We start from the raw sequence: 57,671 nt of genomic DNA, 5'->3' as shown, positions 1-57,671 counted from the left end.
AAATTATGACGAGCATGCTTCCTGTGCATCGTGGTAGTTTCTTCGGGCCTGTTTATCAGTTCTTTGCCATGCTGTCATCTTTGATCATGCCATTGTTCTTTGTAACGGGGTGGATGCTGTATCTCAAACGCCGTAAGCAAAAGCGCTTAACACAAGAGGCACGTCAAAGCTTAACAGCGGTCAGCCTTGATCCGAATGCAAGCCCTTGGCTAGTAATCTACGCTTCGCAAACAGGCGTGTCTGAGCAATTGGCTTGGCGTACTGCAACAAGTCTACAAGAAGCTCGCCAACCCGCGACCGTTAAAGCACTACAACACGTCACCGTAGATGATCTCAAATCCAATAGCCAAATCTTATTGGTTGCCAGCACCTATGGTACAGGTGAAGCACCTGATTTAGCGGCAAGTTTTGAGAAAAAAATCATGACGCAAACACTGGATTTAAGCCATGTTCGTTATGCTGTTTTGGCTTTGGGCTCACAAGAATATACTGAGACTTTCTGTAGCTTTGGTCATCGTCTCGATGCATGGTTGAAGCAAAATGCTGCTCAAGCTTTGTTCCCTCTTATTGAAGTGGACAATGCCAATGCACAAGCAATTCAGCAGTGGAATCAGGCCTTAGCCAAAAGCACAAAGCTTGAATTACAAGCCATGAGCATTGAAAAAACCTTTGATCAATGGCAGCTAAAACAACGCACGTTACTTAACCCCAATAGCTTGGGCGCGCCTGCATTTAATATTGAGTTGCAAGCCACGCATGATGTGCAATGGCAAGCAGGTGATATTGCCGAGATACAACCAGCCAATAGCCAAGAACGCATTCACGCCTTCATGCAACAACATCATATTGCGCCGCATGCCATCGTGGATACTACACAGCAATGTATTGAACAGATGCTATGGGATCGTGATTTAACAATTGAAGTTGAGCCCTTTGCCAACTTAGATCATTTGCTTGAACAGCTCCCGCGCCTACCATCACGTGAATACTCGATTGCCAGTATTCCAGAACAGCATGTACTGCGTTTGGTGATACGCCAACAATCTGATGCCCAAGGTCAATTAGGTCTAGGTTCGGGTTGGTTAACAGCACATGCGCAGGTAGGTGAGCAAATCGCTATGCGTATTCGTACCAACGAATCTTTCCATTTAATTTCCGACAATCGTCCCGTAATTTTAATTGGTAATGGTACAGGGATTGCTGGGCTTATGAGTCTACTCAGTGCACGTATTCGCTCAGACTTTACCCAAAACTGGCTGATCTTTGGCGAACGTCAACGTGAACATGACTTCTTCTATCAAAGTACAGTAGAAGCATGGCAAAACACTGGCATGCTGAAACGCCTTGACCTTGCTTTTTCACGCGACCAAGCAGAAAAAGTTTATGTTCATCATAAACTTCGTGAGCAAGCCAATGAACTTCGCACTTGGGTTGAACAAGGTGCTGTAATCTACGTATGCGGTAGCATTCAAGGAATGGCAACCGATGTAGATCAAGCGCTACAAGATATCTTGGGCGAAGCAAGCATTGATCAATTAAAACAAGAAGGCCGTTATCGTCGAGATGTCTATTAATGCACTCGGAAGGCATAACTTGTTGAATAAGAAACCGAGCATCATTGCTCGGTTTTTTATGCACGCCAAACCCAGTACACTTGCCACAGATATCTTGAGCACCTAACTCCTAATCCATTATGAAAAGAATAGTTGTATTAATCGTTGGTCTACTGCTTTGCATCGACAGCATTTGGCTACTTTGTTTAGGCGAAGACCATTTTGGGGTGCTGTTTCCACTCTTGCTTGGAGCTACGTTAATCCTAATTACTATTTTAAGCCCTCAGATTAAGATCTTATATCAGCAAAAAATCTGGTTTAAACGTAGTTGGATGTGTTTATGGGGAATATTTTGGCTGTGGCTTATTAGTTTGCTGGGATTTTTTGCTTATATGCAACACTACAGTAATCAAACGCAGTACATTCCAAATGTAAAAGCAATTATTGTGCTGGGCGGCGGTATTCAAAATAACCAACCAGCTCCTGCTGTCATTGAACGCTTAAACACCGCAGCTCGATTAGCAACTGATCATCCGAATATCCCACTGATAATGACTGGTGGAATTGGACTCAATAAAACACTATCTGAAGCTTCGGTTATGCAACGTTATCTGATACAACAGCAGCACATTCCAGCTTCACGTATTTATTTAGAAGAAAAAAGTACCAGCACCGAACTCAATTTTGCCTATAGTAAAACAGTGTTAGCAAAGCTAGGAATTGACCTAAATCAACCCATTGCAGTGGTCAGCAATGACTTCCATCTGCCCCGTGCTATCGCAATAGCCCACCACCAAGCATATCGTCAGGTATATGCAGTATCCGCTCCAACACCGCTATACTTACGCTATAACGCTTGGCTAAGAGAATATTTTGCCTATATCAGTGGATATGCATTAGGTGAATATTAATCAGCACCATTGGCTTGCTATAAAATTAATTTAAACGGATATTGCGCGGTAAAGGAAAGTCCATTTCTTTAAAGACTTCTGGTCGCTGCGTATATACCTGATATAAATAATTTTTTAAATCTAGTAACATTTTTTCAGGGGCAACCAAAATATTCTGCCCTTCTGGTGTTAAATCCAGCGACAAAGCAGTATTTTCTTGACGTAAAAAAGGAATGACTTTTTCAATAAAATCTTTAAGTGAAATTTCTTGAATTTCGTATTTTGCCCAATTGTCTTTAATCAGCAGTTTAGCCAAACTTTTATTACGCCACACAGCAAATGCTTTTTGGCCTGTTGGTGTTGCACACAAAGCCCAGCCATCTTGATACAGTGCGATTAAATTGCCCTGACCAACAAGGTGTTCAATAAATTGTTTATAAATATCTTGAGGATTAAAAGTTGTATTTTGTGTTTTAGACGCGGCCTTGCGCTGATAAGGATTTCTCATTATTGTCCATACAAATTAAAATTATTATACATTACGGATTTTATGGAAAAATTATGCAATAGGCAATATCAAAGCAGTGCGCTTAATAATATTTAAATTGAGATATATAGAAAATATGGTGGGCGCTGACGGGATCGAACCGCCGACATTCTGCTTGTAAGGCAGACGCTCTACCAACTGAGCTAAGCGCCCTGAGGAATAAAAACAACGCTGTTGTTTTTATGACGCAAGACAAACGAAATTTGTAGTCTTGGTATTTGAAACATCTTAAATCTCAGGAATTTAAGATATTTTAAGATAAATGGCGCAGCGGACAGGACTTGAACCCGCGACCCCCGGCGTGACAGGCCGGTATTCTAACCAACTGAACTACCGCTGCATCACGTTACTTCCGAGGAAGCACATTATACCTTAAAGATATATGGTGGGCGCTGACGGGATCGAACCGCCGACATTCTGCTTGTAAGGCAGACGCTCTACCAACTGAGCTAAGCGCCCTTTAAGGGTTTTGATTCTAGGAATGGCGCAGCGGACGGGACTTGAACCCGCGACCCCCGGCGTGACAGGCCGGTATTCTAACCAACTGAACTACCGCTGCATCACAAGAATCTGGTGGGCGCTGACGGGATCGAACCGCCGACATTCTGCTTGTAAGGCAGACGCTCTACCAACTGAGCTAAGCGCCCTCAATATGCTAAACTGTGTAAATGGCGCAGCGGACGGGACTTGAACCCGCGACCCCCGGCGTGACAGGCCGGTATTCTAACCAACTGAACTACCGCTGCACTTACACAATATCGCTATTGCGGATCAAACGATGTTTTTAGATTTAAAGTGGCGCAGCGGACGGGACTTGAACCCGCGACCCCCGGCGTGACAGGCCGGTATTCTAACCAACTGAACTACCGCTGCACTATAAATCTAACAATGAAAGAGTTTGGTGGGCGCTGACGGGATCGAACCGCCGACATTCTGCTTGTAAGGCAGACGCTCTACCAACTGAGCTAAGCGCCCTTTCAAAGCACTTCATCGCTTGATGAGGTGCATTATAGAGAATCCTCACCCAGTGTCAAACGCTTTTATGCCAGTTTTCCACTTTTTATGTTTGACTGATTAAAAAATAAGTAATCTGCTATAAAAATCAACATTTTCTGCTTATTTTTTAATTCAATGCATTCATTTCATGTAATGAATGCACATAAAAATGCTTTTTATTTTATATCGACTAGCCTTCACGGTATATTTATTTAGCGTGATATTCAATTTTCACTGTAAAATCGCATCATTTTTAAGCAACGTTGTTTTTAAAAAGCATTTTTGGACTTGCTATTTAAATTTAGGCCATCAATTGAATTGCTATTAATGAAAACTATAACGCTTGTCTTAAGCATTTCGCTTATTTCATAAATAGATGAGTCGTGCATATACCATCAGATTTGTGCTGATTTTAAATATACGGTCGCATCAACTGGGATCAATTCAAATAATTCCATCACATCTGTATTGCGCATACGAATACAGCCATGTGAAATAGGAACTCCCATCGGTTCTGTGTCCGGCGTACCATGAATGTAAATATAGCGCTGATAGGTATCACATCCCTCGCCTTGATTAAAACCAGCCTCTAAACCCGCCAACCATAAAATGCGGGATAAAATCCAATCACGTTCAGGATATTGCGTAGCTAAAGCAGGACTATAGATTTCACCCGTGGCTTGGCGTGCTTTAAAAACTGTATTTTGTGGCATGTCTGCACCAAATTTCTCCGCAATACGGTGCCAACCTCTTGGTGTCTTACCACTATTTTCAGTTTCACCTATGCCATTTTTACCACTCGAAATAAGATAGCTTTTATTGAATTTGGGTAGGCTTAAACGTTGCTGATCTAAATCAATCACAACGTCAACTTGATCTGGACTAAATTCCATCATGGCGCTTTCTCTGTTTCAATTTTTGTGGTTTTAGCACGTGATTCAGGTTCTGGACGTAGCCATAGCCAAATGGCAACCGCCAGCATGGTTACATCGGTAAATATTTTGACGGCCAAAGGTGCATTGGTAAACAGCATGACCACTGCACTTATAAACATCATGATCGATGCGAACCACTTTGCTTTACGTGGCACTGTGCCATTTTCTCGCCATGCACGAAGCGTTGCGCCATATTTAGGATGATTTAACAGCCATGCATCCATCTGTGGCCAACCTTTAGAGGCCGCCCATGCCGCTAATATCAAAAATACTGTTGTTGGCATTCCAGGTAAAAGTGCCCCGATGAAGCCCAATAGAACAAAGATCAACACTAAGCTTCGCCAAAACAACGTTTTCATACCCAGACCCAATTCGTACAATACGCTTAGTATAAAGCGTTTTTTAAGCTACACCGTTGCAATTCTGCATTATTGTCATAGCATACTGATGCTATTCTTATATTGAGGCCTAGGCCACCATGACTCAAATCTCATTGCCGTCTTGCTATTTTGAGCCATGGTTAAGCTATCAGCTGCCCTGTGTCAGACAACTGGCTTTTAGCATTGCTAGTCCAAATATTTTAACTCAACTTCCACCAGAGCTCGCACTTACACACCAATTTGAATTGCATGATGATCTTATCTGGCAACAGCACTATACGCGCTATATACCGCGCTTAGAGGCTTTAGATAAAGACCCAACTGAATTATTAGATTTTATACACCAACTCAAAAGTACCCGTCTTGGCCTGCGCTTTGAAATGTTGATTTGGTTTTGGCTACTTGATCGTGATTACCATCATTACGAACTAATTGGACACAGCATTCAAAAAATTGATGGCCCTAAAACGCTAGGCGAACTTGATTTTGTCCTTCGCAACTTAGAAACCCAAGAAATTGAACATTGGGAAATTGCGCTCAAATACTATCTTACTGAAGGTGATTGTTCACTGCCCTCTTGGTATGGTCTCAACCGCAGTGACACACTCAGTAGAAAGCTCCATCATTTCACACAAAAGCAGTTTCAATTTAACGACGCTTTAGAACACCGCATACAACGTAAATACTGCATGCTCAAAGGACAGCTTTATCTACCCGTAGATAAATCACATGAATTACCCGATTGGGTCAATCCAGCGCGTAGAATTGGTCGCTGGGGGCATTATATTCCCCATACAACAGAGCAGTATTATCGCTTGCAACGTCATGAATGGATCTGTGCACACGCAGCGCTTAGCAGTATCCCTGCATACTGGTGGACGGATGGTCTTTATAAGCAATCACATCAAGAAAATTACTATATGTATCGTCAACCAAATTTATTACAAACCCATTCGGGTTGAATTTTAAACAGCTCGAGATTTGTTTTTATTACATTTAATTACCGAACACCTATAAAAATTGCATACTTTTCACGCAGTGTATTTTTTAATCTAATTTTACGGAGAAAATTTATTATTCGTAAAACTGGAGAAACACATGAAGAAAATTATTGCTGCTTCACTTCTTGTAGCCTTTGCTTTAGCTGGCTGTAATACTGTAAAGGGTGTGGGTCAAGACGTATCTAAGGCTGGGCAAGCTGTAACAGGCACAGCAGAGCGCACTTCTGATGAAATTCGTCGCAATTAATGCGAATAAAATCGGCTTAATCGGCTGATTATTGAAAACCCTATTTAAATAGGGTTTTTTTATGTTTAAATTTTCCTTATCGTCAGGATTCGCCTATTATATTGCGACATTTTTGACTTAAAGATTCAGCATGACTTCATCAGCGACACTCGATCTAAGCCTACAGCTTTTACGTCAACCCTCAGTAACGCCAGTAGACCACAGCTGCCAAAACATTATGGCTGAACGTTTGGAAAATATTGGCTTTAAGATTGAAAATATGCGTTTTGACGACGTAGATAATCTTTGGGCACGTAAAGGCACTGAATCTCCTGTGTTTTGTTTTGCAGGACATACCGATGTTGTACCTACGGGTAATTTAGATGCTTGGGGTTCAGATCCATTCCAACCCGAAATTCGCGACGGTAAACTGTATGGCCGTGGTAGTGCTGACATGAAAACTGCCTTGGCAGCAATGGTCGTTGCTTCTGAGCGCTTTGTTGCAAAGCACCCTAACCATAAAGGCTCTATTGCTTTTTTAATTACTTCGGATGAAGAAGGCCCATCTATTAATGGTACGGTCAAAGTCATTGAAACACTTGAAGCACGCCAAGAAAAAATGACATGGTGTTTGGTGGGTGAACCATCGAGCACAAATACTCTTGGTGACATTGTTAAAAATGGCCGTCGTGGTTCACTCAATGCCAAATTAACAGTTAAAGGCAAACAGGGCCATGTGGCTTACCCACACCTTGCAGTGAACCCAATTCATACGGCATCTAAAGCGATTGCAGAACTGTGTGAAACTGTTTGGGACAATGGCAATGAATACTTCCCTGCTACGACATTCCAAATTTCAAATATTAACTCTGGCACAGGCGCAACCAATGTTGTACCTGGGACTATGACGTCATTATTTAACTTCCGCTACTCAACAGAAGTCACTGCAGAAGAGTTAAAGGCACGTACTTTAGAAATTTTAGACCGTCACAATGTAGAATATGACATTGAATGGACACTGTCTGGCTTACCTTTCCTCACTCCTGTGGGCGAGTTGGTCAATGCTGCCAAAACTGCCATTTTAAATGTGACAGGTGTTGAGACTGAGCTTTCAACCAGTGGTGGAACATCTGATGGTCGCTTCATTGCTCCTACTGGCGCTCAGGTGCTCGAATTAGGCGTATTAAATGCCACAATCCATCAGATCAATGAACATGTAAATGTGGCCGATCTCGAGCCTCTAGCTGAAATTTATGAACAAATTTTAGAAGGCTTATTGGCTGTTTAATTTTTACATAAAACAAAAAAGGAATTCCGTAGAATTCCTTTTTTTATGCCTCATGACATTAGGATTGAAGCTGCGTTTGTATGTAGTTCATATTTGGGATATGAAAAACTTTCTCCCCCATACGCACATATTGGAAAATTGCAGGATCGGTTAAAGTCTTATCTTCATCTACAATTTCAGAAATACGTAAACGAATCGTTTTTGGCATTTCATCGCACATCAATGCAAAACGTTGCTGTACGTCTTCACCTTCAATCACCAATGCTACACCAGATTTGCGCTCTGGTTGGTTGACCGCATATACAGGGAGTTTCAATTCATGCCATTGCACGAATTGCACTTTGGTTTCGCTGTCTAGTGCAGATAAAATGATGTTTTGTGGTAAAAGCATCGGCTCTTTACCATGACATTCAATAATATAAGCATCAATAAACCCTGTAGAAACAGTAATTAAATGCTGTAATTCTTGCTGATTAATTTTATCAGTTACTGTATTCACCGAAGTTTGTTCAGTCATAGATCAACTCCTGTTTTTCGGCAATCAACGCTTCAATGTTAGCAAGCAATTCCGCTTCTTGGAATGGTTTACCCATATAGTGGCTGACGCCCAAACTGAACGCACGCTCACGGTGTTTTTCACCCGTACGCGATGTGATCATAATAATTGGCAATTCTTTGTGGATGTCGTGATGTCGAACCAAGTTGGTTACTTCGAAACCATCCATACGTGGCATTTCGATATCCAGTAACATCAAGTCTGGTCTTACATTTTCAAGCTGTTCAATCGCATCCACACCATCTTTAGCGGTAATGATGTCATAGCCTTGACGCTCAAGCAGACGCGACGTTACTTTACGTACCGTTACGGAGTCATCGACAATCATCACAAGACGACGTGCATTACCATGACGGCTCAGATCACGCGAATCAGACACATGTTTAAGACGCTGCGTTGTTTGAATCTGACGAGCAATATTTTGACCATCTAAAATCAAACAAACTTGACCATCACCTAAGATCGTAGCACCTGCAATTGCTCCAATATTAGAGAACTGCTGACCAATTGGTTTCACCACAATTTGAGCACGCGAACCAATTAATTGATCAACCAATAATGCAATCGTTTGACCACTGTTTCCTTTAATTAAAAGTACAGGCAATGAATGAGAAACACTGCTTAAACGTGGTACTGGCTGGTTTGACACAAATTCAGATAGATAACGTAACTTGTAATTTTCATTATCAATTTTGAATGTATCTGCCTTGCTATTGAAATAGCTTTCTAAAGCTGATGGCCCAATACGTACAATACGGTCAATTTGTGCCAACGAAATCGCAAATTGTTGATCACCCACTTTCACCATCAAGGCATCACTTACAGCCACTGTGGTTGGTACACGAATCGTAAAGGTCGTGCCTTTGCCCAATTCAGACTCAACACTCACATGACCACCCAAAGCTTTGATTTCACTTTGTACTACGTCCAGACCTACACCACGACCAGAAATTTGGGTTACTTCCTTCGCGGTACTAAAACCAGGATGGAAAATTAACTGCAAAATTTCTTGCTTGTCGAGTACTTGATCGGCCTTAATTAAACCTTGGCTGAGCGCTTTTTCTTTAATTTTGCTCTCATCAATCCCTTTACCATCATCGCTAAATGACACAAGAACGTCTGTACCTTGGCGACTAATGTTCAGAACAATATGACCCACCTCAGGCTTATTCAACGCAATACGATCTGTCGTTTCCTCTAGACCATGGTCAATCGCGTTTCGAAGCATGTGCTCGAAAGGCGTAACCAGACGCTCTAAGATCGTACGGTCTAATTCACCTTCGGTGTTTTGCACCACCAACTCCGCTGGGCGGTTTAAGGTGGTTGAGGTTTGACGCACAATACGTTGTAAACGAGGTAACATCCGTGAGAACGGAACCAAGCGAGTACGCATTAAACTTTCTTGAATTTCTGCCTGAATACGTGACTGTTGTAATAACAAACCTTCTGTATCACGGATTTTCTCGGACAGCGTACTCTTAAAGTCCACCAAATCCGATGCAGACTCGGCCAATGATTTTGACAATTGGTTTAAGGATGAATATTGGTCCATTTCCAATGGGTCAAAATCAGCATAACGTGAGTTTTCTGTACCATGCTTAGCAAGAATTTGTGATTCAAGCTCACCGTCCATTCGACGTAGCTGGTCAGCTAAACGCTTAATCGCCAATTCCATCTCATTGAGCGTATTACCCAATTGCCCCAGATCCATCTCAATACGCGAACGGTTAATTGAGTTTTCGCCTGACAAGTCAATCATCTTCTCAACCAAATCAGCTGAGATACGAATCATTTCATTGCTATTATCAGTGGCTAATGTATCTGTCCATTCACCTTGCATAGAAGGTGGCTCTACACCATCACCCTGAATAAATTCAAAGTTACGTGTTGCTGAACCTTGACCATCCACACTGCGACGGCTTGGCAACTGTGCCGTTACATCGACGTATTCAATCGACTCTAAACTACGTTTAATACTATCGAAGTTGCTGTAATCTTTTTCGAAGATTCCTTGCTTCAACCAGCTGAGTGTTGTTTGTAGTAAGTCGTCGTAAGCGTTTGAGTTAAAATGATGAACCGCGAATTGCTCAAACGTTGTTTCCAACTGATAAGCAACAGCCGCGACTGGCTCATTTTCAACCATGCGCGCGCCACCTTTAATACTGTGGGCTGCACGTTGTAATTGAAGCAAAATACTACGGTCACTACGCTGATCAAACCATTGAATTAATAACTCAGCAGCTTGTTCCAGAATCTCTTCAGCTTCTTCCAGAAAGGTTTCTTCCACCACTGAAAGAAGTTCATCGTCCACCGATGTAGAAGCACTTGCTACTGAAGAACTTGGCTCGATGACTTGAGCAACTGGTTCAATCACAGCAGGTGTTTCAAATTCAATCGCTTCAATTGAAACAGTTGGTACTTCAAATTCAATGACTGGACTGTCTTCGACTGGTGCAGGGTGCACCTCAATGTCCACAACTTCAGGAGTACTTGCCACAGTCGCACTTGATTCGACCTGACCTTCAACAATGCTTTGGATATGGGTAAGGATATCAACAGCTTCAGTCGCAGCGTAGTCTACGCCCACATCACGAATCGTTTGAATACGATCTGAAAGATCATCTTGCACCAAACGAATGACTTGTACCAATGGCACAGTAGCTTGCATCTGACCACGAATTACACGTTCGTAAATAGACTCAAGTTCATGTGCAATTAAGCCAATATTGGTCGCTGAAATCATGTTTGCACCGCCTTTCAGCGTATGCAAATAGCGCATTAAATTATTTAAAGATCCTGTATTTGTTAGATCTTTATTCCAAGTATTTAAGTCGCTATCAATACCCGACAATAACTCATCAGCTTCTTCAAGGAAGATTTCAAGCAAATCTGGATCAAAGTCAGTATTTGAGTCTGTAGATTGATGCTTGGCTTGATCTTTAGCTAATTTTTGACTTAAGGTCGCAAAATCGATACCTGCAGTGCTGGTTTCAGCAGGCGCAGGAACATGGAGACTGCTTGACTCTACAGCTGTTGAGGCACTACTTGGTGCAATTTCAACTTTCGCACTTAATGTAGACAATACATTGCTACTTTCAGCTGTATCTTCAATATCTTGTTGTACAAATGCAGTTAAATCACTCAGCAACTTTTGTGCTTCATCTGATAATACTACACGCTGACCTGCAGCCAAGGTATCAAATAAATGAATAAATTCTTGATGTGCTTGAGCAAATAACTCATAAGCATAATCCAGATTTAACAGTTGCGGTTTTTGACGTAGATTGTCATAGCCTGATTTTAGCTCAGTGGTAAACTGATGAATTCCCACAGAGGCACGATTATCAGTATGTGCAAGTAGTTCATCTGCTTGCGTGCTCAGTGTTTCTAAGTATTCTGGGAATTCAGCTTTAGCTCGCGTATCAAACTCAAACTCAGCATCCAATAACAAATCAATATTTAATTCAATGAGTTTCGATACTAAACCTTGTGGTTGAATATCTGACTCCATACTTTCAGATGCAAAACCATAATCATTCCATGCATCATTGAAGGTATTGTAAATTGCATTTAACTGGCTTGTTTCACCCTTACGTAAGGTATGTAAAAAGTCGCGTACAAACTCAGAGTACTGAATCAGCAATGCAGTTTCTTTTGAAGTCGAACCGATTTCTTCTTGAAGCTGTGTTTTGAATAAATTTTCAACTTTAGAGCTTGCTTCAAAAATTTGATCGATTTGTGCCATTGATGAACTACCACGCAAAGTGTGTAGCGCACGGATTAAGGCATTATAATCTTGATGTTTGGTATCTTCTTGTTTCAAGAAGTTTTCAATTGTCTGCAGATGCTCTTCTGCTTCTTCAATGAAGATCGCAACTGTTTCTGCAATTAAATTATCTTCAGCAGGAAGTTCAATCGCTGCCAAATCAGGTGTTACAAATTCTGTTGTTTCAACTGCCTCAACTGTATCAAGCTCTAGACCTGTGACATCCGAAGAGGACTTTAAGCGAGTTGCCAAACCTAAGAGCTCTTGTAATGCTGGCTCTGGGCTTAGACCTTGTTGTAATTGTTGTCCTAAAAGGACAATCGGACGCAAATCAACCGTCAGCTCGGTGACATTTTTAAAGCTTGGATACAGCTTATATTGATAAACATTTAAAACCGTTTGAGCATAATGTTGAATCGTTGGGCTAAGCGTAAGCGAACCACCAATAACGCGGTTCAAAGTATCTTCAACTGTCCATGCCGCCTCACCCGCCGTCTTTGCGCCCACCATACGACCAGAACCCTTTAAGGTATGGAAATGGCGACGAATTGTCGTGAGCAAGTCTTTATCTTGCGGTTTGTCCAGCCAATCAGATAATAAATTATCAAGCTCGCCAAAAATCTCCTCGATCTCTTCAACAAAAATTTCTAAAATTTCTGCATCTTGATCGAGATAGCTATCCTCAGGAAGCGTTGTCGTTTCGACTAAATTTTTTAATATTTCTTTCATAGCTAAGGCTTCTTACGTTTTGCCACCAAGAAGGGTGCTCAAACTTAATTGTGACCATCACGCGAGACTTAACTTTAGAAAAAGTTAAGTTCATCTTGCCGATGCTTAGTCTGTTTCTTATTGGCATACCCTGCTCAATTGCACGGTATGCCTTTCCCCAAAGCGCGCTAACTTTAGTCTGGAAGTTTAAAGTCAGATACAGAGTCACGTAATGTTTCGGCCATATTTGCCAATTCAGAAACCGAACGCGCAGTATCGAATGTTGCACTCGTTGTTTGCGACGTAATTTCCTGTACAACGTTCATCGTTGTAGCAATATGACCCGCTGAAGCAGCCTGAAGTTTTGCAGCATCCGAAATGTTTGCAATCAGTTTTGCCAAGCTGTTCGATACCGTTTGAATTTCGTCTAGGGCTACACCCGCATCCTTAGACAAGTTCGCACCACGTACAACCTCGGCAGTTGTTTGCTCCATTGAGATTACGGCTTCGTTTGTATCCGTTTGAATGGTTTTTACAAGGCCTTCAATCTGTTTTGTTGCAGATGCTGAACGTTCAGCTAGACGCTGTACTTCGTCGGCAACCACGGCGAAACCACGACCAGCTTCACCCGCCATCGACGCCTGAATTGCTGCGTTCAATGCCAAGATGTTCGTTTGGTCGGCAATATCGTTAATCAAGGCAACAATGTTACCAATCTCTTGAGAAGATTCACCCAAACGTTTAATACGTTTAGATGTTTCTTGAATCTGTTCACGAATCGTGTCCATACCCTCGATCGAGCGGTTTACAACGTCTGCACCATTGGCAGCAATTTGTACCGAACGTTCCGCAACGACTGCTGATTCTTCAGCGTTGGCAGATACTTGGTCAATTGACAGTGCCATTTCGTTAATTGCGGCAGAGGCACCTGCAATCTCTTGTGCCTGATGCTCAGAAGCTTCTGCTAACTGGTTGGTAATACCCTGCGTATTTGCCGTATATTGTGCAACCTCTTCTGATGTTTCTGTAATACGCGATACTAAGTCACGTAACTGATCAATCGCGAAGTTAATCGAGTCGGCAATTGCACCCGTAAAGTCTTCAGATACTGTTGCGTATGAACGTAAGTCACCGTCTGCTAAGTCGGCAATCTCGTCAAGTAAACGTAAAATCGCGTTTTGGTTACGGTCATATTCTTCTTGTAAGCGACCTACACGTTGTTTATCTGACTGACCACGTAAAGAAAGTAATTTGAATACACAAATCAAGAAGGCAATTAACGTTAAAATTAAGAGCAATGCAGGTAAAACTGTTGCCCAACCTGAACCTGATTTCAAACCATTTAAGCTATCTAATAGTTTGTCTGATTCAGCAAAAATTGATGAAGATGCTTGACGTACTTTCACAATTTGTTGTGAGTTCTGCAAGATCGTCGCTGCAGCTGATTTTAGTACATCATCATATTCAGACTTAATGCCTTTTAGTGATTCACGTAATTCAGCATTTTCAATACGTTGCACACCTAATTCTGCACTACCATTAAGCTGTGCATTTAAGTATGAACCGAATGTTTCTGTATCGGCACTAAAGTCATCTGCAGACTCACGTGAGCTGTCTGAACCTGTAAGTACAGAACTGATCGAACGTAAAATACGTTCCGCAATGAATACTTGGTTTTTTGCAATTACAACCTGGTTAGATGGCATGTCTTGACGCGCCATTTGGTCAACCATCAAGTTGTATTCAGCCTGAATACCCGGAATCGTTTCACCGATTGCAATGTTCGTATCATAAAGTTGATTAATGATTTTTTGTTGCGAAGAAATCAAATCAATATTTGAAGATACTGTTTTCCATTGTGATTCTACAGATTTGAGTGAATCAGTATTCGCATGAATATCAGTAACTGTCTCCAAGTTTTTAGCAAAACTTTCTTGAGATTCAGTTAATTTTTTCATTGCTTCAGGCGTACCAGAAGCGGTTGCTTCTGTTGCTTGACGCGAAATGGTTTGTGAAAGAAGACGTAATTCACCTAGGCTACGCGTAAGTTCGTTATTACGAGGAACGCTATAGAAAAGGTAAAATAAAATCAGAGTTGCCAGTACCAGTGAACCAACAGCACCGTAAATCAATGGCTTTGACTTTTCACTATCACCAAATACACGCGATAACTGATCTGTTTGTGATTGAATCTTAGCTAATAAAGCATTGCCACTTGGACGGCCTGCGCTTTCACCTGTATTTTTCTTTTTAAGTTTAAAGCCCATTCAGCTTCTCCCCGATTTACGTCTTCATTCGTTAAATGCGTGACAGTTAATTTATAAATTTTATAGATGCGTTCATATATTTTGGATTTTGCAATAAACGACTGAATAAAAAGACATGCCACTGCTGGTTATGCTGGTGAAAATATCCCTGACAATATTCTTGTAAATTACTGCCTAATTCAGCGTCTTTAGAAAAATAACTCTTCTTATTAAAATGCTGTATACCCAAAACTTGATCAACGACCAAACCAACATAATGATCATTATGACTAATGCATAAAACTTTTTGAGTCGGAGTATAGCTACTTCTATGACCCGTAATATATTGAGCCAAATCTGAAACTGAAAGTAGACGTCCCCGAATATTCGCCAAACCTTGCACCCATGATTGAGTGTTTGGAACTGGCGTACACTTAGGCGGATAGATCACTTCGGATACTTCACCTAAAGGAGCAACAAAATATTGCCCCATCATCTCAAAAGCAATGCCTGACCATCGGTTGACTTCATTCTCAGTTGAAACGTAGTTTTTATTTCCACGTTTCGCAATTCGAAGCAATTCGATAAATCCATTTGCTGCCATAGAGCTTTATCCTGCATTGAGGTGCTGTTTTATCACATCAATTAATTGTTTTTCGTCTACAGGCTTTGTTAAATAATCACATGCGCCTTGACGCTTACCCCAAACACGGTCTGTTGCTTGGTCCTTTGTGCTTACAATCACAATTGGAATGTGCTTCGTTGTTGAACCACGTGCAATTTGACGAGTTGCCTGAAAACCGTTTACACCTGGCATGACCACATCCATGAGGACGAGGTCCGGAAGTTCTGCTTGTGCGACTGTTACACCGTCTGCACCATTTGACGCCTCAAGAACTTCAAAGCCATGTTTGCCTAAAATTTCTTTGAATCGAAATGTTTCTGTCGGTGAATCATCTACAATCAAAATACGTGTCATGCCTTTCCCCAATAAAAAATAAAACTAATTAAGCAGTTACGTGGTTACGAATCGCATTCAATAATTCATCTTTACTGAATGGTTTTGTTAGGTATTCGTCTGAACCCACGACACGGCCTTTCGCCTGATCAAATAAACCGTCTTTACTTGACAGCATTACGACTGGAATATTTTGATAATTTTGCGAATTTTTAATTAATGCGCATGTTTGGTAGCCATCTAAGCGAGGCATCATAATATCAACAAACACAATGTCTGGATTTGCTTCAGCAATTTTTGACAAGGCTTCAAAGCCATCTACTGCAGTCACAACTTCACAACCTTCACGTTGAAGAAGAGTTTCTGCTGTACGGCGAATAGTTTTTGAGTCGTCAATTACCATGACTTTTAGATTTTGAAATTTATCGTCCATTTAAAGACCCTTCCCAAAATATGGATATATAGAATGCTGGAATTTTATTCGCAGTTACTTTTAGTTAACAGTTGTTAACATTTTTAACATATATTTACTTTCATTTTCAATGAACATTTTCTGCTCAAGCACACAGTATTTTTCAATACCATTAACAGCTTCACACTTTCCGATGACCAACAATTTATTTTTAACTTGGAATAGTTTTTAATTCTCTATTTTAAGTCTAATATAGCACTATTATTACTTAAAAATAAGTAATTTAGTCAACTTTATATTGGGGAGCCCAATGCGAAGTCAGTTTAGCGTAAATCACTCTTATATTGCTTATAAAAAAATGACCCAGAAACTCATTTTAGTCTTAGTATTGGTATCACTAACTCCGTTTACTTTTGCGACTAATCTCCCTCAAAAAGCAACTTGGTTTCGTTATTATGATAGTAAAGGTGTTGCAAATGTAAGCACCAATGTTACACCTAACCATATTCGTTACGGCTATGAAGCACTTGATCAGAATATGCAAGTGATTAAGCGTAATAGACCTTATAATGCAGAAGCAGATATTAAGCAAGCGCCACAGCGCGCCGTGGCTGCCCAAAAATTAGCCGCAGACACACAACTAAAAAGTGCTTATAATAACAGCAGTGTAGCAAGTCAAAAAAAGAAAGAAATACTTACTGGAATTTCGAAACAACTTGTTTTCCAACAACAACAATTAAAGCAATTACAGGAAGACCGTATTATGTTTGTTCGTCAAGAACGTGAATACTCACGTAAAGGGCAACCTGTACCTGCACAATTACAAAGTATTTTGAATAATAACCAAAAAAATATCGTAGCGAAAAAACAAGATATTCAATCTTTACAAACGCGCTATCGAAATACAGCAGCCGAATACGACAAAATTATCACCCGCTTAAAAGCAATGGAATAATTTTGCAGTTTCAATTGCTTCTGTTGACAGCTGAATATAAAGGACGATTATGCAATCAGCACAGCATTCAACGTATACCCCACTTACATTACAAGCGCGCTTAGCTTCAATTGGCTTAATTTGCTTAAGCCTTGCTCTCGTCGGATGTCAAAAAAGTGAACCCGTTGCCACTGAAAAACCAATCACTAAAGTTGAACTTATTCAGCAGGATTTAGTGCGCATTCAACATGGCAGTTCTGTCAGCAAGACCACTTTTACAGGCACTATTCGTGCTGTAAATCAAAGTACGATTCAAGCTCAAGTTACGGCAACAGCTACTGCAGTGAATGCCCAAGTGGGTCAAACTGTGCAAAAAGGTCAAGTGCTGGTCCGCCTTAACAATCAAGACAATGCAGCACGTCTTGCCCAAGCACAGGCCAATTTAGCTTCAGCTCAAGCACAGGCCAATCAAGCCCGCCTTATGGTGCAACGTAAAGAACGCTTATTACAACAGGGCTTTGTATCAAAAGTAGAATACGAACAAAGCAAAGTGGATTACCAAGCGCAATTAGAAAATACCAATGCGCAACAAGCCAATGTCAACATTGCGCGTAAAGCAGATCAGGACGGCACAATTACCAGTCCAATCAGTGGTGTAATTACCAAGCGTCAAGTTGAGCCTGGTCAAACAGTCGCTGCGGGCGCAACTTTATTTGAAATTATCGATCCAGCACACTTAGAAATTCAGGCACTACTACCAAGCGATTCGCAGTCAGCATTAAAACTTGGCCAAGCCATTGAATATCGTATTCAAGGCAACAATAACCTATTGAATGCAACCTTAAGTCGAATTTCACCGATTGCCGATCCTGCCAGCCGTCAAATTGAATTTTTTGCCCAACCCAAAGAAGCCATTACTTCTTTGAGTATTGGTGCATTTGTTGAAGGCCAAATTTTAGGTTCAGATCAAGTTTCGGGGCAATTAATTCCACTGAATACTGTACAAGACCTCGATAATAACCCTTATGTTTGGGTCGTGCGTCAAAATAAAATTGCTAAGGCCAGCATAAAAGTTTTAGAACAGCGCTACAGCACCAATATTGCTGTGGTAACAGGCTTAGAAGATAGCGATCTCGTAAGTCGCGTCAAGTTTAGCGACAATCAAATCCGACAAGATGTCAGTATCAGCAAAAACTAAAATAACAAAGCAGGATAGCGGTTATGTGGTTCACCCGAATTAGTGTCAAATACCCTGTATTCACCATTATGATGATGTTCTGTCTGATGGTCTTAGGGCTCGCATCATGGCAACGCATGGGCGTCGAAGAGTTTCCAGATGTCGACTTTCCTTTCGTGGTGGTCTATACCAACTATCCTGGCGCATCTCCAGAGTCGGTCGAATCTGAAATTACCAAGAAAATGGAAGATCAGATCAACACCATCTCTGGTTTAAAACAGGTTATTTCTAAATCTAGTGAAGGGTTATCAACAATTATCGTTGAATTTAATTTAGATGTGCCCTCCTCTGTTGCAGCGCAAGATATTCGCGACAAAATTGCACCCGTCAGTGCTCAATTTCGTGATGAAATTGATGACCCCATTGTAGAACGCTATGACCCGACGGCTAGTGCGGTCATGTCGATTGTATTTGAATCTAAAAATATGTCTCTGCGTGACCTAAGCTCCTATTTAGATCAACGTATCGTACCGCAGCTCAGAACAGTCAGTGGTGTGGGGACTGTTAACCTGTTGGGTGACTCACAACGCCAAATCCGTATTCAAATTGAGCCTCAAAAACTGCAAAGTTTTGGTATTGGTATTGATAAGGTTTTGAATACCTTAAAAAATGAAAACATTGAAGTGCCTGGTGGTACGCTTGATCAAGCCACCTCTGAACTTGTCGTCGAAATTAAATCGCGTGTAATCCACCCGCAATCTTTTGGTGACTTGGTGATTGCCAATAAAAATGGCGCGCCCATTTTTTTAAAGCAAGTCGCCAAAATTGAAGATAGCCAAGCAGAAATGGAATCCAGCGCTTTCCTAAATGGTAAAGCTGCCGTGGCTATTGATATTTTAAGAAGCTCTGACTCGAATGTTATTCAGGTCGTGGATAATACTCGTAAAACATTAGAACGTATTAAAACCCAATTGCCAGAAGGCACAACAGCTGAGATTGTTGTTGATTCTTCCAAAGGGATTCGTGGCAGTATTAAAGATGTCGCGCGCACAATTGTAGAAGGCGCCATTTTAGCCATCTTTATTGTCTTACTGTTTTTAGGCTCATTCCGTTCTACAGCCATTACAGGTCTGACTTTACCTATTGCATTACTTGGCACCTTAACCTTTATTTGGGCCTTCGGCTTCACCATCAACATGATGACTCTACTGGCCTTATCGCTCAGTATTGGCCTATTGATTGATGATGCGATTGTGGTTCGGGAAAATATTGTGCGTCATGCTGATATGGGCAAAGACCATGTGACTGCTGCATTAGATGGTACCAAAGAAATTGGTTTGGCCGTATTAGCGACTACACTGACGATCGTTGCCGTGTTTTTACCAGTGGCTTTCATGGGCGGGATTATTGGTCGCTTCTTTTATCAATTTGGTGTGACTGTAAGTACAGCTGTACTGATTTCAATGTTTGTTAGCTTCACATTAGACCCGATGCTTTCTGCACATTGGGCCGAAAAGCATAATCCAAATAAAAAGCCCAATGCCCTACAGCGCTTTTTCAACTGGATTTCAAGCAAATTAGATAACTTGAGTCATCATTATGAAAAGCTCCTCAAACTTGCCTTGAGATTCCGTTTTGTAACCATTTTAGTTGCTGTTGCGTCACTATTTGGTGCCTTGGCATTATCTAAAATGATTGGGACAGAATTTGTACCTGTACCTGATAAAGGCGAAATTCGCATTAAATTTGAAACGCCTGTAGATGCCAGCTTGCAATATTCACAAGCCAAATTAAAACAGGTCGATGCCATTATTCGTGAACATCCAGAAGTTCGTTCAACCTATGGATCAATCAATAGCGTTACAGATCGTGGTAAAAACCATATTAGTATTCGTGTAGGTGTTACACCACGCACTGAACGCAAACAAACGCTCACCCAGCTCAACAATGAATTCCGCCAACGATTGCAAAGTGTTGCAGGCATTACCATTACTTCTGTGGCTTCCGCGGATGAAACCGTGTCTGGCGGGCAAAAACCTGTGATGATTTCCATCAAAGGGCCCGACCTTGATGAACTTCAAAAAATTTCCGATCGCTTTATGCATGAAGTGGCAAAAATTGATGGCATTGTCGATTTAGAAAGCTCATTAAAAGAGCCAAAACCAACTTTGGGTGTACATATTAATCGTGTAGTGGCCAGTGACTTAGGCTTATCAGTGAATCAAATCGCTAATGTGGTCCGTCCATTGATTGCAGGTGACAACATCACCACTTGGAAAGATCCGAAAGGCGAAACCTACGATGTCAATGTGCGCTTAGCCGAAAATACTCGTCGCTTGCCAACTGACTTACAAAATATGTATATCACTTCACAAAAAACCGATGCCTCTGGTTTACCCGTACTTGTACCACTTTCTTCAGTGGCTAGTTTTGAAGAAACCTTAGGGGCCTCACAAATTAACCGCCGTGATTTAGCACGTGAGGTCTTGGTACAAGCCAATACAGCGGGCAGACCTGCGGGTGACATTGGTGCAGACATTAAAAAAGTAGAAGATCAATTTGACTTGCCACCGGGCTATCGCTTTGCAACCCAAGGTGCCAATAAAGATATGGCTGAATCAGCAGGTTATGCCATTACAGCTATTACTTTATCGATTGTCTTTATCTACATTGTGCTGGGCTCACAATTTAATAGTTTTATTCATCCAGCGGCGATTATGGCTTCACTACCGCTATCGTTAATTGGTGTATTTTTAGCATTATTTTTATTTAAATCGACCATGAACTTATTCTCCATCATTGGCATTATTATGTTGATGGGGCTGGTCACCAAAAATGCGATTCTACTAATCGACTTCATTAAGAAAGCTATGGATGAAGGCACTTCACGTTATGATGCAATTATTGCTGCAGGTAAAACTCGACTGCGCCCAATTTTAATGACGACCAGTGCAATGGTCATGGGTATGGTCCCTTTAGCCCTCGGCTTAGGTGAAGGTGGCGAACAAAGTGCACCTATGGCACATGCCGTGATTGGTGGTGTAATTACCTCTACCCTCCTAACATTGGTCGTGGTTCCCGTTATCTTCACCTATTTAGATGACTTTAAAATCTTTATGATGCGCCAATTTAAAAAAATCATGTCATAATTTTATCCAACACAATGAGGTGACTTGAAAAATGTACACCTCATTTTTTATTGTATAATCTCAGCTTTAACGCTTAATCTTTTTAGGACACCGTTCATGCGCGCAAGCCGCTTTTTATTTGCAACGTTAAGAGAAACTCCAAACGATGCGGAAGTTATTTCTCATCAATTGATGCTTCGTGCGGGGATGATCCGTAAGTTAGCTTCTGGTTTATACACTTGGTTGCCTACAGGCGTTCGCGTATTAAATAAAGTAGAAGCGATTGTTCGTGAAGAAATGGATCGTGCAGGCTCTCTTCAAGTCTTAATGCCAGTCACACAACCCGCTTCACTTTGGGAAGAATCTGGTCGTTATGTACAATATGGTCCTGAACTACTTCGCTTTAAAGACCGCCATACCAATGATTTCGTACTTGGGCCTACACACGAAGAAGTGATTACAGACCTTGCGCGTAATGAACTCAAAAGCTACAAGCAATTGCCTGCAAACTTCTACCAAGTTCAAACTAAATTCCGTGATGAAATTCGTCCACGTTTTGGTGTAATGCGCTCACGTGAATTCGTTATGAAAGATGCTTACTCTTTCCACGTTGACCAAGAGTCACTGCAAGAAACCTATGACAATATGTATAACGCATATTGCCGTATCTTTACACGCCTGGGCTTAAACTTCCGCCCAGTACAAGCAGATACGGGTTCAATCGGTGGTTCAGGTTCACACGAATTCCATGTGCTTGCATCTAGCGGTGAAGACGATATCGCATTCTCGACTGAATCAGACTATGCAGCCAACGTAGAAATGGCTGAAGCTGTATTGGTTGGTGAGCGTGCTGCACCAAACAAAGCATTTGAATTGGTCGCAACGCCAGATCAAAAAACCATTGAAGATGTATCTGCTTTCCTAAAATCAGATCCAGCTCAATCAGTTAAAGCTTTACTTGTTCAGGGCGTAGCAGAAGAAGGCAAAGCAGTTCCTGTTGTTGCATTATTCTTGCGTGGCGACCACGAGCTGAATGAAATTAAAGCTGAAAAACATCCTTTAATTGCATCACCATTAACATTTGCAACTGAAGAACAGCTGGCGCAATACGGTTTAACAGCTGGCTTCTGTGGTCCACAAGGTTTGTTTGAAAAAGGCCTTACTGTAATTGTAGACCGCGCAGCCTCTGTATTATCTGACTTTGTGGCAGGTGCAAACATTGTTGATCAACACGCAGTTGGAGTGAACTGGGAGCGTGATGCCCAATTCACTGAAGTTTATGACTTACGTAATGTGGTTGAAGGTGATCCATCTCCAGATGGCAAAGGTACACTGCAAATTAAACGTGGTATTGAAGTTGGTCACATATTCCAATTGGGCCAAAAATACTCTGAAGCACTTGGCTGTAAAGTATTAGGTAAAGATGGTAAGCCATTAGTTGTAACAATGGGTTGTTATGGTATTGGTGTTACCCGTGTTGTTGCATCTGCCATTGAACAAAACTTTGATGACAAAGGCATTATTTGGCCTGCAGCGATTGCGCCATTTGAAGTTGCGATCGTACCAATGAATGCACATAAATCGCCTCGTACTGTTGAAGCTGCTGAAGCGCTTTATGCAGAACTTCAAGCTGCAGGTTATGACGTGATTCTAGACGACCGTGACGAACGTCCAGGTGTGAAATTTTCTGACTTAGAAATCACAGGTATTCCACACCGTATTGTGATTGGTGAAAAAGGTTTGGATGCGGGTACTTTTGAATATAAAGGTCGCCGTGATGCTGAATCTGTAAATATCACTAAAGAAGAATTATTAGCTAAAATCGCTAAATAATTTTTTCTAAATAAAAAAACCCGCTTAATGCGGGTTTTTTTATGATCACCGATTAACAGAACTTTAGACCACCGAAACAGTTCGACACAACCGTTTGGTTTTGCAATATTTGCGAGTTTAAAGCAATAGTTGCTGGCTTCGCTTGCGTATAATTACCCAAATCAATATTTAAAAGTTTCACTACAGGAGTATTAAATAGGGTCCCCAATGATTCTCCTGTACCTGTTGTAATTCGGTTATTTTCATCTAATAAAAAGTCCGAAACTAAATTAGCCACCTGAGGTAGTACTGCCGAGATATCCACTTGATCTTTGGCTTGTAAATAGCCCAACTGAATTGGATCTTTAAAGGACATCCACCAGCCTTTTTGGGCTGTATCTTGCACCTCAGTACCTGCCCACTTCAAAGTCTCACTTTGTAAGGACAAATACCCTCCTGTACCAGATAATGGAATATTATGTACCATACTTAAAGACTGATTAAATGCGATTTCCATATTGAGGTTTTGAATATCTGAGCCTTCCCCCATTTTGAAAATTGCTTTTTTAGCCAAACCTAGAATCGGATCAAAAGTTACCAACAACTGATCATTAGCAAACAAATCTTTTTGCGCTTGCGTCATGCTTGAATTAGCAGCCAAAGGAATAGATTTAATGCTTGCTGTAATACCTGGTACATTCGCAACAGATAAACGTGAACCTGAAACGACGGTTTCTGGCATATTAAATTTCACATTAATACTTGGAACTGTTACACCCTTGTTGTCTGCAGCTGTTGAATCACTTTGGAATTGTCTTGGAAATTTCAAGCCTAAAATACTGGCTGTAAGGTTCCCTTTAATTTCTTCAGTTTTTGAATCACCAAAGGTACTCTGCTTGGTATTTACATCACCTGTGGTGGCTGCCATTTTCATATAACCTGAAAAAGACTGAATACCATCTGAGGGGTTTGCTGTATTGTCAGTACCTGCCGTCAACAACCCACTAATCGCATCAGCACCTAAACGAAAGCCAACCACTTCACGTGTGGATGCTTTACCCCCATTTTTAATTGCAAATTCAATAAATGGATTAGTGATTTTCGCACTGGTGCTCGCACGACCATTTGAATCATAAACTGGCACACCATTGGCATCAAAACTTGAAGGCATACCACTAATAGAAAGGTTTGAAATATCAATATCACATTTACCGGCACCCTTATCACCACCACAGCCTAATTGTAGCGATTTAATATTGGTATTTAGCTCCATCTCTGCGCCCAAACCCAATTTGTAAAATTCAACTTTTTCACTGTTGGCATTGGTATAAGTATAATTATCTTTCGAAAAATTCAGTAAAGCTTGACCATCAACCGAAGATAATTCTGAATCCGATAGCGCTTGAAATGAAGTTGCATTCCCTGAAACCCACAAACTACTGACGATCGTCGCCACTAATATTTTTTTCATTATTGTCATTCCCTGTAAAACTATAATTATCGTGGTGTAATACCCATTGAACTGCGCATTACCCCACCTGGAATTGCTATATCTGCGATTTTTTGCATTGCCCCTGCAGGTGCAATTGCCAGTTCAGCTGTAAACACTTTAGCACCATTTGTAATGGTGTCTGTCTTTGTAGACAAGCGATTAAATTTAACTTGGTTATCCAAAACCACGCTGTCTTTTTGCATATGAATACGCGTTTCTAAACCAAGATCACCCTGTAGGCGATTTAGGTTAATACTCGATTCATTTGCCACAGTACCATCAGCTTTTACATCTTCATTAATTAAACTGATGTAACTACCGCGGTCATTCTTATCTGTTAATGGTTTAAATTGAAAATTTGCTTGTAAAGATAAGAAGTTTGTATCCGGTGTCCCGTCTGTTGTTTCTAAACCTGGAATAATAAATAACTCACCTTGCCCATCCAGTTTAAAAGCAATCGATGCAAGTACATCATCTTTGCGACCAAAATTATCAATTGGGACAATTTTAGTACCACAGGCCCCAGAACAGTTATATAGCGATCCTGGTAATTGACCAATTGCAATCTCGGCTTTGGCTGCAATTAATAAACTATCGGCTTTAACGTAAATCTCTTTATCTTCAAAGCCAATCACGCCATTGGCTTTGATGTAAGAATCAATATTACGCAACCCCGCATAATAATTGACCTCTTCTCCTTTAAGCGCATTACCACTCGCATCCTTCAAAATTACGCCATTACTGTCTTTTAAGGTTCGCTTTTCACCATCTAAAACCAAAATGGAAGTGGTATATGCATTTCCAGTTACGCTGTCATAACGATAACCATCTGTAGACATAGCAAGGTCATAACCCAAACCAGATTTTGTCGCCCCTGCTTTGTTCACATATTGTTTTGCAAAAATTCCTAAGTTGGCATTCAGGTTATAAATTGGTAAACCTAAGCCCCAAGTCCCAGAATTTGCATTATTGACTGGCAAACTATTGTCAGAAATAAATCGCGCTGTACGAGCAATCGCTTGAAAATCCATACCACGAACAGCAATCAATGCCATCGTTTGTGGATTTGCACTTGGCGAAGGGTTATATATCAGCTCATTACTACTGGCACTGAGTATAGATTTAATTTGATCATTAATCATAAAGCCCAAAGAATTGGTTCTTATGGTATTAATGTAAATATCGCCAAAATCAATATACGCATTTTGCGTGCTAACTGGTGTTCCTACTACACTTGAATTACGTACATTAAGACGTGTTAAGTTCGAAAACTCAATCGCATAACTACCCGTACCTGTATGGCCGAGCTCAAATGTTGTTGGCGTTCGACCAGAAACTGTAGTCTGACCACTATCTGCTCGCGTAAAATCAGCAGACATTGCCATATGCAAACCACCTGCTTGTGCAAAACCATATCCTGTCGCTGCAGTATTAGATTTTTCTAATCCCTTATTTACAGTATTAAAGTTTGCAACACCACTCTGATTTGCATTCAGCATAATACGGCCATTGGTTAAGGCACCCGAAGCACCTAAACGAATAACATTACCCTGTTCGCCATCTTTACCATAACGTACATCAATATTTACGCCCGGCTTGGTTGCTGTGCCCGTACGGCTCGCATCTACATTTTTGCTTTTATCTTCAGCACGTACAAGTTGGACAAAATTATCCGACTTTCCATCAGCAGATTTTGTGGTAAGTACAATGCCATCTTTGGGATCAATGTACATATAACCATCAGCGGTCAGATTGAAGTTGAAATCTTTGAGTGTGACGTTTTGTCCATTTTGACCATAAGAGATACTGGCATTTTGCAACTTCAACTCTAAGTGAGCTTTATCATTACGATTAAATAAGCCATTGGTTGTTGCCAAATAAACTTCAAGTGGTGAAATGGTTGAAAAGGTCAAACTTCCTAAGTTTTGATCACTTTCATTTGTGGCACAGTTGGGCGCACACACCAGCATAATTTTAGATGCAACTGCCGTAAATGGTGAAACACTTGCTCTTAACTGGATACCTGTACCTTTAGCATTGGAAGCCAATTGAGTCGTACCTACATCGAGGTTTACTTTACTCACAATATTGGTATTGCCTTGAGTTGGCGTAATCACCACATCATGCAAGCCTAATTTAATAGGCTTGGTTCCAGCTTCTGAATAGTCAATCCAGTTTGCTTGTTTGACCTCTACACGAGAAACCTCTTGTGTAATCGAGATCCCATCCTGTCCTGTAACATGGCTAAGTGTCTGGTCACTTAGTGCCTCAAGCGCATAGCTTTGGTTGGCAATACATATACAAGCTGTGAGGAGATTTAATTTTATTATTTTGTTCATCTCAACGTCCTTATTCAATTAATACTTTAACAGCGTGCGCCCGTAGCTCCTGTACAGTTATAGCTGAATATTTTTAGGTCTCCAGTCATGTGCAAATTGCCATGCATATTTAGACCCATAAATCCTGTTTCTGTATCCTTATCAAAAGCAGGAATATCCGTAGCAAAAGTGGTTTTCTTTCCTGTACTATCGATTGTATATGCTTGATATTGACCATAAGTTGTTGTTTTTAAATAACCCTTTTGATCACCTTCATCTGCTTCAATTGAGAGATTATTAAATCCTAAGTTACGAATTTTTAAAGGCTTATCATCAAAAAAAGACAATTTCATGGCTGTTTGCGGGTCACCATTTTTATTAATAATCGTGGTGCCCTCTAAAGAGAATTTCTCAACCTGAATGGTGCCTTGGATTTGTTTAAAAACCAACCACTTCTGATTACCTTTCTCTGTATGGTTATTTGGAGAAATCGCTAAACGGCATTGCACATTATTTTGGCAACTATAGGTATAGTATGCATCATCAATACTAGCAACCTGACCTGTTTGTAAGTCATGCAATGAAATATCTTTTTTGCTTAAATCATTGGCATATCGATGGTTTAAAGACAATGTCCAATTAAAATCAGCGCCGCCTTGACCGCGTACCTCTTGTAACTCTTGGGCATCTAAGCCTGTAAGTCCTGCATGCGCAGTTGCTGACACAAGTAATACAACTGCGAGATAAGATTTCTTCAACATAGCTTGCATCCTTATAGCCCAGTTGTTTTAATTTTTAAATGCTGAATGAGCACGCCATCAATGGCTGCTGAACCTAAATTGATCGCAGTACCTGCTGCATTTTTAAATACAATACCTGTCGATGCTTGATCACGATTCGCCTTTAACATATTGGTGCTGGTATCACGTGTAACACTACCAATTGCAATACTACTGTGTGTCGCATTCGTCCCTTGATAGTCTTTGGTTGTACCATTCGCAGTAATTTGCGAGGTATTGGTACCACAACTTGCAACATTACATGTAGAGCCCATGAGCGTACGATACACTCCATCCACACCTTTTAACTGTGGTGCACCGTTCGTATCTTTTTTAATAAGTGTATTATTCGCGTCTGTATCAGCATAATAGCTATAAATTTTGGTATATATCTCGGGTACATTTGGAATTCTTGTTAATTCCAAAATAATGTTATTACCTTCCGAACCAATAATAAATGGCTGATACATATTACCTAGTACCAAGTTAATGTTTGTACTATATAAATACAAACCTTCTTTATCATTAAATAAAGGTGCAAAACTTCCATCTAAAGCAGGTGTACTTGCTGTGCCATCGTCTGTATCAGACTTCGCCGCCGTACTAATACGAATGCCTTTTGCATCTAGATTGGTATCGTTAATGGTTAATTTTGATGGGTCATCATTGGTATTTAAACGTAATATACTTGCCATACCAAGTGTTTGACTTTGCTGCGTAATTGTAGACGGCTGAGTTTGGAACAAACGTACTTGTGAACCATCAATGCTCAGGCCATTGGCAACAAACTGTGCACGTAATCGATAGTCTTTATCCAAACCATCAGCTGGTGCACCAGTCAATTGATTGACTTTATTGCTTGAATCTAATGTACGTGAGAAAATATCCGTCCAGAAACCCAATTTTATCTTATCTTCTGTAGCATTTCCGCCCACCTGTGCTAATGGTGCTTCTAATGCAATATAAGCAATATCGGCTTTATTTTGTGCATTATATTGTTGTATGTCTTTGGCTGTACCTGAACGGAATAACCAAGGATTTTCAGCAGTGCCCCAATTAATACCTTGATTACTAAAACGCTGGTTCATATTGCCATTACTTTTAGACAAGGCTAAACCATAAATAAAGATATCGGCTTTACTTCTAGATGCTTTGAGTGCCGCCACATGATCGGTCGTGTTTAAAGCAGTATTTGCTGCCGCAACAGCAGAGGTTCTTAAGGTTAACTCTTTAGAAGTGTAACTTTCCTGTGCTTTGGCTTTTGCAGAACGGATTGCACGTAAATCCATTTCCTGATCAGTTTTTTGTGCAAGCTGTGCATTTGCATAAGTTTGAATATCAGCTGCTTTATCGTTGCGAATTTCCTTACGGACTTCGTCATAAGCCCAAGCTTGGGACTGTTCATCATTTTTACAACCCAAAATACCACTGTTAAAACAAAAATTATATTTTTTATATTCTTGCTGATATAACGTATTGTATCTATTTACATAATATGTCTGTGCTGCAAATTCTTCTACTTTTTGGCTTTCAAAAGTTGCTTTATAGGTCGTAGTGAAATTCTGAAGGACATCGGCTCTTGTGGTTGTATTGTTATATACATTTTTGTATTCAGCATTATAAACATCAGTGTAATAGGTCTGATAATAACCTGTCACTTTTGCCGTATAGTTTTGAAAGTAGGCATTATCATAGACTGCTTGGCGGCTTTGTTCGAATAACTGTTCATAATTACCCCCACGCGGGATAATCCGAATAAAACCTGTATCATATTTTTCTGGATTGGTGACAGCCGGTGTCTTGTTATAACTTGAAGCTGTAGAAAGATCATTTGGCCCCTGAAAAACAAACTTGAAGTTTTCAGGGAGCAACGCAACGCCCTCACCTGTCGTATTTGACAATGCTTCATCTGGCAAATCTTGAAGTGCATAAACAGACGGTGCAAGCAACATACTAACTGCTGCAACTAAACAGCTCTGGCGGAACCGGAATGCTTGATTTAATTGAGTCATCGTGACCTTCCTTTCTTATCAGATGCACCGCATCTTTCTTATATTTTTTGCTTTACTTGGCACCAATTTTTTTGTCCATCTCATCCTGTGATGGGTTCTATACCAAGCTATATTAACTTTTTATTATGCGTAATTATTATACAAATGCAAAACAAACTCGCTAAATCACCTCAATTTCCGATGAATGAATCACAAAAAAAGCAGGCTTTGTTGCCTGCTTTTTTAATGCTTTAAATTTCATTTAAGCCTTAGGTAATGTTACACCTGTTTGACCTTGGTATTTACCCCCACGATCTTTATATGATGTTTCACATACTTCATCAGATTCAAAGAACAGCATTTGCGCAACGCCTTCACCTGCATAAATGCGTGCTGGTAAATTTGTTGTATTTGAGAATTCTAAAGTCACATGACCTTCCCACTCAGGCTCAAGTGGTGTCACGTTCACAATAATACCGCAACGTGCATAGGTCGATTTACCTAAGCATACAGTCAATACATTACGTGGAATACGGAAATATTCTACTGTACGTGCAAGTGCAAATGAGTTCGGAGGAATAATGCAGACATCCGATTCAATATCGATAAAGCTTTTGTCATCAAAATTCTTAGGATCGACAATTGCAGAATGAACATTGGTGAAAACTTTAAATTCACGCGCGCAACGCACGTCATAACCATAGCTTGAAACGCCGTAAGAAATCAGTTTTTCACCATTTTCATCTAAACGGACCTGATTTTCTGCATACGGTTCAATCATGCCGTGTTTTTCGCTCATTTCGCGAATCCAACGATCAGACTTAATTGCCATTGTTACTATCCAAAATACTGTACATCAATTATTGCATGGTACTTTAACTGAAAACCCTTACAATGAAAATATATCAATTTTGCTGAATACCAATTGACTGATGCTCAGCAAATTTAAGTTGCCTTTATAAACTAGCAAGAGTCAGATAACTCAACTGACACGTAAAGCCCATCAGTACCACCGATGCCGTTCGTTGCATCGTATATTGATTCAGCCAACGGAATTTATTGGATGCCAGCATCGAACCAATAAATATCCAAAAAAATGCAATCGGAATCAGAAGTAATAAAAAGGCCAGCATGTGCGCTGTGTAATACATCGAGTTTTTCCAAGCAATCGCAGGAAAAATAGCCGATGCAAACAATAAAGCTTTCGGATTTAACAAGGTTGCGAGAAAAAGCTCCCAAGCGCGAATGCAGGGCTGATCTAGATCTTGTACGGCGTTCGCGGTTTTCCATAAGCGAATAGCCAAATACAACATATATGCTGCACTAAACAGCTTCAGTATAGGAGGCAGTGCGGGAATATAAGCGGTCACTTTCCCAATCAATAAGCCCCAAAAGCTAATAGACAGCAAATAGCCAAAGGCTTCAGCAGGAATCAAGCGGAAAGACTTTTTAACACCGACCTGTAAACCTGATGATGCCAACAAGGTATTGGTGGGACCTGGTGTCAATAAAATGGTGATGACCCAACCCATAAAAAACCATGAAATCATAGCGTACGCTCAGGCCTATATGCGCGCAGATTAAATCAGTTTTTTGAGGATAGCAAAAAAAATATTGTAAAAGATCATGCAACACAGCAATAATGAGACATTAATCAATATATTTCAAAACCTTAACTCACTCTATTTTATTAAACTACTCAGTCAAAAGCATCTTCACACAATTAAGCCCCATAAAAAAAGCCTAGAAATTACTAGGCTTTAGATCATTTTTAAAACAGAACTCACTTAAATAGAGTAGCGATATTTTGCTTAAAAAATGCGACTTTTATCTTTCGAAGCTTGAGGCAATTTTGCTGCAATTTTTTCCGCAATAGCCATATAGCTTTCGGCAGCATCATCTTGAGCAATAACCGAAGGTTTGCCCGCATCTGCATTTTCACGAATCTGTACATTCAGTGGTAAACGGCCTAACAATGGAATGTTGTATTGCTCTGAAAGCTTATCTCCTCCACCTGTACCAAAGATTTGCTCTTCATGACCACAGTTAGAACAAATATGCGTCGACATATTTTCAACCACACCCATAACTGGGATGTGTACACGATTAAACAATTCAATCCCTTTGGTTGCGTCCATCAATGCTACATTTTGTGGTGTAGTCACAATCACGGCACCTGTTACAGGAATACGCTGTGCCAAAGTCAATTGAATATCCCCAGTGCCCGGTGGCATATCAATCATCAGTACATCTAGATCTGGCCATAAAGTTTGGTTAAATAACTGCATTAATGCACCCGTCGCTTTTGGCCCACGCCAAGCCACTGGCGTATTATGATCACCTGTTAAGTGACCAATTGACAGTACAGCCATACCATAAGCATCTAGCGGTACAAAGTTTTCCGACTCAATCATTGGAGTACGGCCTGCATTACCCAGCATCGTTGGAATACTAGGGCCATAAATATCAGCATCCAAAACCCCAACCTTTAGGCCTAATTTTTGCAATGCTAAGGCAAGGTTAACCGTTGTGGTGGATTTACCAACCCCTCCCTTACCAGAGGACACCAAAATCACATTTTGAATACGTGGATGCTTAGGCACATCACGTTGTTGTGGTGCTGCTTTTTGGATAGGTGGATTATTTGGATCCGCTTCAGGTGCAGACTGAGACGTACTCGCAGAAGCATCTAGCACAGGAGGCAAAATTGACTTTGGTGCAGTATTTTGAGCTTCGGGCTGGCTTGAGCAACTTTCACCTTCAGCATGATGATGGCCACAACCACCTTCTTTTTTATGTCCAGTTTTTTGCTGAATCACATGCATGTTCAATTCTTTAATACCGCATTGTTCCAATGCATCCGCCAATTCATCATGAATTTGTTGCAGTTGTTCTTTTTCTTCTGGAAAGGTATTAATGGTGATTTGTAAGATTTCACCTTCCACATTCACTTGGGTAATACGATCTTTCAGTGCATGATGAGAATGAGGCAACATATAGGTTTGCAGTACATTTTGCACAGCTTCTTCGTTCACCTCTTTAGAGGGTGAAAAAACAGATTTAAGCGAAGAAAGCCACGACATATAACATTACTCCAAAGCAAATATTTGCGAATTCTACATAGTGTAACGACAATTAGAGCGAAGGTTAAGCATTGCAATCATAAGATTATTCTTGAGATTAGATAAAACCGAGCATTTTAGTTGGTTATTTAGTCTTTTTTCTGCCAAGTGTCGCTATTTATCCTCTGTCCTTTTTGATTTGGGACACTCAAATTATGTATTCAGTCGAGTTAAAGCAATCCTTGTATTTATTTTAAATACAGAAGATTGCAATCGTTTAAACATTCCGATGGTTAAAATTATGCATGGCGCACATTTTGCTTATCTTTATATGATCTTTTAGATCAGCTACACAACAAAACTTATACGTTAAAGCCTAAGACCACTGTGTTTTATAACAAAAGTTTGGGTATATTTCTTGACGTTTATTTTTTATTTATTGCTTTAATTTTTTTCTAGGGAAGCCTCAATATGCATAAAACATGGGCATTAATTACATGTATATTTTTAACAGTTCCAATCATGTCTTGGGCTGAAACCACAAATAGTATTCAAACACCTGAACATCAAAATTTAACTCTGGGCGATAAGTTTGAGGACATGCAAAATCGCATGAAAGCATCACCGATTAAAGTGACGTCATACACCTTAGTAGATGCCACAAAGCCTAATACGTTGGCGGTTGATTATACTTATGAAATTGAGAATTTTCGCTATAACATTACCATTGTGGATGGGCATGTATTTAAAATTGATGTAGAAAATATGGATAAATAATTGACTCAAAACTCAATAATTAAAAAGGTAGCATATCTGCTACCTTCTTTATTTGTGCTCAACAGCATTTAAGGCTTTATGCCACGCATAAAACTTATTACACTAAATAACCATAGAAACAGCACAAAGCTACGGCCTTGTGTGAAATGTGCTAATTCTGTGCCATGTAGCATATTGTGTCGCGTTGATGTGACTGTTGAGCTACTGTCCATCTTGTAGGCTGCTAGTTCAGCAAAGTATGGATTCATTTCAAAGGCAATTTTTGACTTATGCCATAGGCTCTTAATTTCATTACCTTTTAAGCCAGGTACTATTTTATGAACATCTAGAAACTTTGTTTCCTTCTGGTCAAGAAAACCTTTAGCGACTAAAACATCTGTGAGCAAACCTTCTAATTGTGCATAAAGCATAGGAATACACCCTGCATATATGCCTTGCGCATACAATTTTAAAGCTTGTTCTATAATATTACGGCGCTGCACTTGATGTACGTCGACTTGCATATCATCAAGGGCTTTAAAAAGTTCAGTTTGAAAAAATTCACCTGTTGGAACAGCCAATAAATCAAATTGCGCAATGTCATCGGCATCATTAACCAGCTGCCAGAAATAAAGAACATTCAATGCGTCATTGGCAATTTTACTCCCCTCAGGCTGATCTAAAGCTTCGGCCAACACTTGAAAATAGCCTTCTTCCTGTGCAAGTTTGGCCAAATGTTTCTGTAAAAAGCTATGCTCACCTGCGGTCATTGTATCCAAATACTGCTGTGCATCTTCTAAGATGATTTTTCCAGCTTGTTGCGCTTCATTTTTATGGGCAGCTATACGTGTGACTGGTGCATCGTAATCAAAATCATCGTCATCAATCATCATCTAGTACTCTGTGTAGAGATGCGCTTGCTATCAAGCAAATCGAACATCTAAAAATAAGCTCATTAAAAAGACATTCCCGCATGGGAGTTGCCATTACCAATAATTTTCTACAGCAATATTGCCTTCGCCGCGACGGTTCATAGTGAGTCCGCGAGCCTTTAGGGCCTCTTTCGTATCTTCGACCATTTGCGGATTACCGCATAACATGACATGTGTGGTATTTGGATCGAAATTGAGCTCAGCTGCTTGCTCTAAGCTACCATTGGCAATCAATACTGGTAAACGGTCATGCAATGGTGCATTTGGGTCACGAGTGATAATAGGAATAAATTTAAAGCCCGTGTGGCCTTCACCAAACGTTTCAGCAATTTCTGCAATACGTGTTGCATAAGCCAATTCAGCCTGTGTACGTACACTATAAACTAGATTGATTTTTTCGTATTTTGACCATGTTTCAAAATCTTGAAGCATGGAGATAAATGGAGCCAAGCCCGTCCCTGTACCCAGTAACCATAAGTCTTTCGGTGCAGGCAACTGATAGCGTGCTAAGGTTAAAAAGCCATAAGGGACTTTTTCTAAATACAGCTCATCGCCGATTTGAAGATGCTGTAAATTTGAAGTAAATGCACCATCTGGTACAACAATTGAGAAAAATTCTAATGTTTCATCAAATGGTGAAGACACCACTGAATAAGCACGTACTACCAGCTCGTCACCCACTTTTAAGCCAATACGCGCAAACTGCCCTGCTGTAAATTTAAAATGAGCTGGTCGCGTCATGGTAAAACTGAACAAGGTACTGGTCCAACGATGTACAGATAAAACCTTTTCTAAGCTAAATTTTTCAATTGACATGATTTCGACGTGGCGTGAAAGACTGTGCTCATGTTAGCATGACAGCATATTTTATTAATATTTTTTAAATGTTAAGGCTATATTCATGCGCATGACATTACGCCAGTTGGCTGTTTTTGTAGCAGTCGCTCAAGAAGGCACTGTGACCAAAGCCAGTGATGCTGTCAAGCTAACACAAAGTGCTGCCAGCATGGCGCTTGCAGATTTGGAAGATGGGCTAGGCGCACCTTTATTTGACCGTCTGGGTAAACGACTGCAACTCAATGATTTAGGGCGTTTCTTACTGCCTCAAGCTCTTGAAATTTTAGGTCGCTGTGATGCCTTTGAACAAGCAGCCAAAGGTGAACTACAAAGTATTGATTTGCGCTTGGGTGCAACCTTAACCATTAGTGATTACTTAATGCCTGATTTAATGGCTGATTTCTTAAAAATTCAGCCACAAGCGCATTTACAATTACAAGTGGGTAATACCCGCCAAATGATTGAAGCAGTAAATCAATTCCAATTGGATTTGGCTTTAATTGAGGGTTCTTGTCATTTGCCACAGCTTCAATGCATCCATTGGCGTGATGACGAATTGGCAGTGTGCTGTGCGCCCAACCACCCTTTGGCACAACTCAACCGTGCATTAACCGCAGATGATTTCAATTCTGTTGAATGGATATTGCGTGAAGAGGGTTCAGGCACACGGGAAGTTTTTGACAATGCGATTTTAAAAGACTTACCGAATGCCAATATTCGCCTTACCCTAGGTCATAATGAAGCGATTTTAAAAATTGTCGCTGGCGGTTTGGGTATGTCGTGTATTTCTAAACTTGCCATTGAACCTTTACGTGAAAAAGGTCAATTGGTCGTTTTAGATACCCCATTTTGGTCTTTAACTCGTCCACTGTTTATGCTGGTGCATCGTCAGAAATACCAAGGCCCAGGCTTAAAGGCATTTATGAAGTTCTGCGAAAAATAAGTTTCAATTCATTTAAAAAGCACCCAAGGGTGCTTTTTTTTATTGCAGGACACAAATCAACGATTAAATTGACGTTCACATGGTATGCCATCATTGTTACCATCCATTTTAACGTCTGGACAGTTTCTTAAGAAGAATACAGCCTCGTCATAAGATTTCATTTGACTACAGTGTGTACGTCCATCACATTTGAAACTCTGCCCAGAACTATGATCTGTAGATACGGAATCAGCATAGTCAGCCTGATTTGATGCAACAGATGTATATTTTCTTTCCTGCTCTGGCACATCGATCACACGCTCTGGTAAATCCCCTAGCGCTTTGCGTTGCTCAACGACAAGCTTTTCCTGCTCCTGAATCATTTGCTGAAGACGAATCTGCTTCTGTTCTTGATACTGCTGATATTTACCATACACCAAGATACCCAGCACTACGACAACGATTAGACCAATCACTGTAATAAACTTGGAAAGTTTAAGTTTTGAGCTATTATGAGAGTTTGAACTCACCTTGCCATATTCAGCATTTTGACGTGTGCTCTCAAAAGGCATTGGAACTGATGCAACCGACATTTGATCTGTTAAATCTAAACGGACGATATGGCCCGCTTTAAATTTACCCCCATCTTCAACCAGCATAAATTTCATCTTTTCGCCAATCACTGGCTCAATATCTTTAGCTGGACAATCCTGAATATGGAAAAAAATGTCCTGTTGCTGTCCTGCTGCCTGAATGAAACCAAAACCTCGTTCAGGGTTATAACTTTTTACCGTCCCCTCAATAAACATCTGTTTGTTTGCCTGTCTAGTATTTATATAACAGATTATAAAAGCGCTTTATTTTTTTCAAGAAATTTCATACAGTTATAAAATAGAAAGTTCAGCACTGACAATACATTTAAAATGCTGTAAGTTTTAGGCACTAAAAAACCGCCCGAAGGCGGTTTTTTAATTCAAGATTCAGAGTTTACTGAATTATTGAACTGCATAAATGCTGATTTCTACACGACGGTTTTGTTCACGACCAGCCGCTGTAGCGTTAGATGCGATTGGGTTTGCTGCACCTTGACCTTGAGTATTAATACGTGAAGTAGAAACACCTTGAGACGCTAAGTAGCTAGCAACTGATTGCGCACGTGCTTGAGACAATGGAATGTTGATTGAATCATTACCTGTGTTGTCTGTATAACCTGTAACTAAGATACCGCTCTTGTTATCTTCAGTTAAAGTTTGCGCAACTTTGTTCAAAGTAGAATAGAAGTTAGGTTTGATATTTGATTTGTTTGTATCAAATGTAATGCTACCTGGCATAACTAAACCAACAGAACCATCTGGATTACGGTTAACTTCTACACCAGTACCCGCCATTTGTTGACGTAGTTTTTTCTCTTTGTTATCAAGATAAACACCAGTCGCACCACCAAGTACCGCACCAATTGCTGCTGCACGGTTGTTTTGAGAACTAGAGTTTGCATTGCCTTTAGAAATACCGTAACCCGCTGCAGCACCAATTAAAGTACCCAAAGCAGTTTTGTCGTATTCCATACCGCCAATATTATTACCTGTTGTTTGACAGCCAGATAGTACCAAAGCCCCTGCTACTGCTGCTGAAATTGCTAGTGCACGCATCGCATGCCTCCTTGATTGTGTTTTGTTGTATGGATGGAATGATGAAGTAAAAAAAATCGAGTAACCATTGATTTTTTGTTAATAATAAATCGTTTAGTTACAATTTGTAATATTTAAATAAGAAAATAATGCCAACTTCGTCAAATTTTCTCCACAGTTGTTCTGAAGTGCTTTTTTATTTTCAAAACACGCTCTATATTTGTGTGAATTGGCAAACGTTAGACTATTCCCCATTAGGACTTTTATATGTCATCGCACAGCAAGAAGCAACCAGCATTAAAAAAAATCACACGCGGGCTGACTGTCGGTTCGGTTATTACAGGAAGTACTTTTTTCCACGGGCCTCCTGTATTGGCTCTAGGACTGACCAAGCTCTTTAAACAATCAAAAAAGGTTGATGAAACCAATATAAAAATCACCAACAGTTGGCTGAGTGTAAATAACTGGCTCATTGATCATGTGTTGGCTAACACTCAATGGGATATCTCGATTGATGATGATCTAGATCTGAATATGCAAGGCCGTTATTTGATGATGTGTAATCATCAAAGCTGGGTAGATACTACAGTAAATCAGTATTTTGGCTTAACACGTATGCCACTCACTCGTTTCTTTACCAAATGGGAACTAATCTTTATTCCTTTCGTGGGCCAAGCATTTAAAATCTTGGGTTTCCCAATGATGAAACGCCATAGCAAAGAACAAATTGCCAAAAATCCTGAGCTCAAACATCGTGATATGGAAGAAGCGCGCAAATCTTGTGAACAGCTTTTAAGCCAGCCATTTACCTTGCTCAATTACCTCGAAGGAACACGCTTTACGGCGGAAAAACACGCACAACAAAAATCAACATTTACAAATTTACTTAAGCCTAAAGCAGGTGGTTTAGCACTCGCATTGAATATTTTAGGTGATCAAATTGATGCGTTGGTCGACATGACCATTGTTTATCCTGATGGTGTACCAGGTTATGGTGAGTTTTGGCTGGGCGAGGTGCCTAGAATTGCTGTAAATTTACGTAAAATTGATATCCCTGCATGGGTTGCAGGTGGTAATTATGAAGAAGATGCCGAATTCCGTGAGAAATTCCAGCAATGGGTAGATCAAATTTGGACTGAGAAAGATCAATTGATTTCAGAAATGAAATCTAAATATTCACCTGTCGTCTAAATACACGGAGCCCGCTTCTATGTCGCAGAACATCCCTGTTAAAAAATCTAAATACCAGCATTTAGACCCCAAAAGCTTCTATTTCAAAGCTTTTTTGGCCTATGACATTTTCATGGTATTTATTATTATTTTTAACTTGTTCTGCTTAGGCATGAACTTCTTCCTCATGAGTAATATTGGGGGCTGGTTCTTTAATGCCATCCATTTACCGAGTGTGCTTGAATTTTATCGTGAATACTTGCACCCGTGGGTAATTACTACAGAAGCGTGGTTCATAATTTTCTTGATTATGGAATTACTCACGCGCTGGGCAATTGCAATCGTACAGAAACATCACCAACGTTGGTTTTTCTTTCCGTTTATCCATTGGTATGAAATTGTTGCCATTGTGCCCTATTTCCGCTTTTTACGATTATTTCGTGCAGGGGTTGTGGCCTACCGCCTCTATGAAATGGGTTATCAAATTTTTCCAACCTCTTGGCAGGAAAAAGGCTTATTTTACTATCGCGTCGTGATGGAGGAATTATCCGATCGTGTAGTGGTAACGGTTTTAGATGGTCTCAAACATGAGCTTCAAACCAGCACAACACATAAAGATTTAATCAGCAATGTCATTCAGCATCATCGGGATTTATTCTCCCAAGCGCTGGCTGAAATTCTGCAAGAAAATTTAAGTCGTGAGCTACAAGCCGATCGTGAACGTATTGCAAAAAGCGTGGGACAAATTGTCAATCAAGCAATTGAAGATACGCCTGAGCTGACGCAATTACTGCGCCTTATCCCGATTGTCGGTGGCCGTATAGAACAACAAATTCAAAGCATCGGACAGCGATTAGGTGAAAATATTACCCAAGGCTTAATTGATCCTTTAGCATCACCAAATGCGTCTACAGCACGGCATCCTAATTTATATACCGATATTGCAACACGGATTAGTGCCATTGAAATTGAAAAAAATGACAAACTTGATGCGTTGGTTCGCTCGGCTGTTTTTGAAAGTTTGGAGGCCATTCGTAAGCAAGTAAAAGTAAAACAATGGCAACAAGAACTCCAAGCACAAGATCAAGCTAAAGATTAATCTATAGTTCAAAAATAATTGCTGTTTCTGCTAGAGAAATGCCTCATTTTGTTCTAGCATTTGCTCTACTTAAAATATCACTTCCACATAAAATCAACAGTGAGAAGTTTGAAGGAATAATTATGGCTGATATACGGATAAAAGGCAGAATGGTCAATGCAATCCGCATTAACCTTGACACAAATGATCATGATGCGATCCGCCAGCAACTTAGCCCAATGCTTCAAAAAGCCTTCCCAATCGGAACGCTTGCGGTCATTGAAAGCAGTGTTGAACAAGAGCTTATTGAACTGATTCAATTGCTGATTAGCCTTGAGTTACAGCCGATTGCTGTAACAGACGGTGTCTTGGCAGACCAAGCTCGCGCTATTCAATTCCCAGTCATTCCACCTGACCGTAAGATGGAACAGGTCAAACCAACCAAAGAGCAAGCTGTTGAAACGCCTGCTGTCGCTGAAAAACCCCAGCCAGAGGCAGAAGATACACCCGCAACGGTGGCACCAGAAGTCCGCCATATTACGTCTTACCATGATGAAATTCTGCGTACCGGCCAATGTATTGTGCAGGATCACGGTGACATTATTTTAAGTGCTGGGATTAACAGCGGTTCCGAAGTCATTGCTTCAGGAAATATACATATTTATGGCAGTGTCCGTGGTAGAGTCATTGCCGGTGCTGGGGGCAATAGTGCTGCACGAATCTTCTGTCATTCACTTGAAGCAGAACTCGTTTCTATTGCTGGGACATATTGCGTAGCCGATGACATTCCACCGCATGTTACGAAAAAACCCGTACACATTTATTTAAATGACCAGCATGAGCTTGTATTTGAAGCTTTGCAATTTTAATGTATAAATAAACACCAATAAACCCCTGTATTGATCAGGGGATTTAAACCATAACAGGAGTGGATTCGGTGGCGAAAATTGTTGTCGTAACATCAGGCAAAGGTGGCGTAGGTAAAACTACAACAAGCGCATCTTTTGCAACAGGTTTAGCCCTACGTGGTCACAAAACTGTTGTGATCGATTTTGACGTAGGTTTACGTAACCTCGATTTGATCATGGGCTGTGAACGCCGTGTAGTATACGATTTTGTAAATGTCATTAATAACGAAGCACGATTACAACAAGCGTTAATTCGCGATAAAGACATTGAAAACCTTTACATTTTGCCTGCATCACAAACACGTGACAAAGATGCCTTATCTGATGATGGTGTTGCACGTGTAATGGATGAACTTTCACAAGAATTTGATTACATTATCTGTGACTCACCTGCAGGTATTGAGCGCGGTGCAATCCTTGCAATGTACCATGCCGATGAAGCAATTATTGTGACCAATCCTGAAATTTCTTCAGTACGTGACTCTGACCGTATTATTGGTATGCTCGATAGCAAAACCAAAAAAGTAGAAAACAACGAAGGTCGTATCCGTAAGCATTTATGTATTACACGTTACAACCCAGAACGTGCAGACAAACAAGAAATGTTAACCATTGATGACATTTCAAAAGACATTTTACGTGTGCCTACACTGGGTGTTATTCCTGAGTGTAAAAGCGTGCTACAAGCTTCGAACGAAGGTAAACCTGTCATCTTATATACAGAAACCCAAGCGGGCGAAGCTTATGATGACTTAGTTGCACGTTTCTTAGGTGAAGAGCGTCCTTACCGTCATATTACTGCGAAGCCGAAAGGCTGGTTAGCACGATTATTTGGAGGATAAGATGGCTGGTTTTTGGAGTAAATTATTCAGTGGTGATGACAAACCTACAAGCGCTCAAACTGCAAAAGACCGCTTAAAAGTCATTGTTGCTTCCGAAAATGGCTTAGGCAAACGTTTGAGCCAAGACAAAATTGACCAAATGAAAAAAGAAATCATGCAAGTCGTTAACCGCTATGTTCGTGGTGTCGATGAGCAACATATTCAAATGTCTGTACGTTCTGAAGCGAACATCGAGATGCTTGAAATGAATATCAATTTGCCTGAAGAGCGTTAATTTGATTTCTGATTAGTCAAACAAATTGAATCAAGGCAAAATATGAGCCTGAACAAAGCACTGCTTTGTTCAGGCGCAAGACAAGAAGCTTTGCTTCGAAGTGCCTGAACCTTTAGGCTCTGCCATGTTCAGGCGCAAGACAAGAAGCTTTGCTTCGAAGTGCCTGAACCTTAAGGCTCTGCCATGTTCAAGTGCAAGACGAGAAGCTTTGCTTCGAGTGGGTTAGATTGCAATTCTTGCACTGATGACTCAACAAGCATTAACTTCAAGACAAAGTAAATAACAAAACTTTGTCACTTGCGTACTCATATTTTGCTTATTTATTTTCAAAAGAACACCAAGGGGATTGCAATGGCATTATCTCAACCAGCGACGTTTAATGAAGAATGGTCAGATGAACGAGTATTTGCCTACTTAACTCAGTTGCCTCCTGAAGGCGTAAACGGCGATTTTCATGTGCTATACCATGCATTCAAACACATGCGTCCTACTGACTATGAGCGCCTACTTAGTCAATTCACAGCAGACGGCCGTGATGTTAATGCAACCAACCCTGAAGGTCAGCGTATTCATGATGTGATTGCCCAATTCCCGCGCCAAAGCCAAGGCTTTTTAGCAGTATTGGCAAAATTTGCATAAGCATTTTTTCGCATCAAAAAGCCTGCACATGCAGGCTTTTTTTATAGCAACATTTTAGAATGAATATAACAACCACATCAGTAAAGGAAAACTTCCGATAAAGCACAGGGTCTGTAGGCTAATCACGCCAGCCATCAACTGGCTATCCCCTTGAAAGTACCGCGTTAAAATATAGGAAGCAGATGCAGTCGGTAAAGCAAAAAAAGTGACCAAAATAATACTTTGCAATTCTGTTAGCCCCAAACTCCCGCTCGCGAAAAATGCCAAGCACGGCATAATCAACAAGCGCGCAAAAGTATTTGCTGTGAGCCGTGAAAGGCCTTTACTTAACTGATCGAGTTGTAGCGCTGCACCCACAGAAAGTAAGCCTAAGGGCAAACTTGTGGCTGCCAAGATGTTGCATAAAGACTGCATCCCAGAAAATAAATGCAGACCTGAAAGGTTAAAAAGCACACCAACTACACAACCCCAAATAAGCGGATTTTTAGCTATGGCAAAGAGCGTGTCATACCATCGTCCACGTTGCCCCTCAGAAAAGGCCATGACCGAAAAGATGTTGACCACAGGGATAGCAACAGCAATCAACATGGCAAACATCTGCATGCCTTCTGTGCCGTAAAGCGTCCCCATCAATGCCAGACCAATATAGGTATTGAAGCGAATTTGACTCTGTACATATACCCCAAAACGCGCTACAGGGATGGCATATACTCGCTTCAACAACCAAAGTATGCTAACCACACCCAATACAACGGCAAAAAATGCCTGCAATAATTGGAAGATCGCACCTAGATTTAATTGTACGCCTGCTAAGTTATTAAAAAGCAATACAGGAAAAAGAATGAAATAATTGAGTTTTTCCGAATTGGCCCAAAATTCTGGTTGCAAAAATTTTTTACGCTTAAACCCATAGCCCATGCTAATGAGCACGATCAGTGGAAATAACGCCATGACAATATTCATGCAGATGCTCCTCTGCTCATCCGCATCTGACGTTGTATTTGCATTCCTTGGCTACCTGCTAAGTCTCTACAGCAATCTGATCATTACTTAAAGTTGAAGCGTTGTCGTGAATCATAGAATGAACATCTATGCATGGCAACCTTTCACATATTAACGATATTTATCACGTATTTATACCATCATACTACTCCATCCAATATACATATCAAGCCAAATTTAGAGCCTAAACAATACAAAAAGCCCAACTCAAAATAGTTGGGCTTTTCAAAAAATTATAAATAATACTGTGCAGATTTATCTGTTAAATGGTCCTTATTTCCATTGCCAGCCAATTGCAACACCACCACTAACATCACCTTGAGAACTGGCTGTACCAGAGGCTTTATAAATAAAACGATTATCCTCAGTTACACCACTAAATCCGACTGCAAAGCCTTGCTGTCCTCGCCACGTACCCCCTGCAACACTAAACATATTTGCACCTGCATAGGTTGGTTGAGGCAAAGACGCCACGGCGATAGCTGAAGCAATCGCTGCCCGTGTATCCCGACGCTCATTACGGAATTCATTTTCCAATGCATTCACACGCTGGTCTGTATACTGGCGTGATTGACTGAGCGATTCAGTCACTTGGGTATCAGTATAACCATTCGCTTTATTTAAGGTTTGCAGTTCAGATTCCCGCATTTGCCCCAGGTTTACTGCATCGGTATCTTGTGTTCCCGCTGCAACATTTATACAATTTGCCGCTGCTGCGTATCCGAACCGACAGAGACCGTATTGTCACGCAGCGCTGTAGAGCCATGACCTAAAGCCACAGCATTATTTGCCGATGCATTTATTGCATTGCCCAATACAGCGGTATTTTGCCCACTCACTGAATTATCATTTCCGATGGCCAAACTGCCTTCACCTGCAACCATATTGCTGCTTCCGATTGCGATAGACTGTTCTCCAGACACCTGATTCGCCGTCCCCAAGGCAATAGACTGATCCCCCGATGCTTCAGATGAACTGCCTATGGCTACAGCATCTGTGCCTGTTGCCAAAGGCAATACCGCCTGTGGATTTGGGTTTGTTCCAATGGATACAACCGCTGTGCCACCGCTGGCCAGTGACGTCAGCCACTGTTGCTCTGTCCCGTTAAAACCATTCTGCACAGCAAGATCAAATGCGCTGAATCCTTGGTCACCTTTAAGGCCTTGCAAGCCTCGATCACCTTTATCACCCTTATCGCCTTTTAGGCCCTGCAAGCCCTGATCCCCTTTGTCGCCTTTGACGCCCTGAGACCCCTGCAGTGATGTCAGCCAATCGGCTTCTGTTCCTGCATATCCATGATTGACCGCAATATCATAAGCGCTCGCACCATTGCCTGTGCCTGTACCGCTATTTAAACCCGGTATCCCCTGATCACCTTTATCTCCCTTATCACCTTTTAAGCCTTGCAAACCTTGGTCACCTTTATCCCCCTTGTCACCCTTTAAGCCTTGTAATCCTTGATCTCCTTTGTCCCCCTTATCACCTTTTAAGCCCTGTGCCCCTGTATCACCCTTTAATGAAGCTAGCCATGCAGTTTCACTGCCACTAAAGCCGTTTGCTACAGCAATTTCATACGCGCTTTTTCCATTTGCGCCTGTCCCTGTACCACCTGTCACCAAACTGCTGACTTGTGTTTGCAAATTTGTGAGCTTGCTATTCACTGCAGTAAAAGCACTACCTGCATCTCGATACGTTCCTCCTTGAATAATATAGCTTGGCGCTGTCCAAACCCCGCCCGTATAGTTTGCGCCGGCACCCAGTGCAGTTACAATTGGATGTAATTGAGATAAATTGACAGCATCTGTATCTTTTATGGCTTTAGCAAGGTTGGTTAAGCGTTTTTCCATCGTCCACTGGCCTATGGATACGGTATTTTCTTCATCAGCAATTGAGCTCGTGCCAATTGCCGTTGCGCCTTGCGCCGTTGCACTCGCGCCTGAACCAAAAGCGCTACTCCATTTTGCACTTGCTCTCGAAGCATGCCCCATTGCGGTACTATACTCACCGCTTGCTTGGTTCATGTAGCCGACTGCCGTTGCACCTACTTCAGTGGCCCGATTTCCATAGCCCATGGCAACTGAACTGGTTGCATCAGCATAATTTCGATTGCCGACTGCAGTGGCATAATCAGCAGATGCGGTATTTTTTAAACCCACAGCATTGCTATCTAAACCTTTTGCAGTATTTTGCACGCCAACAGCTGTACTGTTTTCTTTAATTGCAAAGTTGAATGTTCCCAAGGCAGTACTGTAATCACCTGCAGCGATGTTGCCATAACGGACATTGTCTAAAAATTGCTGACGTTCCTCGGCTGTGACCGCTGCGCCATTGATATGGGTAATATAATTGAGGCCGCTTAAGCCTGCGCCTGCAGAAACAGTCACTTCAATTCCATTGACACTGACCAGCTTACCTGCGCTGTCTTTCAAATCATATTGACGCGCCCTACTACTTACACTGCTGATCGTTGAATCATTTTTCAATCCGCTACCAATCGCCGCTGAAGACAGCCCAATCGAAGTATTTCGATTTCCTATTGCACTGCCTGAATTTCCCAAACTAATATTTGTAAAGCCAATTGCGCTATTATCAAACCCAGAAGCAATGTTTAAAGCACCTAATGCGCTGCTGTTTGTACCAAACGCTCTATTCAAATAGCCCACAGAACTAGAGCTAAGCGCTGATGCAGTATTATATGCACCCACTGCACTGCTCAAACGCCCTGATGCGGTATTGGAATTACCAAAGGCATTACTCTGTATGCCTGAAGCAGTATTTTCTGCTCCAAATGCCATAGCATATTGATTGGAAGCCGTATTTTTATAACCAATTGCAGTGGCTGTCATGGCATTTTGTCCAACTATGTTTTTATAACCTATAGCGCTAGCATATTCAGATTGTGCTTGGTTGCCATAACCAATCACACTTACTTCAGTCGACTATGCAAGGTTCTTATGCCCCAATGCAACACTGTCTGTTCCTGGTGCACCATTGTTACTGCCACAAGCGATTGCACCTGAACCAACCGCACTTGACGTAGAACTTGTACCAGATTGATATGCACAAATTTCGCCAGCATCACTTTGCGTAACAGCTAGACCGCAGATAACTGCAGCCAACATTTGTACACATCTATATCCAGTATTTTTCTCACTGGTCGCTGTATGACTTTTAGCAGCTTCTCCTGTAACTACAAGCTGGCCTTTTCTATTGCGTACGACTTTATATATATGATTCATGTTGTGCCCCAAATCTGCTTAGCATCGTCTTGATGCTTTCTGTTTTTCCTAGTGCTAAAGCAAAAAATTTACAAACTGCATTTCTTGCGTATGAAAAACTGAATAAAGCCATAACAAGTGGCTCAAGCATGACCCCTGACTGGGGGGCTAAAGTTTATTTTTTTATCCTGAAATTTAATCCACACATTTTCGGATGTTTTTTAATCAAAAAAATCTAGGTAAAATAAGTGTATTCATTATTATTTATGGCGATTTATGGCAACTTTGCGTAAATTGGATAGCAATAAAAAAAGTACATTAAATCGGATTCGTTACTTGTGTTGCTCAGGCCATTCTGCAATTACTTTAGCGCCTTTATTTTTTAAATATTTAAATCAGCTTATTCCGCATGATTTACATGCTTTTGCACTTACATCAGCATCAGCTGTGCCTTATATGTATTATCACTCTGGACTAGATCAACGTTTCATTGATTTATTACAACATGAGGTCGAAATATTTTTAGACCCAAAAACTGAAGGCCATATGCGGTGGCTAGATACACCCACCTTACCAAAATCAGGAAACTTACTTCGTCCCGATGAACAGTATTTTCAAAGCAATAATTATCAAATTATGGTTCGTGGCAGTGGTGTGCACCATACCCTAGATTTACGCTTAGAACAGTCCAATAAACCAAGTGGCGGTGTTTCACTGTTCCGTGGTGTAGGTTCAAGTTTTTCCGAACAAGATAGCTACTTTCTATCCCAAGTTGGCCAATATATTGAATACGCCTTGCAACATCAAACAACTTTACGCAACGAGTTTAACTTTGATGTTGAGCAAGCAATGCTCATTCTTGATCCAAACAGTGAAGTCATCATGATGACAGACTCAGTGAAGGATCTACTCAACTTACTTGCAATCCACTATGATTTTTGGGAGCCCAACAAAGCCTTACCCAAAATCTGTTATCAAGTGATCAATGAACTCAAATATGGTGTACAACTCCCTCAAACGCGGATAGATATCCCAAATGGCATTTTAAATATTCGCGCTGAGTGGATGTTTTCACCTCTACAGCAAGACCGATGTATCGCGCTACATTTGAAGCATGAATTACCCCGTAGCTTATTCATCTGGACAAAATTAGAAAATGCTGATCTCTCACCACAACAGTGTCAAGTTGCCTATCTCTTAGTCACAGGTAATTCCAAGCAAGACATTATGCATAAGCTTGAAATCAGTCCAGCCGTTTTAAAAGACTGTATCAAAGCCATTTACTTGACCTTCCATGTACATTCTTTGGCTGAACTAATTGACTATGCCAGTCGCTGGAGCCTCAAGTACTAACAGTAAAGGAAAGCAACTAAAACTGACCAGCATAAAAAAAGCAGCATAAATGCTGCTTTTTTATATGATCTTAAATTTAAATCAAAATATCGCGTTTGCCATTTGCACCCATGGCGCTGACAATCCCGTTTTCTTCCATCTGGTCGATAATACGGGCTGCACGGTTATAGCCAAGGCTAAATTTACGTTGCAGTGACGATGTAGATGCCTTACGTGTTTCAAGTACGAAAGACACACACTGATCATACAACGCATCACGGTCTGAACCGCCATCACCATCTTCAAAACCACGAGAGGTCGGCTCTTCATCATACGGTGTTAAAATTTCATCCACATAATTAGGCTCACCGCGCTCACGCCAAGCATCACAAATACGGTTCACTTCATCATCGCTAATAAAAGCGCCATGCACACGTTCTGGCTCAATTTTACCTGGGCCAAGGAACAACATATCGCCATGACCCAATAGGTCTTCAGCACCGCCTGCATCTAAAATTGTACGCGAATCAAGTTTACTGTTCACACGCAAGGCTGCACGGGTTGGAATATTGGCTTTAATCAAACCTGTCACAACATCCACAGTTGGACGCTGTGTTGCAAGTAATAAGTGAATACCCGCTGCACGTGACTTTTGCGCTAAACGTGTAATCATTTCTTCAGCTTTTTTACCAACCTGCATGATCATGTCAGCAAATTCATCCGCCACAATCACAATCAATGGCATTTCTTGTAAGCGAGGTGCACGCTCGCCCGCCACAGACTCACTGGCTTTCCAAGTCGGGTCAAATAGATCTTCGCCATTTGCCAATGCCTCTTGCACCTTACGATTATAGTCCATGACTTTACGAACTTTCATCATAGACATCAGTTTATAACGGCGTTCCATTTCATTTACACACCAGTTTAATGCGCTGACTGCATCTTTCATGTCAGTCACGACTGGCGTAAGCAAGTGAGGAATATCGTTATAGTTGGCAAGTTCAAGCTGTTTCGGGTCAATCATGATTAGACGCAGCTGCTCAGGCGTATATTTCAACAGCATCGAAAGCAGCATTGAGTTTACAGCGACTGACTTACCAGAACCTGTCGTACCTGCAACCAGCATATGAGGTGCTTTAGCCAAATCGGCCAATACAGGATTACCCGAAATATCTTTACCCATCGCCATACTGAGCAATGCATTTGGATCACGGTAAGCTGGCGTTTCTAACAATTCAATTAAACGCACCATTTCACGTGAGCTGTTTGGCACCTCAATACCAATATAAGGCTTGCCCGGAATAACTTCGACTACACGCACCGATGCCATAGACATCGAACGCGCTAAGTCACGCGAAATATTGGTCACTTTCGATGCTTTTACACCCGGCGCCAAATCCAGTTCAAAGCGAGTTACAACTGGCCCTGGTTGTGCCTCCATCACTTTCGCTTTGACGTTAAATTCCTGCAGTTTAATTTCCAGCAGTTCAGAAAGGCGGGCTAACTGTTCTTCTGTAAAATTCACCTTTTTATTTGGATCAACATCATCCAGCAAATCTAGACCCGGCAATGGCGGTAAATCTAAACGCTTTTTCGCAACCTGCATGGCGCGAGACAGCGGACGACCTGCCGAATCTGTTAATGGCGCATCAAAATCAAAGTCTTCTTCTTCAAACTCTGGTTCAGCTTCAGCTGGACGGCCTGCAGTATCCTGCCAAACTTCACGGAAAGCATCTTTATTCGAGCTAATCAGCGCTTTTTCTTCTTCAGATACTAATGGCTTAGGTGCTTCAAAACTGGTTTGAATATTGGCATTTACCAATGAAGATGATTGCGCATAACTGCTAGTGGTTCTTGGTGCTGGCGTGTCATTTAAATCATCAACCAGTAAATCATCAAGATCATCAAATTCTGTGTCTAAATTTGCTGCTTTAGATCCCGTTGTTATTATAGGTGTAGCTGCAAATGTTGCCGCTGTTGCCGCTGTTGCCGCTGTTGCCGCTGTTGCCGCTGTTGCCGCTGTTGCCGCTGTTGCCGCTGTTGCCGCTGTTGCCGCTGTTGCCGCTGTTGCCGCTAGCGTCATAGCATCATCTACAATATGCAAACTTGGCTTATCATGTGGCTGTGGTGCAAACTGCATTTCTACACTTGGCACAGTCGACGTAGTCGTTTCAGCACGATCATCCGTCAGTGATGTGCTATTAAACGGGATATGTACATCTGTCGCCGTTTTTGCATTTGGCACTGCAGCCAACAACTCATCAAAGATTTCATCATCATCCCAATCTACAGATGATTTTGATGCCGAGGATGTTGGCTGTGTAGAGATGTCTACTGTAGATGCGTCGTGTGCATGCACCACATGCTGGAAATTAGTGGCCGCTGTTTTAGGTTGCTGCTCTTCTTCAGCTGCTTTTAATAAGGCATCAATATCTTGTTTATGGCGTTGATCTTCATCTGAATTTAATGCACGCCACACTTCACCTGTCGCGACAACACGCTCAGGATCATCCATTAAGCGATGGGCTTTTTCCAAAGTTTGTTCAAACTCTGCATCTAATTCTGGCGTAGTTAAATCAGCTTCAACTTGGGGCTGACGTTGCTCTGCTTCCCATTCTTTATCTGCAATATCGCTAAACAAACGCTCTGCAGCACTATCACGCACAGCAGGATCAATACTCGATTGCTGTTGATGCTCCACAGCCAATGCCGTTGCAGAAGCTGATGTTGCCATTTTCGCAACAACAGGTGTCGCTTCTTTTTTAGTTGGTGGTGCAGTTAAGTCGTATGCAGACTCACTTTCAGGCACATTACGATAAAATAGATCTTGTAAATACGCAGGTGCTGCTTTTAAGGTGACCCAAGTTTTGTTCCACTTTACCCCAAAGGCTAAAGTAAACAGGAGCACCCAAAACACAATCAGGAAGAAAGCCGCGCCATAAATGGTCAGTAAATTAGATAAACTTTGGCCCAATTCATAACCAATAATACCGCCAGATGCATTATCTAAAGTATCTGCAGGAACTTGCCAGAACAAAAACAATAAACTCGCAGTCGCCAACAAAATAAAAAACTGTGCAGCAACACGAAAAGGACGGTTTAAAAAGCTATGTGGCCACCAAACTTGTACTGCTTCTGCAAACAAATATACAGGTATAAGTAGACTGGCCCAGCCAAGAAAACCAAATAAAAGATCAGCAATCCATGCACCAGCAACGCCACTGGCATTTGATACTTGCATAGTATCACTAGAAATGTGCATCCAGCCTGGATCAAATGGTGTATAAGTGACTGTTGCAAGGAACAGATAAATCCCAAATGAGACCAAGAATAATGTCATTATTAAGCGCTGTGCATAGGCACCCGACACCGCTGTCATATACTGTCCTGTAACCAATTTTTCAAATGTTTTTGTTTGCTGGCTGGCTTGAATCTAAGCTGCGCAATAAGCCCCATATTATGCACTTCTTCATCAAAAAAAGATGCATGATTATTTAGCTAAGTTGTTAACTCTATTCTATATAGCCCAAATCGATTTCAATGATCAATAATATCGACTTTAATCTCACACAATCAGCACCGACTTTCACGTATAATTCCACAAATTTCCCTATAAAAAAAGGATGTCGCGAATGAGCGCTCGTCACTCTCGTTTAATTATTTTAGGTTCTGGCCCTGCTGGTTATAGCGCTGCTGTATACGCTGCACGTGCCAACTTAAAACCAACACTCATTGCTGGTTTGCAATTAGGCGGTCAATTAACAACTACAACTGAAGTAGACAACTGGCCAGGTGATGCACACGGTTTGACAGGCCCTGCCCTCATGGAACGTATGCAAGAGCACGCTGAGCGCTTTGGTACAGAAATTATTTATGACCACATCAACGAAGTTGATTTAAGTCAACGCCCATTTGTACTTAAAGGCGATATGGATGAATTTACATGTGATGCCTTAATTATTGCAACAGGTGCGACAGCACAATACCTCGGTTTAGAATCTGAAGCTGCCTACATGGGCCAAGGTGTGAGTGCATGTGCAACATGTGATGGCTTCTTCTATAAAAACCAAAAGGTGATGGTTGTAGGCGGTGGTAATACTGCAGTTGAAGAAGCACTTTATCTTTCAAACATTGCTTCACACGTGACTTTAGTACACCGTCGTGACTCGCTACGTTCTGAAAAAATCCTTCAAGATCATTTATTTGAAAAAGTAAAAGAAGGCAAAATCAGCATCATTTGGAATCATCAAGTCGATGAAGTATTGGGCGATGCGCAATCTGGCGTAACTTCAGTACGCTTGAAATCAACTCAAGATGATTCAACACAAAATGTTGATGTGACAGGCATGTTCGTTGCGATTGGCCACAAGCCAAACAGCGGTATGTTTGAAGGTCAATTGACGCTACGTGATGGCTATGTACAAGTACAAAGCGGTACTGCAGGTAACGCGACGCAAACTTCAGTAGCTGGCGTATTTGCTGCAGGTGATATTGCAGACAGCATTTACCGTCAAGCGATTACTTCTGCGGGTTCAGGCTGTATGGCTGCCCTTGATGCAGAAAAATATCTTGATGCGCTTTAATTCCTAAGCGCTATAGATAAAAAAACCGCCGTCATGGCGGTTTTTTACTTTAAGCCTGTTTAACTCGCCCTATAAACAAACAAAAAATAACGAGCCATTTCATAAAGACAAAATATAACAAAACATCCCCGATTGGGCAGTAATCAAATATTGGTTATGATAAACAGAATCAATCTAGGTCAAAATCTCTTATGCAATGCCTGCCAGCTTCTAAATTTACCTTTCCAGACCCAGTCGAAGTTGACCCAGAAGGACAAGGATTGATTTGCAGTGGCGCAGACCTCTCCCCTTCTACAATATTTGAAGCCTACACACATGGATTATTTCCATGGTTTTCTGAAGGTGAGCCAATTTATTGGTGGTGTCCTGAACCGCGCTGTATTATCCGCCCACAAGATTATCGTCCAAGCAAAACCTTACTACGTAGCATGAAGAAAATGAATTACCGCATTACGGTCAATCATGCTTTTGAAAAAGTGATCCGCTCCTGCTCACTTCCACGCAGTTATGCCAATGAGACTTGGATCTCTGAAGATATTATTCAAGGTTATTGCGCCATGTTTAATGCAGGCTATGCATATAGCATTGAGGTTTGGGAACAAGATCTACTTGTCGGAGGCTTATATGGTATTAGTATTGGGCAAGGTTGTTTTGGTGAATCCATGTTTAGCACCCGCACCGATGTGTCTAAAATGGCTTTCTATAGCTTGATGCTGATTGGACAAGAAAATCAGCTTGAATGGATAGACTGCCAATTAGAAAATGATCATTTAATCAGCTTAGGTGCTTGTACAGTTTCTCGCCAAATATACTTAAATTCGTTACAAGATGTGATAAAACGCCCTGCAATTGATTGGAAAAAATATCAAGACAGTGTATTTTCAAGTAAAACAATAGCGCAAAATTCCGCATTAGTTCCCGATTGAGTCGAATCATACAAAAATAGAGGGATATTGCATGAACTCATATCAACCAAAATCCCTGCTTAACGAGTTGCAGTATTATATTACGCCACCACATGACTGTAGCTACTTAGACAATAAATCTGCACGTATGGTGTTCTTAGATCCAGTACATCGTATTGACGTCGTTACGCTGTCTGAACTTTCCCGTATGGGTTTTCGTCGTAGTGGTGATTTTGTTTATAGACCAGAATGTCATCTCTGTCGCCAATGCTTATCATCTCGTGTTCCCATCCATGAATTTACAATGAACAGCAAACAAAAGAAAGCTTGGAAACGCAATCAGGATTTAAGCCTTAAAATTACACAACCCAAAGATGCAAGCGATGTGCATTATGCGTTGTATGAGCGTTACATTACGGAGCGACATGCTGATGGCGACATGTTTCCACCAAGTCGTGATCAATTTGAAAAATTCTTAATTCATAGCTGTACGGACAGTTTCTTTTTAGAATTATGGCTAGATGATCGTCTCATTAGTGTATCAACCTGCGATCCGCTCGATGACGGCTTATCTGCGGTCTATACTTTTTTTGACCCAGATGAACATAAACGCTCTTTAGGCGTGTTCGCGGTATTAAAGCAAATCGAATATGCCAAAGCGCTCGGTTTACAATATATATACTTAGGCTATTGGGTTCCTCATTCCAATAAAATGAATTACAAGTCGGATTACATTCCTCTGGAATTGCTACTTGATGGGCAATGGCGTCGTTTAAATCACACCTTAAGTGCCGAAGAAATTCAACATTTAGGAGACTCTTTAATGACGACCCTCCCTTCAGGTTGGAATAATTCCATTATTAAATAACAACCGCATTGTCCAATACAACGCGGTTGTGTTTCTTATTTAAATAGCTGTGAAAAATCATCACTACATGTACGCACCATAATAATGGCGTGCTCACGCGTACCATCTGGCTTCGGATAATAGTTTTTTCTTAAATCAATTTGATGAAAATCAGATTTCTCATATAAACGAATCGCAGCGGTATTTGATTCACGTACTTCAAGAAAAATCTGCACAGGATTATTTTTCAGCATCGCAATAGATTCTTCTAGTAAACGATATCCTAAACCTTGGCCTTGTTGACTCGGATGAATCGCCATGAGCAACAAGTTCGCTTCATCTAAAACGGGCTGTAAAATACAGAAACCCACAACTTGCCCACGTACTTCAATGACTGTACTTTGATAGCCAGTCACCGCCTCATCAAACTGCTTCGGTGTCCACGGATGGCTTTGGACTAATTTTTCAATTTCTACGACAGATGCAACATCGGCCGTATTCATCAAACGAATCATCTTCGTTATCTTTTATCGCGAATAGGAATAGCGAATTATAAAAAAATTGACAAAAAAATCGAGTAAAAAAAAGAGCGATTTTCATCGCTCTACAAGATTCAAAAAACTACAGCATTCACTTAAAAACCTAATTTCTCTTTCCATTTTGCCAACAGACTGTGTGTATCTAAGTCATTTGGGTGAAAACCTGGTTTGAAATATTCTAGCATCTCTTTACCCATGCCAGTAATCACCCCTTTTGACGGGCTGTATGCATATTCGTAAATAATACCTAAAGATTCACGGTTCAACTGCTGGTCTTCTTTTAATAATCTGAACAAGAAGTAACTTTGTACACAAAATAACGTCACCATAGCAGCAACTAAACTTGTCGTACGTACCGTATAAGCTTTTACGCCTTTACCAAATACACCTTCATATACATCATAAGCGACAGCTTTATGTTCATTTTCTTCAATTGCATGCCATAACCACATGGTTTTCATGGTTTCATCAGTCATCAGCTCTTGAATATGCGGATTCACCAATAATTGAGTTGCGATCGTTGCAGTAAAGTGTTCAAGCGCTGTGGTAATGGTTAGGTCCACCATTTGCTTATTAAAGCCAAACGGCTTACCAATCATTGCTAAAAACTTGCTCGAATTTTTTAATACTTTTCCAGTATAACCATCCAAAGTATCAACATCATGGCCAAATTTTTGTGCAGATGCATTAAAGCCTACATGCTCTTGTGTATGCATAGCTTCTTGACCAATAAATGCAGAAATTTCTTTTTGTAACTCTGCATTGTCTTTAATGCCAGGATGCTGACGAACAGCACGAACGCTGTCAATAAAGAACTTTTCACCTGCTGGGAATAGTGCAGATAATGCAGTCATAAAATGTGTGAGACCTGCAGAACCATTCATCCAATACTCTGGAACTGAATCAAAATCAAAGTTCATTCGACGAACTGGGAAACTTGCGCCTGCACGGTTGGTAATATTTACTTTAGCGTTCATAACTAACTCCTGCCAATCAGCTGATTCAGCTGATTCATCCTTATATTTATATTTTCATAACTTAATATTAAAGATTTGCAATTTTTCGATAATCGCAGTTAAGGTCAAGAGATATCAGTTAAGGACAGCTTTCAAAATTATTGTCTGACAATTTATCTTTCGTTTTGATTTGATAGTTTTTTTAGAATCATTAGCCATAAAAAAAGCGCCTCAAAGAGGCGCTTTTTTTACACAATCAGCGATTATGCAGTTACTTTAGCAACTACACCAGCACCAACTGTACGACCGCCTTCACGGATCGCAAAACGTAGACCTGGGTCCATTGCGATTGGGTGGATAAGCTCTACTGACATTTCAACGTTGTCACCAGGCATTACCATTTCCACGCCTTCTTTAAGCGCGATCGCACCAGTTACGTCCGTAGTACGGAAGTAGAACTGTGGACGGTAACCGTTAAGGAATGGAGTATGACGACCACCTTCTTCTTTAGAAAGTACGTATACTTCTGCGTCGAATTTAGTATGCGGTTTGATTGCACCTGGTTTAGCAAGTACTTGACCACGTTGAACGTCTTCACGTTTAGTACCACGTAGAAGAACACCACAGTTCTCGCCCGCACGGCCTTCATCAAGAAGTTTACGGAACATTTCTACGCCAGTTACAGTTGTTTTAACTGTATCTTTGATACCAACGATTTCAACTTCTTCGCCTACTTTAACGATACCAGTCTCAACACGGCCAGTTACTACTGTACCACGACCTGAGATAGAGAATACGTCTTCGATTGGCATAAGGAATGGAAGATCGATAGCACGTTCTGGCTCTGGGATGTATGTGTCAAGCGCGTCAACAAGAGCTACAACAGCATCTTCGCCGTATTGGCTAGCGTCGCCATTAAGCGCAAGAAGAGCAGAACCACGGATAACTGGAGTGTCATCGCCTGGGAAGTCATAAGTAGAAAGAAGTTCACGAACTTCCATTTCTACTAATTCAAGAAGCTCTTCGTCGTCTACAAGGTCGCATTTGTTTAAGAATACAACGATGTATGGAACGCCTACTTGGCGAGAAAGAAGGATGTGTTCACGAGTTTGTGGCATTGGACCATCAGTCGCAGCACATACAAGGAT

The 57,671-nt window shown here is 41.0% G+C and carries 49 protein-coding genes and 8 tRNA genes (1 of these 57 running past the window's edge); 21 read left to right on the top strand and 36 right to left on the bottom strand.

The genetic code is table 11. The annotated features are described in order from the left end of the window. On the top strand, positions 1–1,574 hold the 3' portion of the coding sequence (locus DYI81_RS12010; protein ID WP_117007636.1) for a sulfite reductase flavoprotein subunit alpha. The gene continues 1,051 nt to the left of window position 1, outside the view; only the last 1,574 of its 2,625 coding nucleotides appear in the window; its start codon lies off the left edge, out of view; its stop codon occupies positions 1,572–1,574. Between the two features lie 119 nt (positions 1,575–1,693). Beyond that, entirely contained in the window at positions 1,694–2,464 is a 771-nt protein-coding gene (locus DYI81_RS12005) for a YdcF family protein (protein WP_117007635.1), read from the top strand. 25 nt (positions 2,465–2,489) lie between these two features. On the opposite strand, the gene DYI81_RS12000 is transcribed toward DYI81_RS12005, so the two are convergent. The 11 genes from DYI81_RS12000 to DYI81_RS11950 all read right to left on the bottom strand — a co-directional run bounded on the left by DYI81_RS12000 (position 2,490) and on the right by DYI81_RS11950 (position 5,280). Beyond that, a complete protein-coding gene (locus DYI81_RS12000; RefSeq protein WP_106985062.1) occupies positions 2,490–2,951 on the bottom strand; it encodes a DUF2750 domain-containing protein in 462 nt (153 codons plus the stop codon). A gap of 116 nt (positions 2,952–3,067) precedes the next feature. Next, positions 3,068–3,143: transfer RNA gene (locus DYI81_RS11995), tRNA-Val, on the bottom strand. A 110-nt stretch (positions 3,144–3,253) separates the two neighbouring features. Then, positions 3,254–3,330: transfer RNA gene (locus DYI81_RS11990), tRNA-Asp, on the bottom strand. 43 nt (positions 3,331–3,373) lie between these two features. Continuing rightward, positions 3,374–3,449 (bottom strand) — tRNA-Val (locus DYI81_RS11985). Positions 3,450–3,472: 23 nt separating this feature from the next. Beyond that, a tRNA-Asp gene (locus DYI81_RS11980) sits at positions 3,473–3,549 on the bottom strand. A 12-nt stretch (positions 3,550–3,561) separates the two neighbouring features. After that, positions 3,562–3,637 (bottom strand) — tRNA-Val (locus DYI81_RS11975). Positions 3,638–3,659: 22 nt separating this feature from the next. Further along, positions 3,660–3,736 (bottom strand) — tRNA-Asp (locus DYI81_RS11970). A gap of 50 nt (positions 3,737–3,786) precedes the next feature. Then, a tRNA-Asp gene (locus DYI81_RS11965) sits at positions 3,787–3,863 on the bottom strand. Between the two features lie 26 nt (positions 3,864–3,889). Next, positions 3,890–3,965, bottom strand: a tRNA-Val gene (locus DYI81_RS11960). A gap of 416 nt (positions 3,966–4,381) precedes the next feature. Continuing rightward, the gene (gene elsL / locus DYI81_RS11955; RefSeq protein WP_171356357.1) at positions 4,382–4,879 is read right to left on the bottom strand and encodes a cell wall-recycling L,D-carboxypeptidase ElsL; all 498 of its coding nucleotides are present in this window, start codon (positions 4,877–4,879) and stop codon (positions 4,382–4,384) included. After that, entirely contained in the window at positions 4,879–5,280 is a 402-nt protein-coding gene (locus DYI81_RS11950) for a YbaN family protein (protein ID WP_106985064.1), read from the bottom strand. Before DYI81_RS11950 ends, elsL begins: the two co-directional genes overlap by 1 nt. A 119-nt stretch (positions 5,281–5,399) precedes the next feature. Here DYI81_RS11950 and DYI81_RS11945 point away from each other — a divergent pair, with 119 nt between their 5' ends. The 3 genes from DYI81_RS11945 to dapE all read left to right on the top strand — a co-directional run bounded on the left by DYI81_RS11945 (position 5,400) and on the right by dapE (position 7,816). Beyond that, complete coding sequence (locus DYI81_RS11945; RefSeq protein WP_117007634.1) at positions 5,400–6,263, top strand: DUF1853 family protein; 864 nt, start codon at positions 5,400–5,402, stop codon at positions 6,261–6,263. Positions 6,264–6,399: 136 nt separating this feature from the next. Then, the gene (locus DYI81_RS11940) at positions 6,400–6,549 is read left to right on the top strand and encodes an entericidin A/B family lipoprotein (protein ID WP_106985066.1); all 150 of its coding nucleotides are present in this window, start codon (positions 6,400–6,402) and stop codon (positions 6,547–6,549) included. 130 nt (positions 6,550–6,679) lie between these two features. Then, entirely contained in the window at positions 6,680–7,816 is a 1,137-nt protein-coding gene (gene dapE / locus DYI81_RS11935; RefSeq protein ID WP_106985067.1) for a succinyl-diaminopimelate desuccinylase, read from the top strand. Positions 7,817–7,874: 58 nt separating this feature from the next. On the opposite strand, the gene DYI81_RS11930 is transcribed toward dapE, so the two are convergent. The 6 genes from DYI81_RS11930 to pilG form a co-directional block, all read right to left on the bottom strand. After that, positions 7,875–8,333, bottom strand: a complete 459-nt coding sequence (locus DYI81_RS11930; RefSeq protein WP_106985068.1) for a hypothetical protein — start codon at positions 8,331–8,333, stop codon at positions 7,875–7,877. Next, positions 8,326–12,867, bottom strand: a complete 4,542-nt coding sequence (locus tag DYI81_RS11925; RefSeq protein ID WP_117007633.1) for an Hpt domain-containing protein — start codon at positions 12,865–12,867, stop codon at positions 8,326–8,328. The genes DYI81_RS11930 and DYI81_RS11925 overlap by 8 nt, the downstream gene beginning before the upstream one ends. 173 nt (positions 12,868–13,040) lie before the next feature. Beyond that, on the bottom strand, positions 13,041–15,113 hold the full coding sequence (locus DYI81_RS11920; protein WP_117007632.1) for a methyl-accepting chemotaxis protein: 2,073 nt from the start codon (positions 15,111–15,113) through the stop codon (positions 13,041–13,043). A 46-nt stretch (positions 15,114–15,159) separates the two neighbouring features. After that, the gene (locus tag DYI81_RS11915; RefSeq protein WP_106985071.1) at positions 15,160–15,696 is read right to left on the bottom strand and encodes a chemotaxis protein CheW; all 537 of its coding nucleotides are present in this window, start codon (positions 15,694–15,696) and stop codon (positions 15,160–15,162) included. A 6-nt stretch (positions 15,697–15,702) separates the two neighbouring features. After that, positions 15,703–16,071: a response regulator gene (locus DYI81_RS11910; RefSeq protein WP_106985072.1), complete on the bottom strand. Its 369-nt coding sequence runs from the start codon at positions 16,069–16,071 to the stop codon at positions 15,703–15,705. 28 nt (positions 16,072–16,099) lie between these two features. Continuing rightward, complete coding sequence (gene pilG / locus DYI81_RS11905; RefSeq protein WP_106985073.1) at positions 16,100–16,483, bottom strand: twitching motility response regulator PilG; 384 nt, start codon at positions 16,481–16,483, stop codon at positions 16,100–16,102. Between the two features lie 289 nt (positions 16,484–16,772). On the opposite strand from pilG, the gene DYI81_RS11900 reads away from it, so the two are divergent. The 4 genes from DYI81_RS11900 (at position 16,773) to DYI81_RS11885 (ending at position 23,534) form a co-directional block, all read left to right on the top strand. After that, positions 16,773–17,417, top strand: coding sequence for a hypothetical protein (locus DYI81_RS11900; protein WP_117007631.1), 645 nt, complete (start codon positions 16,773–16,775; stop codon positions 17,415–17,417). A 49-nt stretch (positions 17,418–17,466) separates the two neighbouring features. Then, the gene (locus tag DYI81_RS11895; RefSeq protein WP_106985075.1) at positions 17,467–18,594 is read left to right on the top strand and encodes an efflux RND transporter periplasmic adaptor subunit; all 1,128 of its coding nucleotides are present in this window, start codon (positions 17,467–17,469) and stop codon (positions 18,592–18,594) included. Positions 18,595–18,617: 23 nt separating this feature from the next. Continuing rightward, positions 18,618–21,722 carry an efflux RND transporter permease subunit gene (locus DYI81_RS11890; protein WP_117007630.1) on the top strand — a complete coding sequence of 1,035 codons (3,105 nt, stop codon included), beginning with the start codon at positions 18,618–18,620 and terminating at the stop codon, positions 21,720–21,722. Positions 21,723–21,818: 96 nt separating this feature from the next. Next, complete coding sequence (locus DYI81_RS11885; RefSeq protein WP_117007629.1) at positions 21,819–23,534, top strand: proline--tRNA ligase; 1,716 nt, start codon at positions 21,819–21,821, stop codon at positions 23,532–23,534. Between the two features lie 52 nt (positions 23,535–23,586). Here the strand turns inward: DYI81_RS11885 and DYI81_RS11880 are convergent, their stop codons facing one another. The 7 genes from DYI81_RS11880 to apbC all read right to left on the bottom strand — a co-directional run bounded on the left by DYI81_RS11880 (position 23,587) and on the right by apbC (position 33,176). Beyond that, positions 23,587–24,984: a hypothetical protein gene (locus DYI81_RS11880; protein WP_117007628.1), complete on the bottom strand. Its 1,398-nt coding sequence runs from the start codon at positions 24,982–24,984 to the stop codon at positions 23,587–23,589. Positions 24,985–25,010: 26 nt separating this feature from the next. Further along, a complete protein-coding gene (locus DYI81_RS11875; protein WP_117007627.1) occupies positions 25,011–27,344 on the bottom strand; it encodes a DUF6160 family protein in 2,334 nt (777 codons plus the stop codon). Positions 27,345–27,370: 26 nt separating this feature from the next. Next, positions 27,371–28,084 carry a hypothetical protein gene (locus DYI81_RS11870; protein WP_106985106.1) on the bottom strand — a complete coding sequence of 238 codons (714 nt, stop codon included), beginning with the start codon at positions 28,082–28,084 and terminating at the stop codon, positions 27,371–27,373. Positions 28,085–28,095: 11 nt separating this feature from the next. Beyond that, a complete protein-coding gene (locus DYI81_RS11865; RefSeq protein ID WP_117007626.1) occupies positions 28,096–30,114 on the bottom strand; it encodes a hypothetical protein in 2,019 nt (672 codons plus the stop codon). 241 nt (positions 30,115–30,355) lie between these two features. Further along, positions 30,356–30,925, bottom strand: coding sequence for a dCTP deaminase (dcd, locus tag DYI81_RS11860; protein ID WP_067730924.1), 570 nt, complete (start codon positions 30,923–30,925; stop codon positions 30,356–30,358). Between the two features lie 124 nt (positions 30,926–31,049). Next, positions 31,050–31,643 (bottom strand): LysE family transporter, encoded by a 594-nt coding sequence (locus DYI81_RS11855; protein ID WP_117007625.1) that lies wholly within the window; start codon positions 31,641–31,643, stop codon positions 31,050–31,052. A 261-nt stretch (positions 31,644–31,904) separates the two neighbouring features. After that, on the bottom strand, positions 31,905–33,176 hold the full coding sequence (gene apbC / locus DYI81_RS11850) for an iron-sulfur cluster carrier protein ApbC (RefSeq protein ID WP_117007624.1): 1,272 nt from the start codon (positions 33,174–33,176) through the stop codon (positions 31,905–31,907). A gap of 450 nt (positions 33,177–33,626) precedes the next feature. Between apbC and DYI81_RS11845 the strand changes: the two genes are divergently transcribed. Further along, positions 33,627–33,932 carry a hypothetical protein gene (locus DYI81_RS11845; RefSeq protein WP_117007623.1) on the top strand — a complete coding sequence of 102 codons (306 nt, stop codon included), beginning with the start codon at positions 33,627–33,629 and terminating at the stop codon, positions 33,930–33,932. 68 nt (positions 33,933–34,000) lie between these two features. On the opposite strand, the gene DYI81_RS11840 is transcribed toward DYI81_RS11845, so the two are convergent. Together DYI81_RS11840 and DYI81_RS11835 are read right to left on the bottom strand one after the other, a co-directional pair. After that, a complete protein-coding gene (locus DYI81_RS11840) occupies positions 34,001–34,801 on the bottom strand; it encodes a hypothetical protein (RefSeq protein ID WP_117007669.1) in 801 nt (266 codons plus the stop codon). 96 nt (positions 34,802–34,897) lie between these two features. Continuing rightward, complete coding sequence (locus DYI81_RS11835; protein WP_117007622.1) at positions 34,898–35,659, bottom strand: ferredoxin--NADP reductase; 762 nt, start codon at positions 35,657–35,659, stop codon at positions 34,898–34,900. Positions 35,660–35,744: 85 nt separating this feature from the next. Between DYI81_RS11835 and gigC the strand changes: the two genes are divergently transcribed. After that, the gene (gene gigC, locus DYI81_RS11830; RefSeq protein ID WP_106985085.1) at positions 35,745–36,623 is read left to right on the top strand and encodes a LysR family transcriptional regulator GigC; all 879 of its coding nucleotides are present in this window, start codon (positions 35,745–35,747) and stop codon (positions 36,621–36,623) included. A 56-nt stretch (positions 36,624–36,679) separates the two neighbouring features. On the opposite strand, the gene DYI81_RS11825 is transcribed toward gigC, so the two are convergent. After that, the gene (locus DYI81_RS11825) at positions 36,680–37,411 is read right to left on the bottom strand and encodes a cold shock domain-containing protein (protein WP_117007621.1); all 732 of its coding nucleotides are present in this window, start codon (positions 37,409–37,411) and stop codon (positions 36,680–36,682) included. A gap of 186 nt (positions 37,412–37,597) precedes the next feature. Then, a complete protein-coding gene (locus tag DYI81_RS11820; RefSeq protein ID WP_106985086.1) occupies positions 37,598–38,251 on the bottom strand; it encodes an OmpA family protein in 654 nt (217 codons plus the stop codon). A gap of 246 nt (positions 38,252–38,497) precedes the next feature. On the opposite strand from DYI81_RS11820, the gene DYI81_RS11815 reads away from it, so the two are divergent. From DYI81_RS11815 to DYI81_RS11790, 6 genes are all read left to right on the top strand, one after another. Next, positions 38,498–39,421 (top strand): acyltransferase, encoded by a 924-nt coding sequence (locus DYI81_RS11815; protein WP_117007620.1) that lies wholly within the window; start codon positions 38,498–38,500, stop codon positions 39,419–39,421. Between the two features lie 19 nt (positions 39,422–39,440). Further along, complete coding sequence (locus tag DYI81_RS11810) at positions 39,441–40,499, top strand: preprotein translocase subunit SecA (protein ID WP_117007619.1); 1,059 nt, start codon at positions 39,441–39,443, stop codon at positions 40,497–40,499. A 122-nt stretch (positions 40,500–40,621) separates the two neighbouring features. Further along, the gene (gene minC, locus DYI81_RS11805; RefSeq protein ID WP_117007618.1) at positions 40,622–41,347 is read left to right on the top strand and encodes a septum site-determining protein MinC; all 726 of its coding nucleotides are present in this window, start codon (positions 40,622–40,624) and stop codon (positions 41,345–41,347) included. 68 nt (positions 41,348–41,415) lie between these two features. Then, on the top strand, positions 41,416–42,228 hold the full coding sequence (gene minD / locus DYI81_RS11800; protein ID WP_106985090.1) for a septum site-determining protein MinD: 813 nt from the start codon (positions 41,416–41,418) through the stop codon (positions 42,226–42,228). Position 42,229: 1 nt separating this feature from the next. Beyond that, positions 42,230–42,502, top strand: coding sequence for a cell division topological specificity factor MinE (gene minE / locus DYI81_RS11795; RefSeq protein ID WP_106985091.1), 273 nt, complete (start codon positions 42,230–42,232; stop codon positions 42,500–42,502). A gap of 351 nt (positions 42,503–42,853) precedes the next feature. Then, positions 42,854–43,141 carry a PA4642 family protein gene (locus tag DYI81_RS11790; protein ID WP_117007617.1) on the top strand — a complete coding sequence of 96 codons (288 nt, stop codon included), beginning with the start codon at positions 42,854–42,856 and terminating at the stop codon, positions 43,139–43,141. Positions 43,142–43,195: 54 nt separating this feature from the next. On the opposite strand, the gene DYI81_RS11785 is transcribed toward DYI81_RS11790, so the two are convergent. From DYI81_RS11785 to DYI81_RS11770, 4 genes are all read right to left on the bottom strand, one after another. Next, positions 43,196–44,104: an AEC family transporter gene (locus tag DYI81_RS11785; protein WP_117007616.1), complete on the bottom strand. Its 909-nt coding sequence runs from the start codon at positions 44,102–44,104 to the stop codon at positions 43,196–43,198. Between the two features lie 312 nt (positions 44,105–44,416). Beyond that, positions 44,417–44,791, bottom strand: a complete 375-nt coding sequence (locus DYI81_RS11780) for a YadA-like family protein (RefSeq protein ID WP_117007668.1) — start codon at positions 44,789–44,791, stop codon at positions 44,417–44,419. A gap of 47 nt (positions 44,792–44,838) precedes the next feature. Further along, positions 44,839–46,989: a hypothetical protein gene (locus DYI81_RS11775; RefSeq protein WP_147316031.1), complete on the bottom strand. Its 2,151-nt coding sequence runs from the start codon at positions 46,987–46,989 to the stop codon at positions 44,839–44,841. Between the two features lie 93 nt (positions 46,990–47,082). Beyond that, positions 47,083–47,382 carry an ESPR-type extended signal peptide-containing protein gene (locus DYI81_RS11770; RefSeq protein ID WP_106985096.1) on the bottom strand — a complete coding sequence of 100 codons (300 nt, stop codon included), beginning with the start codon at positions 47,380–47,382 and terminating at the stop codon, positions 47,083–47,085. Between the two features lie 255 nt (positions 47,383–47,637). On the opposite strand from DYI81_RS11770, the gene DYI81_RS11760 reads away from it, so the two are divergent. After that, positions 47,638–48,714, top strand: a complete 1,077-nt coding sequence (locus DYI81_RS11760; protein ID WP_106985098.1) for a LuxR C-terminal-related transcriptional regulator — start codon at positions 47,638–47,640, stop codon at positions 48,712–48,714. Positions 48,715–48,790: 76 nt separating this feature from the next. On the opposite strand, the gene DYI81_RS11755 is transcribed toward DYI81_RS11760, so the two are convergent. Beyond that, on the bottom strand, positions 48,791–52,072 hold the full coding sequence (locus DYI81_RS11755; RefSeq protein ID WP_117007614.1) for a DNA translocase FtsK: 3,282 nt from the start codon (positions 52,070–52,072) through the stop codon (positions 48,791–48,793). A 253-nt stretch (positions 52,073–52,325) separates the two neighbouring features. Between DYI81_RS11755 and trxB the strand changes: the two genes are divergently transcribed. The 3 genes from trxB to DYI81_RS11740 all read left to right on the top strand — a co-directional run bounded on the left by trxB (position 52,326) and on the right by DYI81_RS11740 (position 55,049). Next, entirely contained in the window at positions 52,326–53,276 is a 951-nt protein-coding gene (gene trxB, locus DYI81_RS11750) for a thioredoxin-disulfide reductase (RefSeq protein ID WP_106985100.1), read from the top strand. Positions 53,277–53,467: 191 nt separating this feature from the next. Continuing rightward, positions 53,468–54,202: a leucyl/phenylalanyl-tRNA--protein transferase gene (aat, locus tag DYI81_RS11745; protein WP_106985101.1), complete on the top strand. Its 735-nt coding sequence runs from the start codon at positions 53,468–53,470 to the stop codon at positions 54,200–54,202. 31 nt (positions 54,203–54,233) lie between these two features. Next, positions 54,234–55,049: an arginyltransferase gene (locus DYI81_RS11740; protein WP_106985102.1), complete on the top strand. Its 816-nt coding sequence runs from the start codon at positions 54,234–54,236 to the stop codon at positions 55,047–55,049. Positions 55,050–55,084: 35 nt separating this feature from the next. On the opposite strand, the gene rimI is transcribed toward DYI81_RS11740, so the two are convergent. The 3 genes from rimI to tuf form a co-directional block, all read right to left on the bottom strand. Next, on the bottom strand, positions 55,085–55,543 hold the full coding sequence (rimI, locus tag DYI81_RS11735) for a ribosomal protein S18-alanine N-acetyltransferase (RefSeq protein WP_106985103.1): 459 nt from the start codon (positions 55,541–55,543) through the stop codon (positions 55,085–55,087). 119 nt (positions 55,544–55,662) lie between these two features. Next, the gene (locus DYI81_RS11730) at positions 55,663–56,544 is read right to left on the bottom strand and encodes a metal-dependent hydrolase (RefSeq protein WP_117007613.1); all 882 of its coding nucleotides are present in this window, start codon (positions 56,542–56,544) and stop codon (positions 55,663–55,665) included. A gap of 242 nt (positions 56,545–56,786) precedes the next feature. Then, on the bottom strand, positions 56,787–57,671 hold an 885-nt coding region (gene tuf / locus DYI81_RS11725), incomplete at its 5' end, for an elongation factor Tu (RefSeq protein ID WP_117007612.1).

This window comes from Acinetobacter sp. SWAC5, from assembly GCF_003419885.1.
Lineage (GTDB): Bacteria > Pseudomonadota > Gammaproteobacteria > Pseudomonadales > Moraxellaceae > Acinetobacter > Acinetobacter cumulans.
This window is presented reverse-complemented; position numbering and strand designations above follow the sequence as displayed.

Coding starts and splice junctions, on each gene's coding strand:
- aat (WP_106985101.1), top strand. CDS start 53,468: ATGCAATGCCTGCCAGCTTCTAAATTTACCTTTCCAGACCCAGTCGAA.
- DYI81_RS11910 (WP_106985072.1), bottom strand. CDS start 16,071: ATGACACGTATTTTGATTGTAGATGATTCACCGACAGAAACATTTCGA.
- minC (WP_117007618.1), top strand. CDS start 40,622: ATGGCTGATATACGGATAAAAGGCAGAATGGTCAATGCAATCCGCATT.
- DYI81_RS11760 (WP_106985098.1), top strand. CDS start 47,638: ATGGCAACTTTGCGTAAATTGGATAGCAATAAAAAAAGTACATTAAAT.
- gigC (WP_106985085.1), top strand. CDS start 35,745: ATGCGCATGACATTACGCCAGTTGGCTGTTTTTGTAGCAGTCGCTCAA.
- DYI81_RS11815 (WP_117007620.1), top strand. CDS start 38,498: ATGTCATCGCACAGCAAGAAGCAACCAGCATTAAAAAAAATCACACGC.
- DYI81_RS11740 (WP_106985102.1), top strand. CDS start 54,234: ATGAACTCATATCAACCAAAATCCCTGCTTAACGAGTTGCAGTATTAT.
- minE (WP_106985091.1), top strand. CDS start 42,230: ATGGCTGGTTTTTGGAGTAAATTATTCAGTGGTGATGACAAACCTACA.
- DYI81_RS11730 (WP_117007613.1), bottom strand. CDS start 56,544: ATGAACGCTAAAGTAAATATTACCAACCGTGCAGGCGCAAGTTTCCCA.
- DYI81_RS11940 (WP_106985066.1), top strand. CDS start 6,400: ATGAAGAAAATTATTGCTGCTTCACTTCTTGTAGCCTTTGCTTTAGCT.
- DYI81_RS11785 (WP_117007616.1), bottom strand. CDS start 44,104: ATGAATATTGTCATGGCGTTATTTCCACTGATCGTGCTCATTAGCATG.
- DYI81_RS11915 (WP_106985071.1), bottom strand. CDS start 15,696: ATGGCAGCAAATGGATTTATCGAATTGCTTCGAATTGCGAAACGTGGA.
- DYI81_RS11840 (WP_117007669.1), bottom strand. CDS start 34,801: ATGATTGATGACGATGATTTTGATTACGATGCACCAGTCACACGTATA.
- DYI81_RS11890 (WP_117007630.1), top strand. CDS start 18,618: ATGTGGTTCACCCGAATTAGTGTCAAATACCCTGTATTCACCATTATG.
- apbC (WP_117007624.1), bottom strand. CDS start 33,176: ATGTCGTGGCTTTCTTCGCTTAAATCTGTTTTTTCACCCTCTAAAGAG.
- DYI81_RS11895 (WP_106985075.1), top strand. CDS start 17,467: ATGCAATCAGCACAGCATTCAACGTATACCCCACTTACATTACAAGCG.
- dcd (WP_067730924.1), bottom strand. CDS start 30,925: ATGGCAATTAAGTCTGATCGTTGGATTCGCGAAATGAGCGAAAAACAC.
- DYI81_RS11845 (WP_117007623.1), top strand. CDS start 33,627: ATGCATAAAACATGGGCATTAATTACATGTATATTTTTAACAGTTCCA.
- DYI81_RS11770 (WP_106985096.1), bottom strand. CDS start 47,382: ATGAATCATATATATAAAGTCGTACGCAATAGAAAAGGCCAGCTTGTA.
- DYI81_RS11780 (WP_117007668.1), bottom strand. CDS start 44,791: ATGCGGGAATCTGAACTGCAAACCTTAAATAAAGCGAATGGTTATACT.
- DYI81_RS11945 (WP_117007634.1), top strand. CDS start 5,400: ATGACTCAAATCTCATTGCCGTCTTGCTATTTTGAGCCATGGTTAAGC.
- DYI81_RS11920 (WP_117007632.1), bottom strand. CDS start 15,113: ATGGGCTTTAAACTTAAAAAGAAAAATACAGGTGAAAGCGCAGGCCGT.
- DYI81_RS11875 (WP_117007627.1), bottom strand. CDS start 27,344: ATGAACAAAATAATAAAATTAAATCTCCTCACAGCTTGTATATGTATT.
- rimI (WP_106985103.1), bottom strand. CDS start 55,543: ATGATTCGTTTGATGAATACGGCCGATGTTGCATCTGTCGTAGAAATT.
- DYI81_RS11930 (WP_106985068.1), bottom strand. CDS start 8,333: ATGACTGAACAAACTTCGGTGAATACAGTAACTGATAAAATTAATCAG.
- DYI81_RS11900 (WP_117007631.1), top strand. CDS start 16,773: ATGCGAAGTCAGTTTAGCGTAAATCACTCTTATATTGCTTATAAAAAA.
- trxB (WP_106985100.1), top strand. CDS start 52,326: ATGAGCGCTCGTCACTCTCGTTTAATTATTTTAGGTTCTGGCCCTGCT.
- DYI81_RS11925 (WP_117007633.1), bottom strand. CDS start 12,867: ATGAAAGAAATATTAAAAAATTTAGTCGAAACGACAACGCTTCCTGAG.
- DYI81_RS12005 (WP_117007635.1), top strand. CDS start 1,694: ATGAAAAGAATAGTTGTATTAATCGTTGGTCTACTGCTTTGCATCGAC.
- DYI81_RS11775 (WP_147316031.1), bottom strand. CDS start 46,989: ATGACAGCCACTGCAATTGGTTATAAAAATACGGCTTCCAATCAATAT.
- DYI81_RS11865 (WP_117007626.1), bottom strand. CDS start 30,114: ATGACTCAATTAAATCAAGCATTCCGGTTCCGCCAGAGCTGTTTAGTT.
- DYI81_RS11870 (WP_106985106.1), bottom strand. CDS start 28,084: ATGTTGAAGAAATCTTATCTCGCAGTTGTATTACTTGTGTCAGCAACT.
- dapE (WP_106985067.1), top strand. CDS start 6,680: ATGACTTCATCAGCGACACTCGATCTAAGCCTACAGCTTTTACGTCAA.
- DYI81_RS11855 (WP_117007625.1), bottom strand. CDS start 31,643: ATGATTTCATGGTTTTTTATGGGTTGGGTCATCACCATTTTATTGACA.
- DYI81_RS11835 (WP_117007622.1), bottom strand. CDS start 35,659: ATGTCAATTGAAAAATTTAGCTTAGAAAAGGTTTTATCTGTACATCGT.
- pilG (WP_106985073.1), bottom strand. CDS start 16,483: ATGGACGATAAATTTCAAAATCTAAAAGTCATGGTAATTGACGACTCA.
- DYI81_RS11810 (WP_117007619.1), top strand. CDS start 39,441: ATGTCGCAGAACATCCCTGTTAAAAAATCTAAATACCAGCATTTAGAC.
- DYI81_RS11885 (WP_117007629.1), top strand. CDS start 21,819: ATGCGCGCAAGCCGCTTTTTATTTGCAACGTTAAGAGAAACTCCAAAC.
- DYI81_RS11880 (WP_117007628.1), bottom strand. CDS start 24,984: ATGAAAAAAATATTAGTGGCGACGATCGTCAGTAGTTTGTGGGTTTCA.
- DYI81_RS11820 (WP_106985086.1), bottom strand. CDS start 38,251: ATGCGTGCACTAGCAATTTCAGCAGCAGTAGCAGGGGCTTTGGTACTA.
- DYI81_RS12000 (WP_106985062.1), bottom strand. CDS start 2,951: ATGAGAAATCCTTATCAGCGCAAGGCCGCGTCTAAAACACAAAATACA.
- DYI81_RS11825 (WP_117007621.1), bottom strand. CDS start 37,411: ATGTTTATTGAGGGGACGGTAAAAAGTTATAACCCTGAACGAGGTTTT.
- DYI81_RS11790 (WP_117007617.1), top strand. CDS start 42,854: ATGGCATTATCTCAACCAGCGACGTTTAATGAAGAATGGTCAGATGAA.
- DYI81_RS11950 (WP_106985064.1), bottom strand. CDS start 5,280: ATGAAAACGTTGTTTTGGCGAAGCTTAGTGTTGATCTTTGTTCTATTG.
- DYI81_RS11755 (WP_117007614.1), bottom strand. CDS start 52,072: ATGACAGCGGTGTCGGGTGCCTATGCACAGCGCTTAATAATGACATTA.
- elsL (WP_171356357.1), bottom strand. CDS start 4,879: ATGGAATTTAGTCCAGATCAAGTTGACGTTGTGATTGATTTAGATCAG.